This is a genomic window from Acetanaerobacterium elongatum (assembly GCF_900103835.1).
Taxonomy (GTDB): domain Bacteria; phylum Bacillota; class Clostridia; order Oscillospirales; family Ruminococcaceae; genus Acetanaerobacterium; species Acetanaerobacterium elongatum.
Genome location: NZ_FNID01000020.1, coordinates 1 through 57,671, shown reverse-complemented (window position 1 = coordinate 57,671; position 57,671 = coordinate 1). Strand labels below are relative to the sequence as shown.

57 protein-coding genes and 1 other RNA gene (1 of these 58 running past the window's edge) are annotated in these 57,671 nt (G+C 46.7%); 23 read left to right on the top strand and 35 right to left on the bottom strand.

Translation table 11 applies throughout. The annotated features are described in order from the left end of the window. The 5 genes from BLR50_RS08775 to BLR50_RS08755 all read right to left on the bottom strand — a co-directional run. Positions 1 to 152, bottom strand: partial view of an amino acid ABC transporter ATP-binding protein gene (locus tag BLR50_RS08775; RefSeq protein ID WP_092640775.1) — the 5' end (the start) only. 571 nt of this gene lie to the left of the window's left edge; 152 of the gene's 723 nt are visible here — the first part of the coding sequence; the start codon lies at positions 150 to 152; its stop codon lies beyond the left edge, outside the window. Beyond that, positions 139 to 846, bottom strand: a complete 708-nt coding sequence (locus tag BLR50_RS08770; RefSeq protein ID WP_242871726.1) for an amino acid ABC transporter permease — start codon at positions 844 to 846, stop codon at positions 139 to 141. Before BLR50_RS08770 ends, BLR50_RS08775 begins: the two co-directional genes overlap by 14 nt. A 219-nt stretch (positions 847 to 1,065) precedes the next feature. After that, positions 1,066 to 1,923: an ABC transporter substrate-binding protein gene (locus BLR50_RS08765; RefSeq protein WP_092640773.1), complete on the bottom strand. Its 858-nt coding sequence runs from the start codon at positions 1,921 to 1,923 to the stop codon at positions 1,066 to 1,068. 116 nt (positions 1,924 to 2,039) lie between these two features. Further along, positions 2,040 to 2,933, bottom strand: a complete 894-nt coding sequence (locus BLR50_RS08760) for an RluA family pseudouridine synthase (protein ID WP_092640770.1) — start codon at positions 2,931 to 2,933, stop codon at positions 2,040 to 2,042. Between the two features lie 101 nt (positions 2,934 to 3,034). Further along, positions 3,035 to 4,105, bottom strand: a complete 1,071-nt coding sequence (locus BLR50_RS08755) for a branched-chain amino acid aminotransferase (RefSeq protein ID WP_092640768.1) — start codon at positions 4,103 to 4,105, stop codon at positions 3,035 to 3,037. Between the two features lie 415 nt (positions 4,106 to 4,520). Here BLR50_RS08755 and BLR50_RS08750 point away from each other — a divergent pair, with 415 nt between their 5' ends. Both BLR50_RS08750 and rnpB read left to right on the top strand, forming a co-directional pair. Further along, positions 4,521 to 4,943, top strand: a complete 423-nt coding sequence (locus BLR50_RS08750; RefSeq protein ID WP_092640765.1) for a TM2 domain-containing protein — start codon at positions 4,521 to 4,523, stop codon at positions 4,941 to 4,943. A gap of 95 nt (positions 4,944 to 5,038) precedes the next feature. After that, an RNA gene (rnpB, locus tag BLR50_RS08745) (RNase P RNA component class A) lies at positions 5,039 to 5,388 on the top strand. A gap of 60 nt (positions 5,389 to 5,448) precedes the next feature. Here the strand turns inward: rnpB and BLR50_RS14875 are convergent. The 6 genes from BLR50_RS14875 to BLR50_RS08715 all read right to left on the bottom strand — a co-directional run bounded on the left by BLR50_RS14875 (position 5,449) and on the right by BLR50_RS08715 (position 8,330). Next, the gene (locus BLR50_RS14875; RefSeq protein ID WP_162840378.1) at positions 5,449 to 5,748 is read right to left on the bottom strand and encodes a DUF1284 domain-containing protein; all 300 of its coding nucleotides are present in this window, start codon (positions 5,746 to 5,748) and stop codon (positions 5,449 to 5,451) included. Positions 5,749 to 5,837: 89 nt separating this feature from the next. Further along, a complete protein-coding gene (locus tag BLR50_RS08735) occupies positions 5,838 to 6,374 on the bottom strand; it encodes a biotin transporter BioY (protein ID WP_092640759.1) in 537 nt (178 codons plus the stop codon). A gap of 13 nt (positions 6,375 to 6,387) precedes the next feature. Beyond that, a complete protein-coding gene (locus BLR50_RS08730; protein ID WP_092640756.1) occupies positions 6,388 to 7,071 on the bottom strand; it encodes a 5'-methylthioadenosine/adenosylhomocysteine nucleosidase in 684 nt (227 codons plus the stop codon). A 44-nt stretch (positions 7,072 to 7,115) separates the two neighbouring features. Continuing rightward, positions 7,116 to 7,544, bottom strand: a complete 429-nt coding sequence (locus BLR50_RS08725; RefSeq protein WP_092640753.1) for a GNAT family N-acetyltransferase — start codon at positions 7,542 to 7,544, stop codon at positions 7,116 to 7,118. A 196-nt stretch (positions 7,545 to 7,740) separates the two neighbouring features. Further along, positions 7,741 to 8,004: a pro-sigmaK processing inhibitor BofA family protein gene (locus BLR50_RS08720; protein ID WP_092640750.1), complete on the bottom strand. Its 264-nt coding sequence runs from the start codon at positions 8,002 to 8,004 to the stop codon at positions 7,741 to 7,743. An 80-nt stretch (positions 8,005 to 8,084) separates the two neighbouring features. Beyond that, positions 8,085 to 8,330: a DUF2508 family protein gene (locus BLR50_RS08715; RefSeq protein WP_143008075.1), complete on the bottom strand. Its 246-nt coding sequence runs from the start codon at positions 8,328 to 8,330 to the stop codon at positions 8,085 to 8,087. Between the two features lie 332 nt (positions 8,331 to 8,662). On the opposite strand from BLR50_RS08715, the gene BLR50_RS14480 reads away from it, so the two are divergent. Further along, entirely contained in the window at positions 8,663 to 8,815 is a 153-nt protein-coding gene (locus BLR50_RS14480; RefSeq protein WP_162840377.1) for a hypothetical protein, read from the top strand. Positions 8,816 to 8,948: 133 nt separating this feature from the next. Here the strand turns inward: BLR50_RS14480 and rnr are convergent, their stop codons facing one another. The 13 genes from rnr to BLR50_RS08650 all read right to left on the bottom strand — a co-directional run bounded on the left by rnr (position 8,949) and on the right by BLR50_RS08650 (position 26,124). Next, positions 8,949 to 11,048: a ribonuclease R gene (gene rnr, locus BLR50_RS08710; RefSeq protein WP_278277990.1), complete on the bottom strand. Its 2,100-nt coding sequence runs from the start codon at positions 11,046 to 11,048 to the stop codon at positions 8,949 to 8,951. 205 nt (positions 11,049 to 11,253) lie between these two features. Next, on the bottom strand, positions 11,254 to 11,505 hold the full coding sequence (gene secG, locus BLR50_RS08705) for a preprotein translocase subunit SecG (protein ID WP_162840375.1): 252 nt from the start codon (positions 11,503 to 11,505) through the stop codon (positions 11,254 to 11,256). Between the two features lie 351 nt (positions 11,506 to 11,856). Beyond that, positions 11,857 to 14,091, bottom strand: coding sequence for a DNA gyrase/topoisomerase IV subunit A (locus BLR50_RS08700; RefSeq protein WP_092640738.1), 2,235 nt, complete (start codon positions 14,089 to 14,091; stop codon positions 11,857 to 11,859). Between the two features lie 3 nt (positions 14,092 to 14,094). After that, positions 14,095 to 14,625, bottom strand: a complete 531-nt coding sequence (locus BLR50_RS08695) for an HXXEE domain-containing protein (RefSeq protein ID WP_092640735.1) — start codon at positions 14,623 to 14,625, stop codon at positions 14,095 to 14,097. Positions 14,626 to 14,660: 35 nt separating this feature from the next. Further along, positions 14,661 to 16,643 carry a DNA gyrase/topoisomerase IV subunit B gene (locus BLR50_RS08690; RefSeq protein WP_092640732.1) on the bottom strand — a complete coding sequence of 661 codons (1,983 nt, stop codon included), beginning with the start codon at positions 16,641 to 16,643 and terminating at the stop codon, positions 14,661 to 14,663. 63 nt (positions 16,644 to 16,706) lie between these two features. Further along, entirely contained in the window at positions 16,707 to 17,414 is a 708-nt protein-coding gene (locus BLR50_RS08685; protein WP_092640729.1) for a LiaF transmembrane domain-containing protein, read from the bottom strand. Positions 17,415 to 17,443: 29 nt separating this feature from the next. Continuing rightward, on the bottom strand, positions 17,444 to 17,896 hold the full coding sequence (locus BLR50_RS08680) for a GNAT family N-acetyltransferase (RefSeq protein WP_242871724.1): 453 nt from the start codon (positions 17,894 to 17,896) through the stop codon (positions 17,444 to 17,446). A gap of 214 nt (positions 17,897 to 18,110) precedes the next feature. Continuing rightward, complete coding sequence (gene ftsH / locus BLR50_RS08675; RefSeq protein WP_092640726.1) at positions 18,111 to 20,123, bottom strand: ATP-dependent zinc metalloprotease FtsH; 2,013 nt, start codon at positions 20,121 to 20,123, stop codon at positions 18,111 to 18,113. Positions 20,124 to 20,224: 101 nt separating this feature from the next. Then, positions 20,225 to 20,764 carry a hypoxanthine phosphoribosyltransferase gene (gene hpt, locus BLR50_RS08670; protein WP_092640723.1) on the bottom strand — a complete coding sequence of 180 codons (540 nt, stop codon included), beginning with the start codon at positions 20,762 to 20,764 and terminating at the stop codon, positions 20,225 to 20,227. Between the two features lie 63 nt (positions 20,765 to 20,827). Then, positions 20,828 to 22,186 (bottom strand): tRNA lysidine(34) synthetase TilS, encoded by a 1,359-nt coding sequence (gene tilS / locus BLR50_RS08665; RefSeq protein ID WP_092640720.1) that lies wholly within the window; start codon positions 22,184 to 22,186, stop codon positions 20,828 to 20,830. Beyond that, entirely contained in the window at positions 22,176 to 23,534 is a 1,359-nt protein-coding gene (gene dnaB / locus BLR50_RS08660) for a replicative DNA helicase (protein ID WP_092640716.1), read from the bottom strand. The genes tilS and dnaB overlap by 11 nt, the downstream gene beginning before the upstream one ends. A 72-nt stretch (positions 23,535 to 23,606) precedes the next feature. Beyond that, positions 23,607 to 24,056, bottom strand: coding sequence for a 50S ribosomal protein L9 (gene rplI / locus BLR50_RS08655; protein WP_092640712.1), 450 nt, complete (start codon positions 24,054 to 24,056; stop codon positions 23,607 to 23,609). An 82-nt stretch (positions 24,057 to 24,138) separates the two neighbouring features. After that, positions 24,139 to 26,124, bottom strand: coding sequence for a DHH family phosphoesterase (locus BLR50_RS08650; RefSeq protein WP_092640708.1), 1,986 nt, complete (start codon positions 26,122 to 26,124; stop codon positions 24,139 to 24,141). A 211-nt stretch (positions 26,125 to 26,335) separates the two neighbouring features. Between BLR50_RS08650 and BLR50_RS08645 the strand changes: the two genes are divergently transcribed. Continuing rightward, on the top strand, positions 26,336 to 27,094 hold the full coding sequence (locus BLR50_RS08645; RefSeq protein ID WP_341465416.1) for a DUF2087 domain-containing protein: 759 nt from the start codon (positions 26,336 to 26,338) through the stop codon (positions 27,092 to 27,094). An 80-nt stretch (positions 27,095 to 27,174) separates the two neighbouring features. Here BLR50_RS08645 and BLR50_RS08640 read toward each other — a convergent pair whose 3' ends face one another. Both BLR50_RS08640 and BLR50_RS08630 read right to left on the bottom strand, forming a co-directional pair. Further along, a complete protein-coding gene (locus tag BLR50_RS08640; RefSeq protein WP_092640704.1) occupies positions 27,175 to 29,286 on the bottom strand; it encodes a ribonuclease J in 2,112 nt (703 codons plus the stop codon). Positions 29,287 to 29,871: 585 nt separating this feature from the next. After that, positions 29,872 to 32,169, bottom strand: a complete 2,298-nt coding sequence (locus BLR50_RS08630; protein WP_092640698.1) for a sugar phosphate nucleotidyltransferase — start codon at positions 32,167 to 32,169, stop codon at positions 29,872 to 29,874. Between the two features lie 223 nt (positions 32,170 to 32,392). On the opposite strand from BLR50_RS08630, the gene BLR50_RS08625 reads away from it, so the two are divergent. The 3 genes from BLR50_RS08625 (at position 32,393) to BLR50_RS08615 (ending at position 34,856) form a co-directional block, all read left to right on the top strand. Further along, positions 32,393 to 32,830, top strand: a complete 438-nt coding sequence (locus tag BLR50_RS08625; RefSeq protein ID WP_092640695.1) for a LytTR family DNA-binding domain-containing protein — start codon at positions 32,393 to 32,395, stop codon at positions 32,828 to 32,830. 10 nt (positions 32,831 to 32,840) lie between these two features. Then, positions 32,841 to 33,287 carry a DUF3021 domain-containing protein gene (locus tag BLR50_RS08620; protein WP_092640691.1) on the top strand — a complete coding sequence of 149 codons (447 nt, stop codon included), beginning with the start codon at positions 32,841 to 32,843 and terminating at the stop codon, positions 33,285 to 33,287. 243 nt (positions 33,288 to 33,530) lie between these two features. Next, entirely contained in the window at positions 33,531 to 34,856 is a 1,326-nt protein-coding gene (locus tag BLR50_RS08615; RefSeq protein WP_092640688.1) for an alpha/beta hydrolase family protein, read from the top strand. Between the two features lie 136 nt (positions 34,857 to 34,992). On the opposite strand, the gene BLR50_RS08610 is transcribed toward BLR50_RS08615, so the two are convergent. From BLR50_RS08610 to BLR50_RS08585, 6 genes are all read right to left on the bottom strand, one after another. Beyond that, positions 34,993 to 35,328, bottom strand: coding sequence for a branched-chain amino acid transporter permease (locus tag BLR50_RS08610; RefSeq protein ID WP_092640685.1), 336 nt, complete (start codon positions 35,326 to 35,328; stop codon positions 34,993 to 34,995). Next, positions 35,325 to 36,128 (bottom strand): AzlC family ABC transporter permease, encoded by an 804-nt coding sequence (locus BLR50_RS08605; protein WP_092640682.1) that lies wholly within the window; start codon positions 36,126 to 36,128, stop codon positions 35,325 to 35,327. Before BLR50_RS08605 ends, BLR50_RS08610 begins: the two co-directional genes overlap by 4 nt. Before the next feature lie 32 nt (positions 36,129 to 36,160). Then, the gene (prfB, locus tag BLR50_RS08600) at positions 36,161 to 37,279 is read right to left on the bottom strand and encodes a peptide chain release factor 2 (RefSeq protein WP_092640679.1); all 1,119 of its coding nucleotides are present in this window, start codon (positions 37,277 to 37,279) and stop codon (positions 36,161 to 36,163) included. Positions 37,280 to 37,526: 247 nt separating this feature from the next. After that, positions 37,527 to 38,582 carry a DUF4097 family beta strand repeat-containing protein gene (locus tag BLR50_RS08595; protein ID WP_092640676.1) on the bottom strand — a complete coding sequence of 352 codons (1,056 nt, stop codon included), beginning with the start codon at positions 38,580 to 38,582 and terminating at the stop codon, positions 37,527 to 37,529. A 48-nt stretch (positions 38,583 to 38,630) separates the two neighbouring features. Continuing rightward, complete coding sequence (locus BLR50_RS08590) at positions 38,631 to 39,230, bottom strand: DUF1700 domain-containing protein (protein WP_092640674.1); 600 nt, start codon at positions 39,228 to 39,230, stop codon at positions 38,631 to 38,633. Continuing rightward, the gene (locus tag BLR50_RS08585) at positions 39,223 to 39,549 is read right to left on the bottom strand and encodes a PadR family transcriptional regulator (RefSeq protein ID WP_092640671.1); all 327 of its coding nucleotides are present in this window, start codon (positions 39,547 to 39,549) and stop codon (positions 39,223 to 39,225) included. The genes BLR50_RS08590 and BLR50_RS08585 overlap by 8 nt, the downstream gene beginning before the upstream one ends. A gap of 294 nt (positions 39,550 to 39,843) precedes the next feature. On the opposite strand from BLR50_RS08585, the gene BLR50_RS08580 reads away from it, so the two are divergent. The 5 genes from BLR50_RS08580 (at position 39,844) to BLR50_RS08560 (ending at position 44,992) form a co-directional block, all read left to right on the top strand. Then, positions 39,844 to 40,824, top strand: a complete 981-nt coding sequence (locus BLR50_RS08580) for an RING finger protein (RefSeq protein ID WP_092640668.1) — start codon at positions 39,844 to 39,846, stop codon at positions 40,822 to 40,824. A gap of 78 nt (positions 40,825 to 40,902) precedes the next feature. Then, the gene (gene galU, locus BLR50_RS08575) at positions 40,903 to 41,772 is read left to right on the top strand and encodes a UTP--glucose-1-phosphate uridylyltransferase GalU (RefSeq protein ID WP_092640665.1); all 870 of its coding nucleotides are present in this window, start codon (positions 40,903 to 40,905) and stop codon (positions 41,770 to 41,772) included. Positions 41,773 to 41,909: 137 nt separating this feature from the next. Continuing rightward, entirely contained in the window at positions 41,910 to 42,659 is a 750-nt protein-coding gene (locus BLR50_RS08570) for a YebC/PmpR family DNA-binding transcriptional regulator (RefSeq protein ID WP_092640662.1), read from the top strand. A 171-nt stretch (positions 42,660 to 42,830) separates the two neighbouring features. Continuing rightward, positions 42,831 to 43,736, top strand: a complete 906-nt coding sequence (locus tag BLR50_RS08565) for a tyrosine-type recombinase/integrase (RefSeq protein WP_092640659.1) — start codon at positions 42,831 to 42,833, stop codon at positions 43,734 to 43,736. Between the two features lie 422 nt (positions 43,737 to 44,158). After that, the gene (locus BLR50_RS08560; RefSeq protein ID WP_092640656.1) at positions 44,159 to 44,992 is read left to right on the top strand and encodes a tyrosine-type recombinase/integrase; all 834 of its coding nucleotides are present in this window, start codon (positions 44,159 to 44,161) and stop codon (positions 44,990 to 44,992) included. A 118-nt stretch (positions 44,993 to 45,110) separates the two neighbouring features. Here BLR50_RS08560 and BLR50_RS08555 read toward each other — a convergent pair whose 3' ends face one another. Continuing rightward, positions 45,111 to 45,515: a hypothetical protein gene (locus BLR50_RS08555; protein ID WP_092640653.1), complete on the bottom strand. Its 405-nt coding sequence runs from the start codon at positions 45,513 to 45,515 to the stop codon at positions 45,111 to 45,113. 231 nt (positions 45,516 to 45,746) lie between these two features. Then, positions 45,747 to 45,998 (bottom strand): hypothetical protein, encoded by a 252-nt coding sequence (locus BLR50_RS08550; RefSeq protein WP_092640650.1) that lies wholly within the window; start codon positions 45,996 to 45,998, stop codon positions 45,747 to 45,749. 79 nt (positions 45,999 to 46,077) lie between these two features. Here BLR50_RS08550 and BLR50_RS08545 point away from each other — a divergent pair, with 79 nt between their 5' ends. From BLR50_RS08545 to BLR50_RS08490, 11 genes are all read left to right on the top strand, one after another. Continuing rightward, positions 46,078 to 47,208 (top strand): Ig-like domain-containing protein, encoded by a 1,131-nt coding sequence (locus BLR50_RS08545; protein WP_092640646.1) that lies wholly within the window; start codon positions 46,078 to 46,080, stop codon positions 47,206 to 47,208. Positions 47,209 to 48,341: 1,133 nt separating this feature from the next. Beyond that, complete coding sequence (locus tag BLR50_RS08540; RefSeq protein ID WP_092640643.1) at positions 48,342 to 48,848, top strand: hypothetical protein; 507 nt, start codon at positions 48,342 to 48,344, stop codon at positions 48,846 to 48,848. Between the two features lie 41 nt (positions 48,849 to 48,889). After that, on the top strand, positions 48,890 to 49,732 hold the full coding sequence (locus tag BLR50_RS08535) for a hypothetical protein (protein ID WP_092640640.1): 843 nt from the start codon (positions 48,890 to 48,892) through the stop codon (positions 49,730 to 49,732). Positions 49,733 to 49,824: 92 nt separating this feature from the next. Then, positions 49,825 to 50,019, top strand: a complete 195-nt coding sequence (locus BLR50_RS08530) for a helix-turn-helix domain-containing protein (RefSeq protein WP_162840374.1) — start codon at positions 49,825 to 49,827, stop codon at positions 50,017 to 50,019. A gap of 570 nt (positions 50,020 to 50,589) precedes the next feature. Continuing rightward, positions 50,590 to 50,796, top strand: coding sequence for a hypothetical protein (locus BLR50_RS08520; RefSeq protein ID WP_092640631.1), 207 nt, complete (start codon positions 50,590 to 50,592; stop codon positions 50,794 to 50,796). After that, on the top strand, positions 50,786 to 51,223 hold the full coding sequence (locus BLR50_RS08515; protein WP_092640628.1) for a hypothetical protein: 438 nt from the start codon (positions 50,786 to 50,788) through the stop codon (positions 51,221 to 51,223). The genes BLR50_RS08520 and BLR50_RS08515 overlap by 11 nt, the downstream gene beginning before the upstream one ends. Positions 51,224 to 51,234: 11 nt before the next feature. Further along, complete coding sequence (locus BLR50_RS08510; protein ID WP_092640625.1) at positions 51,235 to 52,773, top strand: phage terminase large subunit family protein; 1,539 nt, start codon at positions 51,235 to 51,237, stop codon at positions 52,771 to 52,773. 13 nt (positions 52,774 to 52,786) lie between these two features. Further along, a complete protein-coding gene (locus BLR50_RS08505; protein WP_162840373.1) occupies positions 52,787 to 54,079 on the top strand; it encodes a phage portal protein in 1,293 nt (430 codons plus the stop codon). A gap of 114 nt (positions 54,080 to 54,193) precedes the next feature. After that, on the top strand, positions 54,194 to 54,388 hold the full coding sequence (locus tag BLR50_RS08500) for a YebC/PmpR family DNA-binding transcriptional regulator (protein WP_092640618.1): 195 nt from the start codon (positions 54,194 to 54,196) through the stop codon (positions 54,386 to 54,388). A 140-nt stretch (positions 54,389 to 54,528) separates the two neighbouring features. Further along, on the top strand, positions 54,529 to 56,307 hold the full coding sequence (locus BLR50_RS08495; RefSeq protein ID WP_092640613.1) for an ABC-F family ATP-binding cassette domain-containing protein: 1,779 nt from the start codon (positions 54,529 to 54,531) through the stop codon (positions 56,305 to 56,307). 64 nt (positions 56,308 to 56,371) lie between these two features. Further along, positions 56,372 to 57,310 (top strand): RluA family pseudouridine synthase, encoded by a 939-nt coding sequence (locus tag BLR50_RS08490; protein WP_242871722.1) that lies wholly within the window; start codon positions 56,372 to 56,374, stop codon positions 57,308 to 57,310. Positions 57,311 to 57,451: 141 nt separating this feature from the next. Here BLR50_RS08490 and BLR50_RS08485 read toward each other — a convergent pair. Continuing rightward, on the bottom strand, positions 57,452 to 57,671 hold a 220-nt coding region (locus BLR50_RS08485; RefSeq protein ID WP_143008074.1), incomplete at its 5' end, for an IS3 family transposase.

Here is a 57,671-nt window from a genome sequence, read left to right as displayed (position 1 = left end):
TCGAGCAGGTTCAGGCAGCGCAGAAAGGTGCTTTTGCCGGAACCGGACGGCCCTACAACAACAACCTTTTCACCTTTTTGGATAGTAATATCAATACCCTTGAGCACGTTATTCCCGCCAAAGGATTTTTGCAGATTTTTAACGGTTATCACCCTTCGCCAGCCTCCTTTCCAAACGCTTCTGAAGCGCCGTCATGCCCACAACCATAATCAAGTATAGGCCGGCAGATATAAACAGCGGAAGCCCGATAAAGGTTCTGCCCCTGATAAGGTCAGCCGATTTGGTAAGCTCCTGCACCGCGATATAGCCCGCTACCGAGGTTTCCTTCAGCAGCACAATGAACTCGTTAAAGAGCGCAGGCAGAATGTTTTTTACCGCCTGCGGCAGGATAATGAGTGTCATGGTCATGTTGCTGTTTAGTCCTAAAGAGCGTCCGGCTTCCGACTGGCCCTTATCTACCGAAAGGATACCCGCACGGATAATCTCGGCTACATAGGCGCCTGAGTTGATACCAAAAGCCAACATTGCTACAGGAACACCGTTTTTAACACTTGATAAAATCACCGTGTACATAATGAGTATCTGAATCAAGGTCGGCGTACCGCGAATTACAGTAATATAGAGATCGCACAGCTTATCCAGCAGCCAAAGCTTTTTATTGTTAACCGCATAATACTTGATAATCGCGACAATCAAGCCAATCATCGTACCGATAAATACCGCCACTAATGCGATACAGATAGTGTTCCCCAAACCTGTAAGGTACATCTGCCAGCGGTTGTTCTCTACAACGACGGTATAAAAATCTTTTAAAAACTTATCAAAAATCATATACAGCTGGTCCATAAAACACCTGCCTTTCCGGCATTGCCGCGTTTAACCGGGGTTATGCAAAGCCACCGGATAAAATTCGGTATCCGCCTGCTAAAATTTAGAACTGCCGTTTTGATGTCTGTTGTCTGAAGTGTTTCGCCGAAGCACTTCAGACAACAGACATTAAACAAGCCATAGCAGGCAGTAGTTTGCCTGCTATGGTTATGTTTGAAGTCAGCTTAGCTTTTTTGCTTACGCAATCTCCATATGCTTAACAATGAGCTTATCAACGGTGCCGTCGGCAATCAGCTTGTCGAGAGAAGCGTTTACTGCTTCAAGAAGGTCTTTGTTCTCCTTGGCTACAGCGATGGCGTAACTCTCTTCGGTAAGCGCCTTGGGGAGTACCTCGAGCTTGCCGGAGGAGTTGGCGGCGATCTTCTCAGCGGGCAGCTTATCAATAATTACTGCGTCGCATTTGCCGCTTGAAAGGGCGGAGCCGGCTTCAATGCCGCTCTTAAAGCGCAGAACCTCTTTGGCCTTGATATCATCGGTGGCATAGAAGTCACCGGTGGTGTCTTGCTGAACAGCAATGGTGAGGCCATCAAGCTTATCGGCGGTTACGCCGCTGCCGGACTTGATGATTACATACTGTGCGCTCTTAACATATTCCTTCGAGAAGTCTACCTGCTCCAGTCTCTCGGGCTTAATGGTCATACCGGCGAGGATTAAATCGCCTTTGCCAGCCTTCAGGGATTCGATAAGCAGATCGAAGTCCATGTTTACAATCTCAAGCTCTACTCCAAGGTCTTTGGCAATAGCCTGAGCAACCTCAACGTCTACACCGGCGGGCTTGTTGTCGTTGCCCATGTACTCAAACGGAGGGAATGCTGCGTTGGTGAGCATTACAAGCTTACCGGCCTTTTTAATGGCATCAAGCTTGGCGCCCTGAGCAGCGGGAGCCGCAGACGAAGCTGCTTCGGAGGAAGCGGCCACAGAAGAAGCAGCCTCGGAGGAAGCAGGTACAGCAGAGCTTGCGGCGGGGGCGGTGCTGGTGCAGCCTGCAAATACAAACAGCATTACCAGCGCGAGAATAAGCGCTATCTTTTTCATTATTAAACTCTCCTCTTTCACTCAGAAAAACATTTGAAAAACTATGTACTTAATTATAACCGTTTCTGAATATAAATCAAGTACTTTTGTGATAAAATATTCATATTTTATTATATTTATGCATCGTTCACAGGTTTATTTACCTTTTGGAGGAGTTTTTGCATGTCTTCACAAAGGTCAGCTTGTATATTTATACATTTATTTGTAATTTCATTCGTAAATTCCACCCTGCCGCAGTGCAGCGCCTGCCGTTGTATGTCTTTAAGGCTTCCTCCATACATGGCGTCTCCCGCCAGCGGGTACCCAATATGGGCCATGTGTACGCGTATCTGGTGGGTACGCCCGGTTTCAAGCGTAAGTTTCAGCAGCGTATAGCCGCCCCCTCGTGCAAGCACCTGATAGTGGGTAACGGCGTGCTGGCCATCCTCGCTTACGATGCGTATCTGCCGTTCCGGGGCAAGCCTTTTAATGGGGGCATCCACAGTGCCCTCCCCGGCTTCTATCTCGCCGCAGGCAATAGCGGTGTACTCCTTCATAATCTTTCCCGAAAGCGCGTTAGCGCTGTGCTGATGCTTGGCTACCACAACCAGCCCCGAGGTATCACGGTCTAAACGATTGACGGCTCTGAACACCAGCGACTCACCTTTTTTGAGGCAATGGGCGGCAAATACGTTGGCAAGGGTGCCTTCCTGATGTTTTTTAGACTCGTGCACCGGCATACCGCTGGGCTTATTGAACACAACAACATCGTCATCCTCGTAGGCAATCGCTACCTGCGGGCTTTCCTGAGGCAGCGATTTCATCGTGTCGTCGGGTATATTTATGCATAATCGGTCTCCTGCTGCTACCCGTACCACCACCGTCTGCGGAATGCCGTTTACGGTGAGCAAACCCATCTGTTTGCGCAGGGTGGTCATGGTACGGCTGGAATACCCGAGCACGCCGCGCAGATAATCACACGCGCGAATACTGGTATAACCCTCCCGTACAATATACTCGATGGTACGCAAGCCGATCCCTCCTGTTTACCGCTTTGCATAAAAAGAAAGGCATGAACCTCATAGTGTCTGCAGGGCTCATGCCTTTTTGTTCAGTTACGTCAAATTGATTACTATTTAACCTCAACCGTCCAGCCAAAGGTATCGGGCAGCTTGCCCCACTGGATGCCGGTAAGGTTATCGTACAGCTTCTGAGAAACTGCACCGATCTTACCGTTGTTGATAATCATGATCTTATCGTTATACTTCAGGTGGCCAACCGGAGAGATAACAGCCGCAGTACCGGAGCCGAATACCTCTTTCAGCTCGCCCTTATCGTAGGCGGCCGAGATCTCATCGATCGAGATACGGCGTTCGGAAACCTTCATGCCCCACTGCTTGGCGATCTCGATAACCGACATACGGGTGATGCCGGGAAGAATGCTGCCGTTGAGCGCGGGGGTAACCAGTTCGTCACCGATTACGAAGAAGATGTTCATGGCGCCTACTTCTTCGATATATTTACGCTCAATGCCATCGAGCCACAGCACCTGAGAATACTTATGCAGCTCGGCCTCTGCCTGCCCCTTGAGCGAAGCAGCATAGTTGGCCGCAGTCTTGGCAAAGCCTAAACCGCCCTTTACGGCTCTTACATAGTTGGATTCCACATAGATATTTACCGGAGCAAGGCCGCCCGCATAGTAGGAACCAACCGGAGAGAGGATAATCATAAACAGGTAGTGATGCGCCGGATGAACGCCCAGCATCGGATCTACCGCTATAATAAACGGACGGATATAGAGCGAGGTGCCCTCAGCTGTGGGAATCCAATCCTTTTCGATTTTAACAAGCTCTATAAGGGCTTCCACCATGAATTCTTCATCAAAGGCCGGAATAACCATGCGCTCGTTGGACATGCTTAAACGCTTGAAGTTCTGGTCGGGGCGGAACATCAGTATTCTGCCGTCCTGGGTTTTATAGGCCTTGAGGCCTTCAAATACCTCCTGCCCGTAGTGCAGGCACATGGCGGAGGGATCAAGCGGAAGCGGGCCGTAGGGAACGATGCGTGCGTCGTGCCAGCCCTGACCCTCGTCGTAGTTCATAATGAACATGTGGTCGGTAAAATACTGGCCAAAGCCCAGCTTGGACTGATCCTTAGGCTTTTCTTTTAAGTTTGTTGCAAGGTTTACCGTTATTTTTGACATTCTTACTCCTTCTTCCCAATGCTATTTCGCCGTAAACGTATATATATTGTATAATTATAACACGCCTTTTTTGCTTTTTCAATGCAAGCAGGATATAAAAAGGTAAAAAAAGAGAACCGATATGGCATTATATTTGTGTAGTATCATCACCGAAACAGTTCCGAAATATTTCTAACCTGCATAATATTGAATGATGTTGGTAAACTTTTAGCCATAAATATTGAATTAACGGCATAGTTATGCTATAATTTATTATATCGAGCGAAGAAATGCCAATTAGCGGCTATTGCCTCTAAAAGGCAGCCTGTTCAGGCGTGGTAACCCGTGAATCTTACCATTTAACTGTGCATGGTAGGGTTTGGCATTTTAATTATAATTTTATGCCGAAGCACAGCGGCGGATTGGATGATTTAGAATGTTTTGCAGAAACTGTGGTAATGAACTGTTTCAGGGCGCAAGCGTTTGCACCAAGTGCGGCGCACAGGTAGGCGCAGGCGGCAACTACTGCCCCAATTGCGGCCAGCAGAGTGACCCTCTTGCGGTTGTTTGTGTTAAGTGTGGCTACCAGCTCTCCGGCCAGCCCGTAGCGGCAGCCCCCGGCACCGAGCAGAAGAGCAAGATGGTTGCGGGCCTTTTGGGTATCCTTCTTGGCTGGACCGGCGCTCATAACTTTTATCTTGGCTTCACCGGCAAAGCGGTTGCTCAGTTGCTGATCAGCGTTCTTTCCTGCTTTATCCTTTCTCCGGTTTCCGCTATCTGGGGAATTATTGAGGGTATTTTCATCTTAACAGGCAAAACAACCGCAGATGCGAAGGGTGTTCCGCTGAAGGATAATTAAAATCCATACATAATCTGCCGCCGCAGGGATGTAACTATTCCCTGCGGCGCTTTTTTATTTGACAAATGTTTTTTAAAACCGTATAATAACGGATGCGAGTAGACCAGACTGCGGCGCGGGCGATGCTTTTGCACCTGCCTGTGAGGAAAGTCCGAGCTCCACAGGGCAAGAATAGCGGCTAACGGCCGCCGGAGGCGACTCTAGGGAAAGTGCAACAGAGATATACCGCCCAGCATTCGTGCTGAGTAAGGGTGGAAAGGCGAGGTAAGAGCTCACCGGCGCGCAGGAGACTGCGCGGCCCTGCAAACCCTATTCGGAGCAACACCAAAATGGGAGCTAAGCCTGCCCGGCATTCCCGACTAGGTGGCTGGAGCCCTTGCGGCAACGCAGGGCCAAGACAGATCGTAGTTTAATACAGAACTCGGCTTACAGGTTTAGTCGCGCCTTTTAAAAGTACCTTAATGGTTAAAATGCCTCAAACACATCTGTGTTTGAGGCATTTTCATTATTTATTATAAAAGGATAAGCACACCTTCAGCCAGCAGCAGCCGTCGCATACCTTGGCTAACCTGCCCCGTTCAAGTATATTGTGTAACACCGCCGTTCGGAATGCCTCCCAAGGAAGGGTTTGCCCGTCTGAAAGATTGCAAAGACTCAGTACCCTGCTATCAAATACCGCGGGCTTTGGCTCGGACAGGCAGCTGCCGTTTTTATTGTTCGGGCAGCAGGTGCAGATGGAATCTGCTGTGCAGGTAAGCCTTATCATCGCCTCGGGACTATTTAAGGTTTGAATAACACACTGCATATTCTTTACAAAGGCTTCGCTATAGCCCTTACCGACAAAATGCGTAATACACAGGCCGTGATGGGGGCGTAAAAGAATGGCAGGCATCATCAATGTACAAAACGGGTGACGGCCTTAACCGTAAATGCAGCCAGCACAATCTTAATGCCGTCACCGATTAAGAACGGCACCACGCACATACCTAAAGCAGCCAGCAAATCCACCTTCTGCTGAACTACAAACCATGCGGTTCCCAGCAGGTAGCAGGAGAGCATTCCCGCAGACATGGCTAACACGCTGCTCCAGATGGCTTTGGGAAGTCGGTTGATTAAAAACCCCGTGAGCCAAGCAGCGGATATGTACCCCAGTATATAACCGCCGGTGGGGCCGAGGATTATGCCGACGCCGCCGGAAAACTGCGCGAAAACAGGCAAGCCTACCGCACCAAGCGCCGCGTAAACCGTTAGACTTACAGCACCGTATACCGGGCCGAGCAAGCCGCCTGCTACTAATACCGCAAAGGTTGCAAGGTTAATAGGCACCGGCGTAAAAGGCAGCGGTACCGATATCTGTGAAAGCACCGCGGTTACGGCAGTAAACATGGCACAGATGCTGAGCGCGTAGGTTCGGTTGCGTATCTTAACCATTGTTATTCTCCCTTTATTGAATATGCTCCGCCATTGCCAGCACGATTTTAGCCGAAATGGCTGCGGTTTTCTTTTCAAACTGTTCAAAGCTGAAGGCGGCGTTGTCGTCGGCGTTATCCGAGATGGTGCGAATAACCACAAACGGGATGTCGTTCATAGCACAGGTGTGCGCAATTGCGGCGCCCTCCATCTCTACACAATAGGCTTCGGTGCGGGATTTAATGTCGTTTTTCAGCTTGCTGTCGGTTACAAAGGCGTCACCCGAAACGATCTCTTTCACTACATAGCGTATGTTGCCTATGTGTTCGCAGGCATCGGTGGCCGTTTCAATGAGCGTATTGTCTGCGGTGAAGCTCTCGGTAAAGGGATAACGGTATGTTAGGAATTTCAGTGTAAAGTCGTGGTAGGACAAAACACTGGAGATAACCACATCGCCGACCGAAAGCTCGTCGGAAAGCCCGCCCGCGATGCCGGTGTTGATAATACAGTCTACCCCTAAGCGGTCGATCATAATCTGGGCGGTGCAGGCGGCGTTGACCTTGCCGATACCGCTGCAGGCCACTACCAGCTCATGGCTGCCATGAGTGCCGATATAAAAAGCGGTGTGTGCGATTTCCCGAGTATCACAGCCGGACAGGGTGCTTTTCAGCAGCTCTACCTCCGATTCCATCGCGCCGATAATGCCAATACGTTTCATTTATTTGCTTCCTTTCTGGCGGTCATTTACTAAACTCGATACAATTAAAGCGGCTTGTCCATTTTAATATGTTCACAGTATTCTTCGAAATATACCTCGCCGTCCTCCACATAGCCGAGCTTTTGGTAAAAACCCTTTGCTCTTACCTGTGCGCCGAGCGTTGCGCGAATACCGCCAAGCTCCCGGGCCTTCTTTTCAAGCTCCTCTACCAATACGCGGCCAAGGCCCGCTTTACGCAGCTCTTTTACCACGCAGATTCTGCCAAGGTGCCAAAGCCCATCCTCTTCCGAAAAGATTCTTCCGGTGGCTACCGGAGTGCCGTTCTCGTCATAGATTACCATATGATGGGCGGTTTTGTCCAGCTCGTCAAATTCCTCTTCAAAATGCTGCTCGTCTACAAAGATCTTGGTACGCAGCATGGCGGCATCTTGGTAAACCGCGTCGTTCTGCCCCCATTTTACCGTATACTTCATTACAATCTCCATTCCGGTATTTTATAGTGTCATTAAGGCCGACTATATAAGACCTAATCTTCCCTGTTTTCAGCTCAATATTGACTATTATACCCGATTTGCCGTGCGACCGCAACAGCCAAAGAACTGCCGCAATACAATAAAAAACCCCGCAAAAGGCGGGGCAGAATACTACTTTGCGTATAAACGATAAAGACTAATGGAATAACAGGTTCAGCAGCAGCATCATGATAACCCCTGGCAGGCCCAAGATTACACTGGTGGTAATGGTGTAAGGGTTAAATTCCAGATTGAGCTGGGTGTAGCCGGCTGTGGACACCACAAGCGTTAACGCGAGCAAGCCCAGCACCGAACAGATGAGCAGGTTCTTAATTAGTGCCCCCGTTTTTTTGCAGGCAACTAAAAGGGCAATTCCCATCACCGCATGTACCGCTACCCAGATAAGCTTTGCCATCGTCATAAGATGTCCGTTCCTTTCCACCAAGAAGCTGCAGGTGTTTTGTGCTGTTTGGCTTATGTCTGTTTCATTTCTATAAAAGTTCAGCTTATCGGTTTGCTCTGATATACCTCTGCCGATAGGCCGTTGTGCCGCGCCCTCTTCAATGCGCTGGAGTATTTCGCGTTAAGGGATCGAAGTTCGTAAACATACGCCTCGGTCATGTCCGGATCGTAGGTAAGGTCAAACAGCTCTTCCACTTCTTTAATTCTTTGTGCAATTCGGCTGAGTTCCTGCGTGATTTCTTGCCGTACCTTCTGTTGCTCGTCTTCTTTCGGCTTTAACTTCAAGAAAATTGCCGCCCTGTTCAATGCGCCTTCCATATAATTAGGAACATTCCTTTCTTAAAAAGGGAATTATACTTCCCTTTTCAGTTACATTTTATGCTGTTATCTTTACCAAATATTCCTATTTTTATTCGGTACATCTCATAGTCAAAATACAACATATTATACTAGATTATTGCTGTATCCAGTGAATATACTAATAATGTAGACGAAAGTCACGGCACATGGCAGATTTACCGGCGGAAGCCTGCCTGTAGCAACCTGATAAAAACGGCTGCCGGAGAAATGGCGGGGATATGAGAGCTTTTAAAACGATAACCGAAAGGTATTGCCCTATGATTTCGGGGAATGTTCCGGTAGAGGTAACCTTTAAAGAAAACGGCGAACGGTGTGAGCAATGCCTGCATCACTATGGCATGAACTCAAACTGCGAACGCTGTAAAGGTTTTAACGTAGGCAATATGAGTATAGACAATGTAGAACAATAATCTATCCATTATATTCAATGCACCAGTTTCCATAATGGCGGTATAAACAGCCATTACGACCAAAGTACAAATCCGTATCAAAAGGCCGGCCCCTCAGCGCATGAATCGCTGTGGAGCCGGCTTATGCTTTAACTTATTCGATTGGTTGTGCTGTTTCGGCAAAATCAAAGTCGATGTTTCCTGCCGCGACATCGGCTCCGGATACCACCACTTTTACCCTGTCGCCTATGCGGAAGCGGCGGCCGCTGACGGTATCGGTAAACTGCATCCGTCCATCGAATTCATAGTTTCCTGGCGGGAAACGGTCTACATGGATTAAGCCCTCGACGGTGTTCTCCAGTTCAACGTACACGCCATGCTGCGCTGCGGATGAGATGACGCCCTCATACACCTCGCCGATATGCTTGCGCATATACTCGGCTTTATAGCAATCCTCGCAATCACGCTCCGCCGTCATCGCACGAAGCTCGCTCTCGCTGGAGGATACCCCAACAGCCTTGGCAAATCCCGAAAACCGCTTATCAAGCTTTTCTTTCTCCACACCTGCGATGTATGCGCTTAAAATGCGGTGGATCGCAAGGTCGGGATACCGACGGATGGGCGAGGTGAAGTGGCTGTAGTTTTCAAGCACCAGACCGAAGTGCCCGACAGGGTTATCGGAGTAACGTGCCTTTGCCATAGCCCTGAGCACCTGATTATTGACAATACGATATAGAGGACTGCTCTTGGCCTTTTCCAGAATATCCGCCATATCCTTGGGGCTTACGCTTGAGGTAATGGCGGAGGCATTAAGCCCGAGCAACCGCAGGGTTTCGGCTAAGGCTTCTAGCTTTTCGGGTGTTGGCTTTTCATGAATGCGGTACACAAAGGGAATATAGTTGGTTTTAGCTAACGTCGCGGCTGCCTCGTTGGCGCAGAGCATAAACTCCTCAATCAGCCCTTCGGTAAAACCGCGCTCGCGGGGCTTGATATCTATCGCGGTACCGTCCTCGCCTATGATGATCTTTGATTCGGGGGAATCAAGATCGGGTGTGCCGCGCTGCTTGCGAAGCTTCATGCGCAGCTCGGCAAGCTCCTTCATTGCGGGCAGCTCTTGCAGCACCTCGGCATATTTTTGTTTGATAGTCTCATCGACGGTATCGTCGTAAATGCGGTTCAATTCGCTGTACACACCCTTTACGCGGGAGCGGATGACCGTCTTTTTAAACTCGTAGCGCTGCATCACACCGCTTGCATCCAGCTCCATCAGGCAGGAGAAGGCTAGCCTATCCTCCTGCGGATTGAGCGAACAGATGCCGTTGGAAAGCTCCTTGGGCAGCATGGGAATAACGCTGTTTGCGTAATAAACCGAGGTGCCGCGCGCAAAGGCCTCGTTATCGAGCGGCGTGCCTTCCTTCACATAGTGCGATACATCGGCGATGTGTACACCCAGCTTATAGCCGTCGGCATACTTTATTACCGAAACGGCATCGTCAATATCCTTGGTATCGGCTCCGTCGATGGTAAAGATGGGTTCCCCGCGAAGGTCAAGCCGATAGCTTAGATCCTTTTCGGTAATCTCTTTTCGCCCCGCCGCACGAGCCTGGTCCAGCACATCACCCGGAAACTCTGTGGCGATACCGTTTGCCGAAAGCACCGAGAGCGCACAGGCCTGCGCTGTATCGCTGCTGCCAAATACCTCGATTACCTTTGCCTTATGCGCCTGGTGGCTTTCGCCGCGAACCACCAGTTCTACGCCAACCTTATCACCGTCGGCAGCACCCAATACGCCGCCCTTTACCAACCGGATGGGAATATTGGGCATATCGTCTAGTTTTACGAATTTACCCTCATCGGTTACAAGAAGAGTACCGGTAAGTGTGCGGTTCCCCTGCGCAATAACCTTTACGACCTCGGCTTCTGGGGATTCCCCCCTCGGCGGCAGGCGTTTGAGCAGCACACTGTCACCCACCATGGCACCTTTAAACGCGCGCCCCGGTACAAAAAATTCGGTGGTACCGTCCAGCTCGCGTGCAAAGCCAAACCGTCCTGCCAGCTTCACAATGGTTGCAGGGATAAGCCCTAAGCGGCGCGAAAGGATCAGCCTTCCCTTCTTTTCCACTACTACGCCCTTGTTAACAAGCGCTATCAGCGCCTGATCATACTGCTTCTGGGTAGCGGAGGTTACCCCGAGCTTTTTGGCTAACACCTGCTTGGGGACAAAATCCTTATACGCTTCAAGCTTTTTTTGAATTAAGACTTCTATTTAAAACACTTCCTTTATTGTCTAACGCTAATTGAAATTAGCGTTATCCTGATTGCTGTGATACTATTAATGTGTGGACTAATTCTAATTTGATACGGGACACTTGCTGTAATTAATACCAAGCAGCGCATATACCCGTAATTACACAAAAAGCTCTGCGGTGTAACCGCAGAGCTTTCGTTAAAACAACCTTTTACTTAATAATAACAAGAGCAACGTTTACCGCAACGATTACCACAAAAAAAGCGATAGCGATAATCTTTGTCCAACGGCTCAAAATGGCATCAAGTGTTCTGCCCTTGTTCTTACCGTAGTAAGAGTCGGAGCTCCCGCCCATGACAGCATTCATACCGCCAGATTTATTATCCTGCAGAACAATAATTATGGTGAGCAACACACTGGCTATAATAAGCACAATAGCACCTGCTATCTCAATTCCGCTCAACGAAAGGCACCTCCGTAAAGTAGTAAGCATGGCCTTTAATCAGCCATAAAACGCCTTATATGATAATAACATAAACCCCTTGTTTTTGCAAGATTTATCTTTTATAAATTAAAAATTCTTGGAACGGGCGTATTACCTCAATTTTCCTTTCATAACTCTGCTTCGGGGTAACATAATAATAACACGATAGCTGATTCGATGGTATTCTGATAAAAGCGTTTGCAGGTAGTATTGTTTACCATAGCAGCTATCTTAGCGGGCGGCGTTCTGGTGACGCTGCCCGCTTTAAATTTTCTTCTGAAGGCAATTAAGCCTAAGCGGTCGCTATCTAAAGACAGCGGCCACGCAGGTTTAAAACGATAATTGATCAGCTAGATCGCTGTCTTTCGGCACACTCCCTGCCGAGGGCAGGGTTTTGGTGCGAAAACGGTGGGCATTGCCAAGCATGCCCTCATTAAACGGCACCACCGACATCACACGCTGGCCCTTTTTCAAGGTCATGATGCTGACACCCTGATTATCCTTGGTGGGCTTTTCAAGTACAGCGGCAGAATGCATGAGCAGCACCTTTCCGGCCGAACTGGTAAGCATATACTCGCGTTCTTCCTCGCTGGAGATGATTGCAACAACAGGGCTTTTATCGCTGTAGGCACTGATAAGCTTCTTGCGCCGCGTTTTGGTTTGGTAAGCCGAGAGCGGCACCTTCGACATCTTGCCGTTTTCGTAGGCAAACAGCAGGCGGCCCCTATAATCCTTGGTAATAACCATGCAGATGGCATTTTCGCCCTCGTCCATCCCCAGCTTTGCGGGGATATAATCGCCTAAGACGCTAGCCTTGGTATCATCAAAATCGCAGACACGCGCCTTGTAAACCTGACAGCGGTCAGAGAAGAACAAAAGCTCTGCGGTGTTGGTGCTCTCTGTTTGCAGGATGATTTCATCACCCTCCTTGAGCTTCTGCTCGCCGCCCATGCGCAGGGAAAGCGGGGTAATCTTTTTAAAGTACCCTTCCTTGGTGAAGAACAGGTTAACGGGATAATCGGGGATATCCTCGGCCTCTTCCTCCTCCACAACCTCCTCGGCATAGGAGATAAGAGTCTTACGGGGCTTTCCATACTTTTTGGCCACGTCGCTGAGCTCGCTGATAATAATATCGCGCACACGCCTTGGGTTATGAAGGATATCCTCCATATCCGCAACCTCTTTTTTAAGTGATTCTATCTCCTGCGTGCGGTTTAGAATATACTCGCGGTTTAAGTGGCGCAGCTTAATTTCGGCTACATAGTCCGCCTGTACTTCGTCAATGCCGAACCCAATCATCAGATTGGGCACAACCTCGGTCTCCTCCTCGGTTTCGCGCACAATGCGGATGGCTTTATCAATATCCAGCAGAATCCTCGCAAGCCCCTTTAACAGGTGCAGCTTTTCCTGCTTCTTCTTCAGTTCATAGAACACACGTCGCTTAACGCACTCGGTGCGGAACGCCGTCCACTCACTCAGCAGCTCATATACACCCATTACCCGCGGCATACCGCCGATAAGCACGTTAAAGTTGCAGGCAAAGGCATCCTCCAGCGGGGTTGATTTAAACAGCTTCTGCATGAGCTTATCAGGGTCAACGCCACGCTTTAGGTCGATGGCAAGCTTTAAGCCGGAAAGGTCGGTTTCGTCGCGGATATCGGAAATCTCCTTTATCTTGCCGCCCTTTACCAGGTCTACAATCTTATCCATTATCGCCTCCACCGTGGTGGTGGGGGGGATTTCGGTAACCTCAATACAATTGGCCGCAGCATCGTGGTGGTAACGTGAGCGCACGCGCAGGCTGCCACGCCCGGTTTTGTAAACCTGGCTCAATTCGTTCTGATTGTACAGCAGAAATCCGCCGGTAGGAAAATCGGGAGCCTTGAGGGTGGTCATAACATCATGATCCGGGTTTTTAATAAGTGCGGCCGCAGTTTCACATACCTCTGCCAGATTAAACGGGCAGATGGAGCTGGCCATGCCAACCGCAATGCCCATATTCGCGTTTACCAGTACGGTGGGGAAGCTGGTAGGCAGCAGCGTGGGTTCCAGCATAGTGCTGTCATAGTTATCTATAAAATCAACCGTGTCTTTGTCGATATCCTTAAAAAGCTCATTGCAGACGGCATCCAGCTTCGCCTCGGTGTAACGGGCAGCGGCATAGGCCATATCGCGCGAATAGCTTTTGCCAAAGTTGCCCTTGGAATCTACATATGGTACAAGCAGTGCCTCGTACCCGCGGGAAAGCCGCACCATTGTTTCATAAATTGCCGCATCGCCATGCGGGTTCAGGCGCATAACCTGCCCAACAATGTTGGCGGATTTGGTCCTTGAACCGGTAAGCAACCCCATTTTATACATGGTGTATAATATTTTACGGTGCGACGGCTTAAAGCCGTCTATCTCGGGGATAGCGCGCGATACGATTACGCTCATGGCGTAGGGCATGTAGTTTTTTTCGAGGGTTTCAGTGATGGGCTGTTCCAGCACCAAACCCGCGCCCTCGATGTAGGCGTTCTCCGAGGAGGAACCGATACTCTTTTTAGGCTGCTTGTTTTTGGCCATTCGTTAATCACCCAAATTATTAAAATACTGATCAAAACAGGACATCAGCTTAAATGCCGCAATCATATTTACGCTGATTACGACTAAGCCCGCCATGGTAAGCAGTACACTCTGCAGTACGGTAAACATATTCAGCTGCGCTACCACCATAAACGCCCAAACGCAATAGGGCAGCGCGAGAACCGAGGTTACCATTGCCGGAACGTAGCCGCGCATGGCAATCGACTGCACCAGATGAAACACCAGATGCACGGCAAAGGCCGCAAACTGCATATACCACAGCCAATACCAGTCAAAGCAATAGGCCAGCACGTTAAAGGCAGCAAGCAAGGTAAAAATCTCCAGAACCCCTACGGCAAACGCTGCGGTGGAACGCTTTGCAGACTGTGCAATCTTCTTGGCAAAGCGCGGAAACCTTTTTTGAAGTTCATCCTTACGCTTTTTAAACCACGGACGCATAAAGATGATCTCTTCAAAATCGTGGATCATAAATACTACCGGGAAAAGCCAGATAACCAGTGTAAGCTGTTTCACGGGTGTCACTTTCCTTTATGTCAAAAGCTATGCGGCTAAGATAAATCGGCAGAATCAAGGTAGAGATAACCGTTCTGGGCAATGTGGTCTTTACGCCCTGAAAGATTGTCACCCAGCAGCAGCTCGAAGGTTGCAAGGGTTTTATCGGCGAGGTCGGGTGTTACCTTAATCAGGCGGCGGGTTTCGGGGTTCATGGTGGTAAGCCACATCATCTCCGGCTCGTTTTCGCCAAGGCCCTTGGAACGCTGGATGGTAAACTTTTTGTCGCCAAGCTGCTCAAGTATCTTTGCCTTCTCCTGCTCGGTGTAGGCAAAGTAGGTTTTATCCTTGGCATTGATTTCAAACAACGGCGACTCTGCTATATAAACATACCCCTGCTCGATAAGCGTGGGGGTTAAACGATAAAGCATCGTGAGGATGAGGGTGCGTATCTGATAACCGTCTACGTCGGCATCGGTGCAGATAATAACCTTGTTCCACCGCAGCCCCTCAATATCAAACGAGGAAAGCTCTTTGTTGGCTTTGGCGTGCACCTCTACCCCGCAGCCGAGCACCTTGATGATGTCGGTGATAATCTCGTTCTTAAAGATTTTATCATATTCCGCCTTCAGGCAGTTTAGAATCTTGCCGCGCACGGGGATGATGGCCTGAAACTCTGAATCGCGTGCCAGCTTGCAGGCGCCGAGCGCGGAATCGCCCTCCACGATATAGATCTCGCGGCGGGAGGTATCCTTGGTGCGGCAATCTACAAACTTCTCCACACGGTTGGCGATATCCAACGTACCCGCGAGCTTCTTTTTAAGATTAAGCCTTGTTTTCTCGGCATTCTCGCGGCTTCGTTTGTTGATAAGCACCTGCTCGCAGATTTTTGCAGCCTCATCGGGGTTTTCAATAAAGTAGACCTCAATCTGGTGCTTTAAAAAGTCAGACATCGCCTCGTAGATAAACTTGTTGGTGATGGCTTTCTTGGTCTGATTCTCGTAGGAGGTAACGGTAGAGAATGAACTGGATACCAGCACCAGACAATCCTCTACATCGGCAAAGGTAATCTTGCTTTCGTTTTTAAGGTACTTGCCCGTTTGCTTTAAATAGCTGTCAAGCTGCGATACAAATGCGTAGCGCACCGCCTTTTCGGGCGAACCGCCGTACTCCAGATGGCTGGAGTTGTGGTAGTACTCGGCAATATGAACCTTGTTAGAGAAGCACAGCGCCACCGAAAGCTTTACCTTGTATTCGGGTTTGTCTTCCCTATCGCGACCGCGGCGCTCGCTCTGCCAGAACTGCACACCGGTAAGCGCGTCGCTGCCCGTAAGCTCCTTTACATAGTCGGTAATGCCGTTTTGGTAGATGAACTCTCTGGTTTCGTAGCCCCTCGGGGTTTCGATGCGCAGTATGAAAAGCAGCCCTTCGTTAACCACGGCCTGCCTTTTGATTACCTCGGCAAAATACTCCTCGGGTATATTGATATCGGTAAATACGTCAGTATCCGGCCGCCATTTGATTCTTGACCCGGTTTTCTTACGGTTGGTTGCCTCTTTCTTCAAGCCTCCAACGTTCTCGCCTTTTCTAAAGCTTAGATTATACTGAAAACCATCGCGAAAAATCTCAGCATCCATATACTCGGAGGCGTACTGTGTGGCGCATAGACCGAGGCCGTTAAGCCCCAGCGAAAACTCGTAGCTTTCGCCGTCGTTGGTGTTATATTTGCCGCCCGCATACATCTCGCAGAAGATAAGTTCCCAGTTATGCCGCTGCTCACGCTGATTATAATCCACCGGCATACCGCGCCCGAAATCCTCCACCTCAAGGGAGTTATCGAGATAGCGGGTGACGATAATTTTATCGCCATAGCCTTCACGCGCTTCATCAATGGAGTTTGAGAGAATCTCAAAAAACGAGTGCTGGCAGCCCTCCAGCCCATCGGAGCCGAAGATAACCGCAGGGCGTTTGCGCACACGGTCGGCTCCTTTTAAGGATGATATGCTTTCGTTATCGTAGGTTTGCGTTTTTACAGCCATTGCAATACCATGCCTTTCGGGTGGAATAGAATATATACACAGTCACAAATGAATGCCGGTTAGTTAGAGAACCTCTGTACCGCCGAACGCGCTGCTTACCTTGATGGTAACCTGCGGCAGGGTAGGGTCGGTGAGGGTAGCGGCACGGTTATCGCAACCGCCGAAGACGGAGGAGTTTTCCACCTTCACGCGGCAGTTTCTGGGGGCATAGATCTTTACCCCGCCGAACGCGGCGCTGCTCTCGATGACGATATCATTATACACTCGAATCTCGGTGAGGTCGATCTCCGCCGAGCCGAACACTGCGGAAATCTTGCCGGAAAGCAGGTTCTGGCAGGCGTTCTTCACCTTAATGCTGCCGAATACCACATCGTAGTCAAAGGTCTGGGATAAATCCGGCTGTCCGAAATAGGTTGGCGGCGGGTTGTTAAACCCGGGAACGGGGTTTACCTGCGAAAAGCGGCTGCCGAAGGCAATGCGTATGCCAAGGGCGATAACCAGCAGGGCAATAATGATGGGGAAAACCATCTCGCCCTTAATAATATGCTGCTCCTTAAGCAGCAGTAAAATACCTACGCCAAGTACCAGTGTATTCCAAAAACGGATACCGTAATTGATCATTAAAAACAATGCGGGAACAATAATAAACAAGGTCCACCAGCCGGGGAAGCCGATAAACGACCACCAACCCACCGCCTGGCCCAACAGCCCGATGCCAAGAAGGATTACCAGTATTCCGAAGAGCATGACCGACAGTTTTTTTCTCGCCATGAACAAATCACCCTTTTTATGTATTAATTTCAGCGGTTTTCCTTCCGCATGTATACCATTGATACACCATCCTGCACCCTTGATAAAACGGGGAGGTAACCCAGCTTACTATAAAACGAGACAGTAACGCCGTTACCCTCACCGGTAAAAAGCTCGTAGCCGCCGCAGTCAGGGAATTGCTGTTCTATCTGCCTCATTAGTTCTTTGCCAAGCCCTTTATTCTGATATTCCGGCAACACAACCAGCTTGCCAATCTGGCAGTTATTCGCTCCATCAAGGTGGGCACGCACCGAACCGACTATCCTTCCGCTAAGCTCATATTTCAAGAATACTCGCTTTGAAAATTCAACTTTTATATCTTCGATGGTTTGAGTGAGAGGCGGGATATTCAAATTCTGCATCTCCTCCGCCACTTTTAGAAAAGCCAGCTTCTGTACCGTTAATATAGCGTCTAAATCCCCCGCTGTCGCTCTGGTTACCAATTTATATCTGTCCTTTCGGATTAAACCGCTTTTTAACTGTTGTGCCCCTAATGTGCAGCCAAACTGTTATGTATTCACGGTTATTATTATAAACTATTCCGCCACAACTTGTAAACGAAAATTCCAAAACAAGCGCAAAGTAAGGGCATCCGCCGCTTTATCCTTACATACAAAACCTGCCGGAGTTCTTCCGGCAGGTTTAAATGAAACACTATTAATCTTCGTCGCTATCAGCGGGTGGTTGTGGCTTTTGCTCCTCGGCAGGCTTAGCGGGCTCTGCCTGTGCAGGCTTTTTAACGCCCTTTTTCACCTCGTCTGCCTTCTTCATCAGCTCATCGGCCAAATGCTTTTCGTCGGCATGACTGGTATTGAACTTGGCAATCTCGGCGTCAACATCCAGCTCGCCCTTCATGAAGCGTTCAAAGTCAGCTCCGTCGATCTTCTCGCAGGCCAACAGATATTTTGCAAGCTCGTGCACCTTATCCATATGCTCGGAGAGGATCATCTTCGCCTTCTCATAGGCCATATCGATGATATCGCGCATCTCGGCGTCAATCTCGGCGGCTACGGTTTCAGAGAAGTCGCGCGCCTGATTAAAGTCGCGCCCAAGGAAAATCTCCTCCTGCGGCTGGCCGTATACTACGGGGCCGAGGTGCTCGGAAAAGCCGTAACGGGTAATCATTGCCTTGGCTATCTTGGTGGCGCGCTCAAGGTCGTTGGAGGCACCGGTGGAGATATCATCAAGCACCAGCTTTTCGGCTACACGGCCACCCAGCAGCACAATTATTTCTTCCACCATGTCGTTTTTGAGCACATAGCTCTTATCCTCGGTGGGCAGGTTCATGGTAAAGCCGCCTGCCATACCGCGCGGGATAATGGATACCTGATGCACAGGGTCCTGCGTGGGGCAGTAGTAGCTGATAATGGCATGGCCGGCCTCATGGTAGGCGGTAATGCGCTTGCTCTTTTCACTGATAACCCGGGAGCGCTTTTCAGGGCCAACCACAACTTTGATGGTAGCCTCCTCGATCTCGAGCATGGTAATTGCCCGCTTACCTCTGCGCGCGGCTAGCAGAGCCGCCTCGTTACAGAGGTTTTCAAGGTCGGCACCCGTAAACCCGGCGGTGGTTTTAGCGATAACCGAGAGATTTACATCGGGTGCCAACGGCTTATTGCGTGTGTGTACCTTAAGAATCTCTTCTCTTCCCTTTACATCGGGGGTATTCACCACAATACGGCGGTCAAAACGTCCCGGACGCAGCAGAGCCGGGTCAAGGATATCATAGCGGTTGGTGGCAGCAATAACGATAACGCCGGAGTTGGCACCGAAGCCGTCCATCTCCACCAGCAGTTGGTTTAAGGTTTGCTCGCGTTCATCGTGTCCTCCGCCGAGGCCAGCGCCGCGATGACGGCCTACGGCATCGATTTCATCGATGAAAACAATACTGGGCGATTCTTTCTTTGCCTGCTCAAACAAATCTCTTACACGCGAGGCACCTACGCCTACAAACATCTCAACAAAGTCTGAGCCGGAGATTGAGAAGAACGGTACCCCCGCCTCGCCTGCAACGGCACGGGCTATCAGGGTTTTACCGGTTCCGGGAGGGCCCATCAGCAGCACGCCTTTAGGAATGCGCGCGCCGATGTCGTTATACTTCTGCGGGCTCTTTAAGAACTCTACAATCTCTTTGAGCTCTTCCTTCTCTTCGTCGGCACCCGCCACATCTTCAAAGGTGGTTTTCTTACTGTCGGACGAATGCTTTACCTTTGCTTTGGCAAAGGTGTTCATCTTGCCTCCGCCAGCTGCTCCGCGCATCATATACACCCAGAACGCAATCATTACACCAATCAGGATGATAGATGGCAGGATGGATACCCAGCCGGGAATCTCGGCAATCCTCTTGTAATCGTTTTTAATGGGAGCATTAGGATGCGCCTTGTTATAATCCCGTACATACTCCATCGTATCCTCTAAGAAGAGGGTTACGTTTGGCACCTGATAGAGAATCGGATCTTTTTTATCCTGAACCTTCATCTCCAACGCGCCGCTGCCAAGGTCGAGCTTATACTCCTGCACCTTGTTGTCGTAAAAATACTGGACAATCTCGTAATACTTGGTCTCCGCCTTGGGGGCCTGAAGCGTAAACAAAACATAGATAACGGAAAGCAGCAGAATCAGTATCAGCGCATATCCGGCAATCTGTTTTATCTTCTTGTTATTTCCCAAATTCACCACTCCTAGCTGTAACGCTTGTAAATTTATTGTACGTCCGGTTATGGTAACTATGGCAGTTTGGCCATAATTCACGAACCGTTAGAAATGTTTGCTTAACCATTGTACACTTCGGGCTTTAAAACCCCTACATAGGGAAGGTTACGGTATTTTTCGTCGTAGTCAAGGCCGTAACCCACTACGAACTCATCGGGTACCCTGAAACCGAAGTAATCGGCATGTACCTGAGCCTTACGGCGTTCGGGCTTATCTAAAAGCGTGCATATCCGAATGCTTTTGGGGTTACGGGACTGCAAAAGCTCGGATATGTAGGAAAGGGTGAGGCCACTATCCAAAATATCCTCCACAATCAGTAAGTCGTACCCCGCAAGCGGGAGGTCAAGATCCTTTATAATCTTTACGATACCGCTGGTTTTGGTGCCGGCACCATAGCTGGATACCGACATAAAATCGATACGAGCATGGATATTGATGGCGCGCATCAGGTCGGCCATAAACACCACCGAGCCCTTCAGAATGCTTATCATCAGCAGGTTTTTATCCCTGTAATCCTCGCTGATACGTTTGCCGAGCTCCTCCACCTTGGCTTTGAGCTCCTGTTCTGAAATAAGAACTTTTAGAATATCCTGCTCCATGTTCAATCTGCCTTTCCGTGTATTCTGACAATTGGTAGGTTCATTTTTATTGTTTAAGTGTTCTTAACGAATAATATCAATTACTGCCACCCGTTTCGTGGCTTCAGTAATCTCCGCACGAGGACTGCACCCGAAGCCCTCTACCCAAAGTACTCCCGTTTCATCAGCAAGAACGGGTAAAAGGCCGCGCTGCTCGGGCGGAATCTTTTGCTCATTAAACAGCTTTTTTAAGGTTTTTGTACACCTGCGAGCTGTAAGCGTGAGCTTGTCACCCTCTTTTCGGGGACGAAAAACGGCCGTTCTTATTATTTTATCATAATCAAGCCCATTTTTTAATAGGTTTGGATGAATTTTTTTTGAACAAATAGTGTTTTGGTATTCTTTTATTGGCAAAACAGTTACCATAACCGATAAGCCAGTGCCTAAAAGGGATTCTCCCTCGCAAAACGGAACACAATAATCGATAGCTTCAGACGTATTGTGCACGTTTACTGAAAGAAAGCCATCCTTCACCTCGGCATAGGTGTTGGTTGTGAGCGTAACACAGCCACCATTCTGTTTTATGATACCGGCGATTCGATGCACATGCCCGCTTTGGGGCAAAACATGATACCGTTTTAGTATTGTCAAAACCGCACGGTTTAGTATAGCAGGATTAAGCGTTAACAGTAAATCGATTTTATACCGGCCGTTTTGCTCACATGCGTTTAATGCTTTTATTGTTTCACTGTTTATAAATTCCTCATCCCCGCTTAAAGCGCAAAGCTCTCGGGCAATTGTCTGCTCTAAGCTCGGGTTAATCTCTTTGAGCACCGGAATAATATCCATACGGATACGGTTGCGGGCATAATCACGCTGCAGGTTTGTGCTGTCGGTTTCATATTTAATATTGTTATTTAAACAGTACTGTTCCACCTCTTCGCGGGTGACCGCAATCAGTGGGCGGATAATTCGCCCCCGAACCGGCGGTATGCCGCATAGCCCTTTGAGCCCTGTGCCGCGTGCAAGGTTTAAAAGCATTGTTTCAATGCTGTCGGAAAGCGTATGCGCGGTGGCAATACGCGCGTTGAACTGATTTGCAAGGCGTTCAAAGGCCTCATAGCGAACCTGACGTCCACATTCCTCCAGCGAAAGACCGCGCTCCCTGGCTAGGGCGGGTACATCCATTGCTACCGTCTTACAGGGGATACCAATCCTTCTGCAGGTATCCTCCACCAAACGCTGGTCGCGCAATGCCTCCTTTCCGCGGATGCCGTGGTTGACATGGCACACCGAAAGGGTGATGCTGTACTGCTCGCGGATACTATATAAAAGGTGAAGCAGCGCCATAGAGTCGGCACCGCCTGAAACACAGACCAAAACCGGCCCGCCGTCTGAGAGCATACTGTATTGTTCTATGGACGCAAGCGCCTTAGCCTTCATCTCTGAAATTCTCCAGCGTGGTAAACTGTGTAAACTGGCCGTCCCAGTGCAGCTTGATAATATCGGTTTCGCCGTGGCGGTTTTTGGCAACAATGCACTCAGCGATGTTGCGGTCGGCGTCCGGTTTATCGGTATAATAAGCCTCGCGGTATAAAAAGAGTACGATATCGGCATCCTGCTCGATAGAGCCGGATTCACGCAGGTCGGAAAGTACGGGGCGGTGGTCGGTTCTGGAATCGGGACCGCGCGAAAGCTGCGAGCACACGATAACGGGTACATCCAGCTCCTTGGCCATAATCTTAAGCCCGCGCGTCATCTCGGAAACTTCCTGAACACGGTTCTCACTGCGGCGGCCGGTGGTCATAAGCTGAAGATAGTCGATTACCACCAAGCCGAGGTCTTTGATGCGGCGGAGCTTGGCCTTCATCTCGGGCACCGTGATACCAGAAGCATCATCTATTAATATAGGGTAAGACGCAAGCAGCTGGGAAGACTTCGCAAGCTCCTGCCACTGTGCGCTCGTCATATTGCCTGTGCGAAATTCGCCGCTCGGAATCCTTGCAAGCGACGACATCAGCCTTGTGGTAAGCTGCTCGCTGGACATTTCGAGTGAGAAGATAACCACCTTTTTATGGGAGGTAGCCGCCACATTCTGCGCGATATTGAGGCCGAAGCTGGTTTTACCCATACCGGGGCGCCCCGCAAGCAGAATCAGGTCGGACTTATTCAAGCCATAGATGATATTATCAAGCGCCGAGAAGCCGGAGCGCAGGCCGAGGTATTTCTGCCTGTCCTCACCTGCAATCTTCTGCAGACGGTCATAGGCCTGAATGATGGCATCTTCAATCTTGACCATGCCTTTGGAATCACGGCCCTGACGGATGTCGAAAATCTTTTGCTCCGCACTGTCGAGCAGCTCTTTTGCTCCATAACTGCCTTCAGCGGCGGTTTCGATAATCTCTTTGGAGGCCTCCATCAGCTGGCGGATATAGTACTTCTCCTGTACGATGGCGGCGTAGGCCTCGACATTCGAGGTGGTGGGTACAATCTGCGCAAGCTGCGCTAAGTATACCTTGGCATCCTCGGGGGTTTCAAAAACCTTTTCAATAACAATCTCTTCAAGCAGGGTGATAAAATCAATAGTTTTACCCGCCGCAAACATCTTTACAATGCTCGAGAAGATTTCCTGATGCTGCGGACGGTAGAAGGCTTCCGCCTTGATATACTCCAGCACTGTGGACAGACAGGAGGAATCAATAATGATAGCGCCGAGCACCGACTGTTCCGCCTCGATATTAAACGGCGCGTTCTGGCCGTAGGTGGTTTCGGTAAAGGCGAAGCTGTTCAACGTTTTCCCTCCTGTTTGATTATGAGTGAATAATTTGATGGTAGCGGTCAAACCGTATTATGAATTTAGATACTACTGGGCTTCTCCCACCATAACAAAAATCTTGGCGGCGATACCCGCGTAGAGCTTTACCTCTACAGTGTAGGTGCCGAAGGCCTTGATATCATTTTCAAGCGATACCTTGCGCTTATCGATTTCCAGCTTAAACTGCTTGTTCAGCTCTTCGGTGATTTCTTTGGCGGTTACCGAGCCAAACAACCGTCCCTCGGTGCCTCCCTTGGCAAACAGCTTGATGGTTTTGCCGTCGAGCTGTTTTTTTGCATCCTCGGCCTGCTGTTTTTCCACGGCAAGGTGGTGATCCTTTGCCTCCTGCTTAAGCTTTATCTCGTTAAGAACCTGAGCGCTGGCCTCAACTGCAAGACCGCGGGGCAATAAGTAATTGCGGGCATATCCATCGGAAACATTAAGAACCTCGCCCTTCTTGCCCGAGCCCTTTACATCCACTTTTAAAACTACCTTCATTTTACTTCAATCCTTTCAGATGTCCGCTTAGCCTAACCGGCCTGCAGCATCACAAACTAAGATGATAAAACATAAAGCTGCTTCAGCTTTGACTGTTGTTCTCTTCATAATAAGCATCAATATTCTTGAGCAGCAACTCTGCCGCGTTTTTCAGGGTGGAACCCACGATGTAGGTACCCGCCATGGTAAGGTGCCCGCCGCCGCCCATCTTCTCCATAATCACCTGCACGTTCAGCGAGCCTAGAGAGCGCGCTGAGATAGTGACATTTTCGGGGGTTTGGTACAGCACAAACGAGGCATCTACCCCGCTGATGGAAAGCAGCTCATCAGCGGCCTGCGGCGCAATAATGCGCATCTCCTCGGCAACCGAATCGCTAACCGCAACTGCGCAGCGCTTATAAACCTTTGCGCCCGAGACAATCTTGGATTTTAACTGGTAAGCCTCCATACTGCTGGAGAACAGACGCTTCACCTCTACGGTATCGGCGCCCAGCTTGCGCAGGTAAGCCGCTGCCTCAAAGGTGCGTACACCGGTTTTTAAGATGAAATTCTTAGTATCCAGCATAATGCCCGCAAGCAGCGCCTCCGCCTCGGGGCGGCCTAGCTTGGCATCGATGTTAAAGTACTGCACCAGCTCCGTCACCATCTCGGAGGCAGAGGAGGCGTAGGGCTCGTGATAGAAGATTACGGCGTTTTCGATATGCCCTACCATCTTGCGGTGGTGATCAATTACCGCAACCGTTTTGCAGGCCTTATAAATCTCTGTGGATTCCAGCATCGAGGGCAGATGGGTATCAACCACGATAAGCAGGGTTTTCTTGCCCACCAGCTGCAGTGCCTCGTCGGGTGAAACAAATGCGTCCTCATAGCCGTTAGCTATCAGACTGTTCATCAAACTCTGCACAAGGTTCTTCTCGCGGTCGATGGCGATGATGGCGGGCTTACCCATCAGGCGGATGCTCTTGCATAACCCAACCGAAGCGCCGAAGCTGTCTAAATCGGAAAACCGATGGCCCATAATAATGCAGTTGTCGCTGGTTTCAATCAGTTCGCCCAGCGCCGCCGCCATAATGCGGGTTTTTACCTTTGTGCGCTTTTCCACACCCTTGGAGATACCGCCAAAAAACTCGTAGCCGCCGGGGGTCTTTACCGCAGCCTGATCGCCGCCGCGCCCAAGTGCCATATCCAACGCCTGCTTGGCCATCTGCTCCAGCTCTCTAAGGCTTCCGCCGCCGCGCCCCACACCGATAGAAAGGGTGGCCGGCTGACGCCCGCCCACGGTAATCTGCCGTACGCGGTCAAGCACATCAAATCGGTGCTCAATTACCCCGCGAAGGTAGCGTTCCTCCATAATACAGGTAAAGCGGTCACGCCCGCTGCGGGTAAGAATAGCGCCCGTGGGGGCAAGGAAGTTTTCAATAATATGGTCAACCTCTCCGGTAAGCTGTACCTTTTCGCTTTCCTTTAAGGTTTGTGTCAGTTCGTCGTAGTTATCGACTGTAATCAGCAGCACAGCCTGGCGGGACTCGTAGTACTCCTGCGCCAGTGCTTTGAGCTCGGTATTCTCCACCCACTGCATGGCTACCAGCGTGCCGTTTTTATCCTCCACGCGCATACCATAGGCGGTAAAGCAGTGCCTACCGTAAGAGACGTTCACACCGCTGGGCGTACAGGCTAAGTTGATATCGACCGTTGGGAAAAGCTCATCAAAGCTTTTGCCGAATAGGTTTTGCCCGTCAAACACCACAGAGGCAAACAGCTCGTTATACCAGATAATCTCGCCCTTTTCGCGTATAACCACCAGCGGAATAGGTATACCGGCAGCCGATTCGTTATTCAGGACATTCAGGCGATTTAAGGTCTTGTCCACCACATGGCAGACATCGTTTTGAATGGTTCTGTATTGATAAATGGCAAGGGCGGTAACAACCAGCGTAAGCGCCAGCTCGGCATAAAACAGCATCACCTGCCCGATTGCAAGTGACATCAGGCTCATGCCAAAGGATAAAACCAGTGCCGCGATAATAATCGGCTTGTAAAGCCATATCCTCTTTTTGATGCTGCCCACTACCCTTCCTTACCTTCGTAACCTATTCCAAAATATAGCTTCTTTTTTAGTACCTTTTATTATACTAATTTTTTTATAATAAAGCTATACATTTTCGGTTAAAAATGAGTATAACTTAACAGGCTGCTATGCTTCAACCTTTAGTTGACATATTCTATAAACACATGTATAATTATATTTACAATTAAAATAAACAAATTAGGTGATTAGCGTGATTATAACAGATAAATACACCCTTGAGGAACTCAAAAATGGTTATAGCATAAACAACAATAATGCCTATCAATGTATTTGCTGCGGCGCCGTTTTTGAAGATGGGGAAGTCTTCAGGTTCGGCGAGCGCTTCTTTAACGCTGAGCGTGCCATAAAGCTCCACATGGCAGCCGAGCACCCCCAACGCCTAACGGAGCTGCTGGATTGCGGCAGCAGATATCTGCAACTTACCCAAAACCAAAAGGAACTGCTTGCATGCATCGGTGCGGGGCTTACAGACAACCAGATAGCCGAAAAACTGGGGGTAACGCCTTCCACCGTACGACATCAGCGTTTTATGTTCCGTGAAAGGGCTAAGAGTGCAAGGATGTACCTGGCCGCTTGGGAAATAGCGGTCTCCGGGGCTGAGAAAAGCAAAGCAAAACCCGAAGAAGAATTTTTACCCATACATGAGGAGGCTAAGATGATAGACGACCGATATAATATAACCGAAAAAGAGAACCAACAGATTTTAGATGGTGCTTTTGAAAGCCTTTCCCCGCTAAAACTCAAGCAGTTTTCGCCCAAGGAGAAAAAGAAGATTGTCATTCTGCGCAGGATTGCAGAGCAGTTTGAAAAGAACAGACATTACAGCGAAAAAGAGGTAAACCAAATTTTAGAGGCTATCTACGACGACTATGTTACGATTCGCCGTTACCTGATTGAGTATGGCTATATGGACCGCACGAAGGACTGTAAGGATTACTGGCTGAGATAAACCTAGTATGAACGAACCCCGCGTAAAGCGGGGTTCTGCGGTTTTTATTATCTTTATTACCTATCGATTATAGCACCGGCTTAAACCTCCATGATAATCGGCAGGATCATAGGGCTGCGCTTGGTGGTGCGATACACATAATCGCTCAGGGCATCCTTCACCTTGGTTTTAATCTGCCCCCACTCGCGGATATCCTTATCGCCACACTGGGCAAGAACATTCTTTACTACATTGCGTGCCTCGTCAATGAGCTCCTCGCTCTCGCGCACATACACAAAGCCGCGGGATACGATATCCGGCCCCGCTACCACCTTGCCGGTCTGCTTTTCCATTGAAAGCACCACCACAATCAGGCCGTCCTCTGCAAGATGCTTTCTGTCGCGCAGCACGATACTGCCTACGTCGCCGACACCAAGGCCATCTACCAGCACCCTTCCCGCGGGAACTGTACCGGTAATTTTCATTTCAACCGAATCCGTTTCAATCACCTTGCCGATATCGCCTATAATTACGTTCACTGGGTTTAACCCCATGCTGATAGCGATGCCCGCATGCTTTTTGAGATGCTTGTACTCGCCGTGCACTGGCATGAAGAACTTCGGTTTGGTAAGGCCGAGCATCAGGCGCAGTTCATCCTGACAGGCATGGCCGGAAACGTGGGCCTCATACATCTTTTCGTAGATTACCTCTGCACCCAGCTTCATCAGGTCATTTACTACGCGGCTCACCAGCTTCTCGTTGCCCGGAATAGGGGTGGCGGAGATGATAATAAAGTCGTTGGGGTTTATAGAAACATTGCGGTGATCACCGGACGCCATTCTTGAAAGCGCCGACATCGGCTCTCCCTGACTGCCGGTAGTGATGATTACCAGCTCTTCGTCCGGATAGCGGTTGATAATCTCCATATCAATAAGCACGCCTTCGGGCACCGAAAGGTAACCAAGCTCCACGGCCTTGGCGACCACGTTAATCATGCTGCGACCCGATACGGCTACCTTTCTGCCGCAGCGCACCGCCATATCAATAATCTGCTGAATTCGATGAATATTGGAGGCGAACGAAGCGATAATCACGCGACGGCTGCCTGCCTTGGCAAACAGCAGTTCAAATGATTCACCCACCTTCTTCTCGCTCATAGCACTGCCCGGGCGCTCGGCGTTGGTAGAATCGGAAAGCAGTGCGAGTACGCCCTTACTGCCCAGCTCGCCGAAGCGCGCAAGGTCAATAATTCCACCCTCGATAGGGGTATAGTCTACCTTAAAATCGCCGGTTTGAATAATCACGCCCGCGGGGGTATGGATGGCAAAGGCCACCGCGTCGGGGATAGAGTGGTTCACACGGATGAACTCTACCGCCATGCAGCCGAACTTTACGGTATCACGCGGCTTCACCACGTTCAGCGTGCGCTTGCCAAGAAGGTTGTGCTCTTTGAGCTTACCTTCCACCAGGCCCAAGGTAAGACGGGTGCCGTAAACCGGAACATTAAAACGCTTTAAAAAGTATGGCAGACCGCCGATATGGTCCTCATGCCCATGGGTAATAACCACACCGCGCAGCTTATCGAGATTTTTCTCTACATAGGTGAAATCGGGGATTACGATGTCTACGCCCAGCATCTCCTCATCAGGGAACGCCAGACCGCAGTCTACGATAAACATATCGTTGTTGCATTCATACACTGTCATGTTCTTGCCGATTTCGCCAAGACCACCAAGAGGAATAATCTTTACCGGCGTTTTGCGTACCTCTTTAACCTCGCGCTGGGTTCCCTGCGCGTCGGTTCGGTGGGTTCTGTGCCTTTTGCCGTCCTGCGGCTGTACGGCGGCATTCTGCACCGGCTTGTTCTGGTTATGTGTCTGCTTAGTCTGGTTTTGCGGGGGCTGTACGGTTCTTTCAGGCAGCTTTTCTAAGGCAGACGCGATGACATCCTTCTTGGGCTCATTATTGCTCTTTCTTCTGGGGCCTCTGCGTGAGCGGTTCTTCTGCTGCACCTGTGCGGGAGCCGTCTGAGAACCGTCGCCGCTTACAGGCGCATTGGCTGTACCCGCTTCGGCATTTATGTCGTTATTTCCCTGCGGCTTTTGGGCGCGGTTGTTATTCTTACGGGGGAATATGTTATTATTGTTTTCCTGACTCAATCTTCTAAAACCTCCAATGTGTAATAAAGTGATGGGTATAACCGGTATGTACATTCAGTGTTGCGGTATTTCTTCGTTTGATGTATTCACTTGCATAGAACCAAACCTGGCTGCAGGCCTTTGCCCTGAATACATACAGGGAATCGGCCAGCGTAGCAGGCAACTATCCGTTCTTGTTTATTTATCGGCAACAGGGCACACTTTTAGCGTATAATCTGCAAAAAGGCAAAAATCAATAAGCCTGATACTTATTCCGGTTTTGCTCTGGATAATGCAAAGCCAAAGGATAAGTACGGGAACAATTCCGCAGATGTACCTGTTGAAAAGCTTCGTCTTACCGTCAGCACCGGTAAAACAAAACCTGATAACAACCGCACGGAACCATAGTACCGCACGGGCAATAACCGACCAAGCAGCAGCTTCGGGGTTTAGCAACCGCAAGCATATCCTTTATACGGAAAGGACATACCCTGCGCCCAACGGCCGCGGACACGCAAAGTTACATAAACCGCCGATTGCTGCAATGGCCACACGAACAAATACGTTATCTTAGATTTTAACCGTTATTATACAGAGTGTCAAGGATATTCTTATAAACATGGCACATTCGACCAAACAAGCACCCAACAATCCTTGATTTTACAATTTATTTAACAGCTTTTCAAAACTGCCGCAGAGCTCCTTGGATATTTCGTAGTTCTGCGCTTCGGCGATAATTTTCACCCCGCCGCCGCGTTTGAGCGGGCGCACCAGCACCGTACCGTTATGGTAGGGCAGCAGCACCCCTTCGCCGATGGCCCCCTCCGTTACCCTGCCGCCGCTTACAAGCCGCATCACCTCACAGGGGTTTTTCTGCAGCAGGATGGTTTTAGAGGTATCGTAAAACTGCGGAATCTCGTCGTTTAGTTCCTTAAGGCTTCGTTTTGATGTGTGAAGGATTTCCATCAGCATTACGGCACGGGCAAGGGCATCGCGCACCCACGGCTGCATCTTGGCCAATGTGCGTGCCGTTTTGTCGCTGTTGTCTGCCGGGCAGGCAAGGTAACGCAGCGCCTGTTTACCGTATTCTTCCGCAAGCTGGTCGATAATCTGCGGGGCATCGAACCTTACAGCAATATTTCTGCCCTGCAAAAACTCCTGCTTTGCAAGTATCGCCAGTATACGTCCGTCATCCACCCGCACATCCTGAGCGGATGCGGTAAGGGTGCGGCCGTCGCCTGAAAGCTCCAGCCGTACTTCACCGGAGCGGACAATCATACAGCCAAGGCGATTGAGCACCCCGCAAAGCTGGCGCTTTACCCCGGCACCGTGGCTTTCTACCGAGGCGGACATTCCTTTAAGCCCTGGGCTGTACGACGAAAGGTGCAGGGCATATAACAGTCCTACATCAGTCATAGCTATGCGCTTGCCGTACTGGGCATAGGGCAGGCTTTTGCTTTCGGCACGCAGCATGCATAGTTCAATATCCCGCTCGGTATCGCGCGGGAGCGTAAGCCCATCACCCGAAAAGGTTTTTATACTGCCTGCTGTAATATAGATGCCCATCCGCACCCCGCAGTGGGTACAGCAGAATACTGCCTGCGGCTCAATGCAGGTGCCGAAATCCCACGCAGTGCAACCGGTTTGCCTGAGCCCTGCGGTAAGGGCATCCTTTAACGCCTCCGCCGCACCGCCCTCTGAGGCCACCCCAACGTTTACGCCTTTCATCACGGTGCCGATGGCCGCCCCCAGCCTTGCACAAAGTGCGGGGGTAAGCTCGCCCGGGGATTCAAGCAAAATGCCCTCGTCGTCAAACAGCTCCCGCTTGATGGCGCCTGCCCGCAGGTGTTCGGTTAACACCGTATCGCTCTTAACATACTTCATGGGCCACACCTTCACCCCCGGTTCCAGCGTGGCACGGCTGCCGATGACCGCCCTTGCGCCCACCGCGCAGCCTTCAAACAAGCGGGCACCATTTTCGGCCACCGCACCCTCGCAGAGCACACCGCCCTTGATGCGTACATCGTCGCCGATTACAGCATTCTGCCCGATGATGCTCGCAGAAATCACCGTGCGGTCGCCAAGGGTAACGCCGTCATCCAAAATGCTGCCTGAGCCGATACGACAGCCCTTCCCTGCCGTTACCCCCTCGCCGATATAGGCGGGCGGCAGCACATCAAACCGCCCTGCCTCGTAAAGGTTTTTGTAGAATACACCCTCCACCTCTCCGGCATGAAGAGTGCAGCGCACCTTGCCCTCGAGGATATCGCGTGCGCAGCGGCGCAGGCTGTCCAGGTCGCCAACATCGCACCAATACCCCTGTTCTTCATACGCGAGCACCTTGCCGCCGTTTTGAAGCATGTGTGGAAAAAGGTCTTTGGCAAAATCAAACGGTATGCCCTCGGGCACCTGCTTTAATGCTTTGGGTGAGAGGATATAGACACCGGTGTTGGCCAGATCGCACACCGCCTGCGCGTAACCGGGTTTTTCCACAAAACCCGCCACTGCACCTGTTTCGGGGTTGACATTTACAAGGCCGTATTCCCGCGGGTCTTCGACCTTTTTAACGATGATGGTTGCATCCGCACCGTTTTGCCGGTGAAACTCCACCGCCTTGCGCAGGTTGAAATCACACACCGCGTCGCCACTGATAACCAAAAAATCCTCCGTGATATCCCCTGCCGCATTCTTTACCCCGCCCGCGGTGCCCAGAGGGACGGTTTCCTCTGCAAAACGCAGAAAAACGCCCTTATAGCGATTGCCGCCAAAATGCTCGGTAATGCGCTGCGGCAGGTAGCGGATGGTTACCCGTGCTTCGTCAAAGCCATGTTCGTCCAGCAGATCGAGGATATATTCCATAATTGGCCTGCCGCAGAGGCGGGCCATCGGTTTCGGGATTGTACAGGTGAGCGGCTTTAAACGGCTTCCCTCGCCGCCCGCCATGATTACCGCCTTCATGCCACCAGTCCTTTCTAGGAGGTCTAAACTAATTTCTCACTTGGAAGATGTGTTATTTCTTATTGGAATTAGTATTAGTATGGCACCGTAAATTCGGTTTAAAGCAGGGGGAGGCCTTTTTGAACAAAAAAACACCGATCCTCCTAAATTTACTGAACCGATAGCAAACCACAGAAAACAGTGTTATAATTAATCAAAATATTGGATTTCTAACGGTGAGTGCATGAAGGTTTTAATCGAAAAGATTAATATGGAACAGGAAGAGGAGTTCATCATCCGATGCCATGAGGTGGATGATGATATCCTTCGGCTTGTAAACCAGGTATCCAATAAAAGCACTGTTTTGCTTGGATATGACGGGGACAAGATATTCCGTATAAAATATCGGGATGTTTATTATTTTGAGGCTGTGGATAACCGAACGTTCATCTACTGCAAGGACAAAGTCTATGAATCAAAGCAAAAGCTTTATGAGATTGAGACGCTGTGTGAGGGCAGACAATTCTTTCGTGCGTCAAAGTCCAGCATCATCAATATCACGAAGATTTCGTTTATTACGCCGTCACTGAGCGGACGGTTTGAGGCTAAGCTTGAAAACGGTGAAATCGTGGTTGTATCAAGACAGTACGTTCCCATATTAAAGAAGATGCTGGGTATATAGGAGGCTGATTATGAGCTTAGCAAGCTTTATCAAAAAGACGGTTCTGAATTATTTTTTAATATTTGCCTTAATCGTAATAGGAACAACCGTGGTGCGCCAATTCTCCACGGGCGATAAGAGCATCTCGCTCAATGAGATTTACACCTTTCTGCTCTGCGCGCTGGCCGGTGATTTACCGAGCTTTATTCTGTATTCTCGCAGGGAGTTAACCAAGAGGCAGTCGCAGTTAAGAATGGCTATTCATTTCACCGTGCTGGAGGCTGTACTGATAACCCTGGGGAACATCACCGGGTGGGTTCACGGCTGGCTGCAATCGGTTGTATTCTTCGCGGATATTGGCATTATCTATCTGATCGTCTGCCTATTTTCTTATAACAACGACAGGCTGGCTGCACGCAAAATTAATGAAAGATTAAAAGAGATGAGGCAGGAACAGGCTAATACTAATCTTCGTTAGAACTGTATGCTAAAAATCTTCACAATACCGTATTTATCAAAGCTTTTGTTCGATTTCTTGTACATTTCTCAGACGAATTTAAGTATAAGCAAGATAGCGAATAGTTGCTTTCGCAGCTTACCCCTATTGTTTTACAGGTTACACGTTTAATCTAGCAGCATACGGAATATGGCGTTTACTTTTACCGCCATATTCCGTATGCTGTTTTTGACATTACGAAAGAAACGAGAGGATGGCTGCATTATGGCATGGATTATTCTTATCATCACCGCAGTTATTGAAATTGCGTTTGCGGTGTATTGCATGGTTACGAAATCGAATCACCAAAATTTACGAAACTGGCTACGCGTTGGGGTATTCACCGTATTTATCATTGCTGTTTTGGTATCGGTTATAAAGTGGAGCTTCAGGTGGTACCTGCTTGCTGCCCTATTATTAGTCCTGGCGGTAATCGGTGGAATATCTTTAATAATCAAAAGAAAAGATGGTAAACCGTATAAGCCTGCGGTAATTATTCTAAAGGGAGCTGCCGTATGCATCATAACCGCTTTTACTTTAGTACCGGCACTGATATTTCCGCAGTATCGTGAGCCTAAGATTACCGGAACGTATAAGGTTGACACAGCCGTTTACACCTATGTGGACAAAGCCCGCACCGAAACCTTTAGCAATACCGGTGAAAACAGAAAGGTGAATGTGGAGTTCTGGTACCCCGAAGGCACAACAGGCACCTGCCCGCTGGTAGTGTTCTCACACGGTGCATTCGGTGTAAAAAGCAGTAATACCTCCACCTATATGGAGCTGGCGAGCAACGGGTATGTGGTGTGCTCTATCGACCACCCCTATCATTCCTTTTTTACTTCCGCAACCGACGGTACCGTTACAACGGTTAATCCGGCCTACCTGCAGCAGATTATTGATGTAAACAGTGATGTTTATGATGACGAGACTGCTTTTAAACTTGAACAGGATTGGATGAACGTTCGCACCGGTGACATGAATTTTGTATTGGATACAATTCTTAATAACGCTAAGAATTCAAGTGCCGAAGAAGTTTATAAGCTCATTGATACAAAACATATTGGATTGATGGGCCACTCTCTGGGCGGTGCCGCAAGTGCGCAAATTGGCAGAGAACGTAAGGATATTGCCGCCGTAGTAAACCTTGACGGAGACTTACTGGGGGAGTACGAGGGCTTTAAGAACGGTAAAATCGTCTTTAATGACCAACCCTACCCGCTGCCGATACTTACGATTTATAGTGATACAATGACTCAGGCGATGGACAGGGTTAAACAGAAGGGTATTCTTGACGCCGGAACGAATTTGGCCGCAACCGCGCCCTATGCGTTTACCGTAAGCATAAAGGGAACAAACCATATGAGCTTAACCGATCTTCCCCTTTTCTCTCCCCTGCTTACAAACATGATCTGCAGTTCTGTTCATATCGGCGGCGGGAAGGAAGCGGATAAGTATTATGTCATTGAAACGATGAACCGGGTGGTTCTTGATTTCTTTAACTGTTACCTGAAAGACAGCGGCGCGTTTAATGACGAAGGCTCGTATTAAAACTAAATACGCTTATAAAAAGGAACTAGCCTCGGGAATTAACCCGGGGCTAGTTTTCAGTTTCTGTAATACCATTAAATAAGAATAGATTTTCCTTGAAGGGGCACTGTTGTGCATATCTCCCCACGGTACAGCTTCATTTAAACACCACCTGCACCAGCACCATATAAAGTGCTGTGCCGGAGAGGATGCTGATGAGCGTATTGCGCTTCCAGACGTGCAGCACTACAACCACGATGGAAGCAATCAGCTCGGGCAAACCAAACGGGAACGAGGTAAACACAATACTGCGCAGGCAGTACACCACTAAAATCGCCATGATAGCGGGTGGCAGTACACTGCCCAGATAGATGACAAACTTGGGGGTCTGCTTTCCGCCCGAAAAGAACACAAACGGTGTAAGCCTGGTTAAGAAGGTGACGGCGGCAACCGTAAGGATAATACCGAGCGACTGTAAGGGGGAAAGTATCACTTTACTACCTCCTCCTTTACCTTACCTGCTTCTGCCGGCCCTTCGCTTACTGTGCCGGCGGGTTCAACGACTATACCCTTTGTTTCACAATCCTTTGCGGCAGCTTCGGTGGCTTTAGAGGAAGCCTTTGTAATGGGCGAGCGCAGCAGCATTAAAAACAGCACCGAAATAATCATGGCGGGCAGGATAAAGCTATCCTTGCCGAATACAATCAGGCTGCCCACTGCGGCGCACACCCCGATAATGGCGGGGATACGCGAAGGGTAGGTAAGCCACTGCTCGGTGCAGATGACGATGAACAGCGCCGTCATGGCAAAATCGATGCCCTTGGTGTTAAAGGGGATGATCTCCCCCGCAAGCGCGCCGACAGCAGAGCCGGTAATCCAGTAAAGCTGGTTAAACAGCGCAATCAGGAACATAAAGGTCTTGGGGTTTGCTCCCTCTGGCGTTTTTGCAGAGCAGAGCAGCGAGTAGGTTTCATCAGTAAGCGAAAAGATCATGTACGGTTTTCTGGCACCCATGCCTTTAAACCGGTCGATCATCGAAAGGCCGTAGAACACATGACGGATGTTGACGGCAAGCGTCATAAGGATAATCTGCGTAAGGGAGAATGCGCCCGAAAAGAAGTTGATGGCTACAAACTGCATGGAGCCCGCGTATACCAACACGCTCATCAGTGCCGCCCACCATGCGCTGTAGCCCGCATTGCGCATTAACAGCCCAAACGCGATGCCCACAAAAACATAACCGAGCATCACAGGAACGGATGCCGTAAATGCCGCTTTTACTGTCTTCTTCATGAAAATACAGTCTCCCGAAAATCTACATTTTCTTATGCTTTTAGCTCACCGGTACTCTTCGCCTTGAGGTAGGCGTTGATAAAGCCGTCGATATCACCGTCCATCACGGCGCCGATGTTGCCCGATTCAAAGCCGGTGCGGTGATCCTTGGCGAGCGTATAGGGCATGAACACATAGGAGCGTATCTGGCTGCCCCACGCAATCTCCTTCTGAACGCCCTTGATGTCCTCTATCTTTTCATAATGCTCGCGTTCCTTAATCTCAATGAGCTTGGATTTAAGCATGGTCATAGCGGTTTCGCGGTTCTGGCGCTGGCTGCGTTCCTGCTGGCAGGCCACTACGATACCTGTGGGGATATGGGTAATGCGGATGGCCGATTCGGTTTTATTAACGTGCTGGCCGCCCGCACCGCTGGAACGGTAGGTATCTACCTTTAAATCTTCATCATTAATAACAATGTTGATGTCTTCGCCGATCTCGGGCATAACCTCCAGTGAGGCAAACGAGGTATGCCTTCTGCCCGAGGCATCGAACGGCGAGATGCGCACCAGGCGGTGAACCCCCGCCTCGCTCTTTAAATAGCCGTAGGCGTTGGTACCCTCGATGAGGATAGAAGCACTTTTAAGGCCAGCCTCTTCACCGTCAAGATAATCGAGGATCTTATATTTAAAGTTGTGATTTTCTGCCCAGTGGGTGTACATACGGTAGAGCATCTGTGCCCAGTCCTGCGCCTCGGTGCCGCCCGCTCCCGCGTGGAAGGTAAGAATGGCGTTGTTGGTATCGTACTCGCCGGTTAACAGGGTGGCAAGACGCGCGGTGGCAAGAGATTCTTCAAACCTTGCTGCCTCCTGCTGTGCCTCGGCGTAAAGCGATTCATCCTCGGCCTCGTCGGCAAGCTCTATTAAGGTTAAGGCGTCGTCATAGCTCGCCTTCAGCTTCTCGTAGCCCTCTATCTTGGCCTTGCACTGTGCAATGCGCTGCAGCACCTTCTGCGAAGCCTCGGGGTTATCCCAAAAGCCCGGAACAGCTGTTTTGGCCTCCAGCTCCGGGAGCTCGCGGCGCGTGGCCTCCAGCGAGAGCGCACCCTCAAGGTCGTCCAGCTCCGGCTTAAGGCCTATTAGCTTCAGCTTTAGTTCTTCAAAGATTAGCATAGAATCCTCCGTCTGCCCTACATTTTCACGGCAGTTTTTACCTTGACAATATAAATTAAAAACATACTTTATTATAGGGCAAGTTGAATTTCTTGTAAAGTGTCGTAGTAGCCGAATGTAATGCAATCAATTCCAGGATTTGCAGATAAGCACACCAAAAGTTGAAGTTGTTAAAACCTGTATCGCTTTATATACAAAGCGCAGGAACACGTTTGGTGATCCTGCGCTTAATTTTAAAGAATATTTATTATTCAAAGCGAATACTGATCTCTCCGCTGGTGGTGGATGCCTTAAGCTTTTTGCTTCCGCCCTTAGACTGGGGTACATCCCTATCCCCACTGGTGGAGCTTGCTTCCACGGTGTAATCCGATTCTGAGCCTAACAGGGTACCGCTTACCGTACCGCTGGTACTGGTAAAGCTAAAATTATTGCCGCTCAGTTTGGTGAAGGAGATTTCGCCGCTGGTGGTATGAAGGGTTACGTCCCCCTGCGAACCGGTTTTATCCAACCTGATGGTACCGCTGATACTGTTGGATGAGATCCCGCTGTTGAAAGTGGAATTCTTAAAGGTGATTTCACCGCTGGTGGAGGAGATATCTGCTGTTCCCTTGGCGTTTACATTCTCAAGCCGCAGGCTGCCGCTCATAGAATTAACGTTGATATCGCCTGCAATCTCGGCCGTGTCTAACATAACCTCACCGCTGGTGCTCTGCAGCTTCATCGGGCCGTTTGCATTACAGTTGTTTAACCGGATTGTGCCGCTGGTAGTGGAGGCATCAAGCCGTTTGGGGGTGATGATATTGGCTAAGGTAAGCTCGCCGCTGGTGGAATGGACATTCAGCTCTTCCTGCAGCTTGATATCCTTAATGCTGATACTGCCGCTTACGGTGGAGGTATCTACCGCGCCTACAAATTGAGCAGGTACCGCAACAGTAGTCGCTCGTGATTGGAGGTCGATATGCAGACCGATGTACTCAAACCACTTTTTCGCAGAATAATATTCTATGCGAAGCTCACCCGCCGGGGAAAGCGAAACCTTGTATTTATCCTTGTCGTTTTCGTAGGTAGTTATCTGAAAGCTGTTATCGGGAGACGGGATAAGCTCAACCTCGGCAGATACATCCTTCACTACCAGCGATTTCACCTTTGCGCCGTCGTAGCTGTAATGCTTCTCTTCATAGGGCTGATTCGTGTTGACCGAATCAAGCCTAAAGCCCCCGATTGCAATACCGGTAAAGGCCAACAGGATTCCCGCCATGATAATAACCGCTATAACGATCAGCAGATTCTTCGTGATTTTCATAAATAACCATTCCTTTCATTATGTTGCAAGAAAGCAGCAGCATCTATTTCAAGCCTTTGGCTCAACTTTTATAAACAGGGATTTTACAAACCGCAAAAAGCGGCCCGTGAGATGCACAAGCCATACGGCAAGCTTTTGAACGCCAACAAATGCGGGAATCCCAAGCCCAAGGCATACGAGCGAACCGCCCAACAGCGTTAAACCGGAGGGGAGGTTCTGCGCCATAGCAAAGAACGACCCCAGGAACCCTGCAATACCACCAACGAAGAGCGACAAAACGCCCGCATAGAGCGAGATAATCACTGACCATATTGCGATATAAACTGATAGTATTACCATAAAAAACGCCATCAGCAAAGGGAGCCACAGCGGAAAGCCCAGAATAATCAGCACTATCTCCCATGCCTTTAAACCCTGCTTGGGTTTCATTTTAGCCTTCATCAGGGTGGGCAGCGGCAGGTCCAGCATTGCCTCTCTTACAATATCATCGATATTCCCCAGTGCCGTAACCGCTGCCTCTTCGTCCATGCCGTCTTCCACACGGTCGTCTATCATCTCGGTGTAATAGCTAACCGATTTTTCAATCTCGCTTTGTGGAAGAGTACCCAGCCTGCCCGAAAGGCAGGTGATAAACTCTGCTTTATTCATTGTCTGTTCCTCCCACTCCTACTGTTATGAACTGAAAAACCTTCATAACCTCTTTCCATTCTTCCAGAAAATCCTCTATCCTTTTTCGCCCGATATCGGTGATCTTATAATACTTGCGCAGCCTGCTGTTGTGCTCCACCGAATAGTCGGTAAGCGCATTCGCTGTTTCCAGCCGCTTTAAGATAGGATAGAGGGTTGATTCCGAGATCTCAATGCACGGCTCGATATCCTTGATAATCTGGTAGCCGTAGGAATCCCCTTTGCTTAGTACCGTCAGCACACAAATTTCCAACAGCCCTCGTTTCAGTTGTATATCCATAGTATACACCTCGTTTCAAGTAATACTATACATCGCATAGTATTACTTGTCAATACCTAATGTAATAATAATTTAAATTAAATAGCAATCGCTTTTTTAGGCTTTTTGCCGTTTAACTAACAGGTAATACTACACATCACATAGTATATGCTTTCAGCGGTTTCCCAAGAATATGTTTTCTGTTAAACGAAAGTTAATCTTTTGTTCTGGAATTTTTTATTGGCTTTTAACAGCGATTCGTATATAATAGATTATGGTTTTATATCGGTAAAAGAAAGGGCATGAATCGAAAAAATGGGCAGATATGACGGAATCAAATGCCCCGCCTGTGGGGTAGAGTTTAAGGATAAAGATGATATCGTGGTTTGCCCCACCTGCGGTGCGCCCCACCATCGGCACTGTTATGAAAAACAGCAGGGCTGCGTGTATGTGGATAAGCATGCCACCGGCGAGGAATGGCGTCGCCCTTCGGTAGAAAAGATTGACGGTGATGCACCCCGGCGCTGCCCGCGATGCGGAACCTTAAATCAGGTAGACAGCATCTTCTGTGAGCTGTGCGGGACACCGCTGAACAATGCAAATATTCCGCCTAAGAGCGACGAGGAATCCGGCGGTTTCTTTGCGGGAATGAAGCCCCCGGTTGTGATGGAGTATAACCCATATACCACACCTTACGGCGGTTTAAGCCCCGACGAGAGCATCGACGGGATTCCCGTGAAGGATATTGCCATGTTTGTGGGTTCCAACTCACACTACTATCTGCCTCGGTTTAAAGAGATGGTAACGCTGAAAAAGAACATTTCGTGGAACTGGGCGGCCTTTTTGGGCAACGCCCTGTACTTTTGCGGGCGCGGCATGTATATGATCGGTTCGCTGCTGGCTGTGGCCTTTCTCATACGCCAGCTGCCCTCTACGATGGCCACCTATTATTATGTTGCCGCCAATATCAATCAGTTTCTCGCAAACCCAACCATTATGTTCTCGGGTGATATTCCCCCTACAACAGCCTACTGGCTGAATATCGCCAATATCTTCAGCTACGTTTACTGGGCCACCTGTATGGTTTGGGGATTATTCGGCAACAAGCTTTATCAACGCTATGTATTTTCACAGATTCGCCAGCTGAAGGAACGCTTCGGTGACGGAGAAGAGTATAAAGCCGCACTGGTGAAAAAGGGCGGTTTAAAAACCGGCCTGATGATTGGGCTTGTAGTAGGCTTTTTTGTATTGAGCTTTGCGGTAGCAGTTGCAGTGGAATTTTCTCTTGTAGCGTAAGGCATTCTGATTAAGCGTTTAGGGCCATACCGCTATTAGGCGCAGTATGGCTAAATATAATGTATAAGGAGTATATTCATGAAGATAAGAAAGGCAGTTATTCCCGCGGCGGGGCTTGGCACCAGAGTGCTGCCCGCGTCAAAATCGATGCCAAAGGAAATGCTTCCGATTGTGGACAAGCCGGCTATCCAGTTTATTGTGGAAGAGGCCGTTAAATCGGGCATAGAGGATATTCTCATCATCACCAGTCGCGGCAAAACCACGGTTGAAGACCATTTTGACCGCGCCCCCGAGCTGGAGGAAAAGCTTTTGCGCGCCGGTAAAACCGAGGTATATAACGAGATGGTTGCCATATCGAATATGGCAAATATCCAGTACATCCGCCAGAAGCAGCCGTTGGGGCTCGGCCACGCGGTGCTGTGCGCCAAAACCTTTGTGGGGGACGAGCCGTTTGCCGTGCTGTACGGCGACGACGTAATTATCTCGCAGAACCCTGCCTGCGGGCAGCTCTGCCGCGCTTATGAGGAGTTCGGGCAGGGCGTTGTGGGTATTAAAGAAGTGCTGCGCGAAGAAATCGGCAAATACTGCTCACTGCAAACGGGGCATATCCGCGATAATCTTTACACCGTAACCGATATGATTGAAAAGCCGAAGCCCGATGAGGTAATGTCGTTGTTCTCTATCCTCGGGCGCTGTGTGCTGCCTTCAAAAATCTTCGGCATTCTTGAAAACACAAAGCCGGGTGCGGGCGGCGAGCTTCAGCTTACCGACGCTATGGCGGTGCTGGCCCGTACCGAGGGCTGCATCGGCGTAAACTACGAAGGCACGCGCTACGATATGGGCAACAAGCTGGGCATTCTGAAGGCTATTGTAGAGGTTGGGTTGGAGCACCATGAGATTGGCAGCGACTTTAGGGCTTACCTGAAGGGTATCTGCGAAAAATTATAACGGACTGTTGTGTTGATGCACTTGTTGTGCTAAAATACTAACGGTAATAATACTAATTTATAAATTGAATTAGCATTAGGGTGTAAGACCGCGGTGCGCTGTTGCGTGTACCGCTTAATATTTGGAGGGGTATACGTATGTCAGGACATTCTAAATGGAATAACATTAAGCGTAAAAAGGAGAAAACCGACGCACAGAAGGCAAAAATCTTCACCAAGATAGGGCGTGAGATTGCGGTGTGCGTGCGCGAAAGCGGCGGCGACCCCAGCGTAAACGGCAAGCTGCGTGACTTGATTGCCAAGGCGAAATCCAATAACGTACCCAACGACAACATCGACCGCATTATCAAAAAGGCGATGGGCGGCGACGATAAAAACCAGTACGAAAGCCTGTTCTACGAAGGCTATGGCCCCTGCGGTGTTGCCGTAATCGTTGAAACCTTAACCGAAAACCGCAACCGCACGGCGGGTGACCTGCGCCACTACTTTGATAAGTTTGGCGGAAACCTTGGCACTACCGGCTGCGTTTCGTTCATGTTCTCGCAGAAGGGCGTTATCGTTATTGAGTCTGAAGGGCTCAACGAAGATAAGCTGATGGAGGACGGTATGGAGGCAGGCGCCGAGGACTTCTCGTTTGAGGAGGATGTGGTGGAGATCTACACCGATCCGAACGCACTGCACGACGTTCGCGAGGCGCTGGAGAAGAAGAAGTATTCCTTTATCTCCGCCGAGGTGGAGTTTTTGCCCCAGACCTATGCCCGCATTGAAGACGCCGACACCGCCCAAAAGATGAGCCGCCTGCTGGAGCACCTTGAGGATAACGACGATGTGCAGAACGTGTGGCACAACTGGGAGAATGAGGACGACTTCAGTGAGGATGAGGAGTAACAAGGGTTTGTGAATAACACATCTGCATAGTATGCTATAGCAACTATGGAATCAGTTCGGGCTTCGATGACATATGTGACTGATTCAGTAATTAAGTTACGAGCAACGAAATGTACTGCATTATTGAGCCTTTCTAGTGTGTGTTTCTAACACATTAGGAGGGCTTTTTTGATGTTTCTGGAAGATGCGGTTAAGGAATTTATCTTTGAATGTCAGGTAAGAAAATACACATGGAAAACAGTTAAAGGCTATCGGAACGGCTTGGAATTCTTAGTTAATTACCTGAAAGAAGAACATGGCTTAACAACCATCCAACAAGTGCAGACCAGACATTTAAAAGAATTTTTTATGTACCAGAGCCGGAGAGGGCGCAAAGAATCTTATTTGAATGGTTTAATCAAAACCTATCGAGCCTTTTTTAAGTATGTCATTGGAGAAGAATATATTACTGCTAATCCAATATTAAAGGTTAGTTGGATGCGTGAACCTAAATCTATTATAAAGACCTTTTCTGATGATGAAGTAAGACGAATGTTAGGCGCATATCCAGAAAACGACTATATGAGCATGAGAAACAAAGCTATTATTGCTATGCTCTTTGATACTGGAATTCGGAACTATGAACTATGTACACTAACTGAAAGTCAGGTAAAAGATTCTGTTATCGTAATCTACGGAAAAGGTAAAAAAGAAAGACAAGTTGGGAAAAGCCCCTATCTGGCTAAAATACTGTTAAAGTATGAACGATTCAAGAAATACAACTTTGAATACAAGAATATTACAGTTGATAACTATTTCCTTTCACGAACAGGAAGACCATTAACTGATGAAGCTATCGAAAACATTGTTAGAAATGCAGGTCTATACGCACAAGTTTCAGACAGTATTAGATGTAGTCCACATACCTGTCGTCATTACTTTGCGCAGGCACAGTTGAAGAATGGGATGGATGTATATTCTCTTAGTCGCTTGTTGGGGCATGACAATATTAAGATAACACAGAGGTATTTACAGGGCTTACAGGATGAGGATGTAGTATCGAGGTCTATAAAGACCAGTGTTCTAATGAATCTCTAAAATCATTAAAATATATTACTATATGTGATATTGAAATTGCATTAATATACAGATGGTATTGTTGTTGATATGCGAAAAGACATAGAGTATCAACCGATTAGAGCATGTTTAGTACTATATTCTCTTTGTTGTAAACCAATTTACTTTACAGTTTATAATCTGATTAATAATTTAAATCTCCTCTGCCCTTCCCTATCACATTGTTTTCAATAGTTAAAATTGATAATTGGATATTGAAAAAGGGTGTTGCAAGAATGGTTAAAATATCCTGCAATACCCTTATGATTTTGAAATATTAGTTAAACATAATATAATTTATGTTGAACTTAACCGTTGAATATGCTATAATATGGGTATCCAGTTAAACATAATTTACATCAAACCGGCTAAAATAAGTTAAACATAATTTATGGGGGATTGAAATGCTAAACGAGTATGAAAGGTTTTTAACCGATTCAGGCAAGTCAGATAACACCGTTACCGCCTATATGCTCCATATACAAGGCTTTATAGAATGGTATAAAGATAGTTATGGTGACATGCCTACCCGCTTGTACAGGGCTAATACACTTGATTATATTGCATATCTGCGTAACATTAAGAAACTTACTGCTAAGACTATCAATGCTAAGATATCTGCACTATTAAGCTATAACAAATATCTAATAGCCAAAGGTGTACAAGAAGATATAGTAGTATATAAATCAGATAACATTAAGATACAACAACAGTATGCAAGCCTTAGCATCGTTACAAAGCAAGAGGTTGAACAGTTTAGGCAAACAATACTGATCAATCAAGGTAAGAGAGATTATGCTATCGTTACTTTATTGGCTTATGCAGGGCTTAGAATAAGTGAAGTACTTGATTTAACTACATCAAATATTGGTTTTGTCGAAAGAGAATTGATTGTTTCCTATGGCAAAGGGCATAAACAAAGGGTGGTTTACCTTAATGACAAGATAATCAATGCCCTTAAAGAGTATATGCAAGAGCGCAATTCAACCAGTGCATACCTGTTTGTAAGCAGGGAGAGCGATAGAATCAACAGAACAAGGATAAACCAGATATTTAACAAGTATTCCGACAAGATAACACCACACACATTAAGGCATTTCTATTGTTCCAATGCTTTAGAGAGTGGCTATAGCGTTCATGAGGTAGCTAATCAAGCAGGACATTCCAATATTCATACTACCTTGCTATATACCAATCCTAACAAGGAACAGATGAAGGCAAAGGCTAACTTACTGTAATAAAAAAGGGGCTTGCGTTTCTGCAAGTCCTTTTACTTTGTAATTCATGTTTGAACCCCCTTTTGGGGGAGGAACGCCACAGTAATCACACTTTTTTTCTGCCAACAAATAACATGGACTATTCAACTAAATCAAAATTCAAGGAATATAACTCTTTACAACCATTAACGAATTTTTTTACGTATGCATCATCATTATTGCGCCCAGACAAAATAATTTCTGAAATATTATTATCTTCACCATGATATTGAATTTTTAAAAAGAGAACCTCCCGTTGTTGTTCTTTAGTTGTCATAGCTCCGATAATACTTCCCGCTGCTCCTGCAATTAATCCCCCTGCAACTGCTCTAGCTATATAGTTTTGCATTTCCGATTGCCAAGAGTAAAACGTATTAAATAATATTATTGAATCAGTTGGGATGGATAACTTTTCATCTGTTTTATTCTTTTGATATACGAACTCAATTTTATTTATGTAACCACGAGCAACTATTTCTATGTCCTGTGGTATTGGTAAACCCATGATAAATTAAGAAAAAGAGAATGGAAAAGAAATAAAGCAATGAAAAAGTAGACGCAAGCTTTTAAAGTTAATAATACTAATTTATCCCATAACTATGCGGTTCGTGAGCGTTTTCTATATCGTTATATAACCAGTAGGGATTGCAATACAACTTAGAACCATAAGGATTCAGGGGTGTTGAGGCAAAATAGTCTACAAGGGAACAATAAGAATTTTCAAAATATCTTTTTACTACTTAACCTTATACTTTTTAAAAGCTACCCACCATCCATCATGATACACCTTATCGTATTTCCAACTTTCTTCTGCAAACTTCACTGGAGTTATCTTTCCATCCTCCATCTCTTTCCTAAGCAATTCTATATTTGCCTGTTTCCACTGATATAACTGGTCAACTTCTTTTTGAAATTTCTTCTCATTACTGTTGAAGTACAAGAATAAAGCAATCGCAACAATAGCGATAATACACAACAATGTATCCATCCGCACAACCCCCTTTTTCTTACAATATACAACAGTTCATAATATTTGTAAATAGTTATAAAGAAAGGTAGCGATAAACATGTATGATGTGTTGGAATCGCAATTTAGCGATACCTTAAACCGAGAAGGTAAGACAGTAACAATCTATAATGGCAATGCTCCTGTTACCCTCCCCTGCCTGTTTCGTAAGAATAGCGACAGGAATAAAACCAGTGATAAACGAACTATATACTATCCAATTGATGCCGGTATTCAACAGGGAAAGCTTATACAGTACAATAATGATTATTACATATCCATTAACCAAGAAACATCTGAAAACCATGTCTACTATCATAGCGATTTAGAAAAGGTGAATTCTGTGATTAACGTTGTTACAGAAACCGGCTATGAGTTATTCGTAAAATGTCATGCTTATGACTGGCAATCTGTTAGCCTGATTAGTAGCGCATTGGCAACCACTATTGATGGTACAATTGAACTGATAACCGAGGATAACGAACAAAGCAGGAAACTAGCGGTTAATAATGTTTTCGTTGCTTTAGGTGCAACATGGCAAATTTTTAGTATCTATTATAAATCCGGCATTTGTTACATCTTTGTTAAACGAACTGCCAATAGCAGCACCCAAACAACATACTCTTTAGATGCTTCAGGAAATGTATCCTATAAAGTTGATGATACTGCAACCTTTACCACATTGGCAAAGATTAACGATACAACCATAGTAAACCCGACAATACTATGGGAAACATCCGACACCAGTAAAGCGACAATTTCCAATCAAGGGGTATTAACTTGCATCAGTGCCGGTACTGTTACAATAACCGCTAAATGGGTAGAGCATAATATAACCGCAGTAAAAGAAGTTGTTATTGATGAAGTCACCCCACCTATTCAGTATACGGCAAGCATAACCTATAGTGGTGATCCAGTGCTAAAGATTGGACAAGCAAGCAAAACCTTTACAGCCGCATTTAAAGACATTAATAATCAACCTGTTACGCTAACCCCCGTTTGGTCACTTGATTTATCCACCGCCCAAACCGGTTATGTACTTACCACTTCCCAAGCGGATAACTATATCAAGCTTAAAATGGATGCTACTTCACCTAGTTCCCTGATTGGAACTTCTTTTAAACTGAATTTGAGGGATAGTAATAGTCTATGCAGTACATCCCTAACCATTTCTATTATGAGTTTAGGGTAAATGAAGTCAGACCAATTTAAAGTAGACAAATCCGCAAACCGTTGGTATTACTAGCTTTAGTGACATATGCAGTTTTTCTTAACTATATGATAGGTATTGTGGATTTCCGTTTAAGCAAAGAAGACAAGATGAACGGTTCTGTAAAAAACACAAAGAATATCAGCCAGTAGGAATTAAAACAATTAAATGTATTGACTGTGGTAAAGAAGTGGAAGTTTATGCATGGGATATGAAGACCAGTAGATGTGAACAATGCCAATATGAGCATGATAAACTAAGAAAAAGAGAATGGAAAAGAAATAAAGCAATGAAAAAGTAGACGCAAGCTTTTTAAATTGAAAATGCTCATTAAGCCCACAACCATGCGGTTTGTGGGCTTTCTTGTTTTTTCTTAACTAGATGATAAGTATTGTACTCATGCGGATTTCAAGGATTTTTGAAATGTGACTACAAGGGAACCATTTTAATAACCACATTTTTATTTTAAGTTGATAATGCTTACAAAGCCTGTATCTTCAATGGTTTAAGGACTTTATCATTTTTTCTTAACTATATGATAGGATATTTAACCACCAGTCAATTTAGAGTTGAAGTTTTTTATTTGAAGTTAAGAATACTGATTTTATGCGTGTTCATGCGGGTTTGTAAGACTTCTCGAAATTTCTTAACTAGATGATAAGAAACAAAAATTCCAAGAGTCAATTTAAAGTTGATAATACTGAATTATCCTATAATCATGCGACCTACTGGTTTTCTCAATATTTCTTAACTATATGATAGATATTGTATTCATAAAGCTTTTTAGGATTTTTAAAATGTTACTACAAGGCAAGAAAATGTCAACAGATCATTTTGAAGTTGAAAATGCTTGTTTTTCTCATGGTTATGCGGGTTTGCGATATGTGTTAAATAAATGTCAATTGATATAAAACACTCGTAACGCTTAGAGCCACAATGGTTTGTAGCCATTTTTAAAAAAACGACTACAAGGGAACAAAAATAATATTAGTTAATCAGACCTGTGTTATCTGCGGTAATACAGGTCTTTTTATTTTATGAGAATTGAGCAAGGGATATCTGATAGGAACTAGTTTTAGGGCTTGTCGGATGTAACAAGAAAGGATGATTTTAGAATGGCAAATGAAGTTGAAAACGAGAACGTAGTAGAACCGACCAATGATGAAATGGTTTCTATGAGTAAGACAGATTTTAACAAAGCTATCCAGTCCGCAGAGGATAGGTTAAGAACCAAATACTCAAAAGAAATTAAAGAACTAGAGCAGAAGATTACTAATCTTACCCCTGCAAACAAATCCGAACAAGAAATTGAACTGGAAACACGTTTAGCGGAGGTAGCAGCCAAAGAAAAAAGATTAAATCTACAAGACACATTACTGGCTAAAAACCTTGATAAAAGTTTTGTGGATTATCTTAGGGATGATGCAGACGTTGATGCTTTTGAAAAGATCATTACTAACATCATTTCACAGCGAATTATTGAAACAGGCTATACCCCTATAAATCATAACAACACCGATTCAATAACCAAAGAGAAATGGCATAGCATGTCTTTTTCAGAACGTCAAAAAGTCTTTGAATCCAACCCCGAATTGGCTAAACGGCTTATGAAGTCAAAGTAAGAATAACAACAAACATGTAAAAAAAGAAAGAGGTAAAATATATGGCTACTTTATTTATTCCTGAAGTATTCGCAGATGCAGTTAATGAAAAACTTGGTACTACCCTTCGTTTTGGTTCGGTTGCTTTTGATGCAACTTCCCTTGTACCCGAAATTCTGTCCGCAGGTGATAAGGTTCACTTCCCCAAATTAAAGAGAACCGCCACAGTCGGTACTGTAACTAAGGGTACTGCCCTTACCCCTGCCATTATTGATATGGCAGACGATTCCGCAGAGATCAAGTATATTGGTTCTGCATTTCGCGTATATGACAGTGAAAAGGCACAGATTAAGGGTGCGGTAACTGATAACGTTATCAAGCAGGTTGTAGATGTAATGGCAAAGCAGATTGATACTGACCTTGCAGCCGCTATAGATACAGATGTTGTTTTCAAGTCTGCCGCCGCAGGTGCTACCGCTATCACTTCCGCAGAACTCCAGAAGGGTATTGATAATTTCGGTGATGAAATTGATGTAGATACTTTCGCCGCTATTATCATCAACTCCAGACTTCGCAGTTCTTTTGTGGGAATGACCGAATTTGTAAATACTGCACTCACCTATCAGACCAATGGTAACGGTATTGCACAGAATGGCGTTATTGGCTATTACTTTGGTATTCCTGTAGTTGTTACCAACAACGGTACTTGGGATTCTACCGCCAGCGAGTGCAAAACCTACATAATCAAGAAAAATGCTCTTGGCTATGTGTTCCAGAAGGAAATCATGCTTGAGGAAGAGCGTGAAGCGAAACTTCTTGCTACAGATTTTGTTGCATCTTCCCTGTACACTACCAAACTGCTCGATGATACCGGCATTGTTGTAGTTCGCAAAACCGTAGCTTAAAAGAAGTAAATTTCGTCCAGTAAATTATAATGATGCACCCCTGCTTGAAATATCAGGCGGGGGTGTCTATTTATAAGAAAGTGAGGATTCAGATGATTACACCTAGGCAGATCAGAGAAATCAGAGAATTAAAAGGCTTGTCATTGCGTGATGTTGCTAAGTATTGTGATGTATCGGCGCAGTTAATCGGTCAGGTAGAAACAGAAGTCAAAAGCCTAACAGAAGAAAACTACAAGCAAATTATTGATGGTATTAACAAAGCATATGCCGCAAAAATGTCACAGTGAAATTCAAATTTAGAAAGGAGGAAGTGTGATAGAAATGTATTAACCCTTAAAGACATATCCAAAGAACTGGATTATTCTTATGATGTAGTTCGTAAAATCATGCCTTCCCTTATCCAAAAAGGAATATTAAGCGAATACAAAATTACCGATGCTCGTGATAAAAAGAAGATTCAGAAAGGGTATGTAGTAAATCCTTACATATTCTTCAGAGGGCGGCACTTAGATAAACCAGTTTATGAGATGTTTAAAGCTAGTGGGTGGAAACAGCGGCTTGAACAAATAGATGCTAAGTACAAGAATAATTAAAAGTGTGACAGTGGTGTCACAAAAATGGCTAAAAGTGTGACAGTGGTGTCACATCAAAATCCTTGTTTTCCTTATCATTAAGCCATTTTTCCGCAACCACTCCTCTTTATCTTACCACTACCTTTTTTAGTTCCATAAGAAAATGGAGCGTCAATATCCTGCCCCTCAAATTAAAGGGGCAGGTATTATACATGATTGACTTTATTATCAATCGTCAAAAATGGCTCTTGTTAGCCAGTAGATAAAATGAAAGGAAAGATCAGTATGACTTATACAATAGATGAAGCACTTGCTTATTTGAAGTCTATAGATTGGGCTAATCTCTTCACCAGTAACCAGAACAAAGAAATTAAGCCAATGTCAGAAGATGAAATAATTAAGTGGTGCGATGATTTAAATAAGGCTATTGAGAGCCTAAACGAAACAACTTTAAGCCTAAGAAAAACGGCAGGTGAGATTATTGGCGGCTAATCACAGTCAAGGAAAATCCACCTCACAAGAGCAAAGTATTATTCAAAAATTGAAAAGTCTTGTGAGGACAGATGCTAAAGTCTATTACATACTTTGGAAATATGCCCCACACCTTTTAACAGACAAAGTCTTAAAGTCTTTTGATGATCTAAAAAACTACTACAAAACCTTTACTACCGGTATGACTGAAACCTCATGTACAAACTGGTTGTTTGAAGAAAACGTACAGAGTGCGGTTAAGTGGTTATTAAAAAGACAACATCAAGAGAAAATGATTCAGTTATATGAACTGTACTTTGAAAAAGCCAAAGAAGATACTAACGCTTTTAAGGCGTTTACAGAATTTAGCGAGAAGTTCTTTGCTACAGAAAAAGAAAGTGAATTGCTAAGTATCTTACATGGTGTAGATGTTGAAGATGAAGAATAAAGGGGGGTAACATGACAGTAACCGAGAAGTTAAAAAGAATAATGAATAGTCCGGTTCTCTATATAGAAAACTTTATGAAAGTTGTGGATAAAAACGGCAAACTAATCCCTTTTGTTCTTAACCCACAACAAAAAGAACTTATAAAGGGCATGGACAAATATAATATTATTCTTAAATCACGCCAACTAGGAATAACAACCTTGTCATGTGCTTACTCTATTTACTTAGCTTGTACAAATTCAAATACTACCTGTCTTTTGGTTAGTTATAGTATTGATAGTGCGACTTCCATATTTGAAAAACTAAAACAATTATACAATGACCTGCCTAAATCGCTAAGTGTAGAACTGATAGCCAATAACAAAAAGGAATTGAAATTTGTTAATGGTTCGCGGATTATATGCGCTACCTGTGGTTCAAAAGATGTAGCCAGAGGATTAACAATAAGATTCGCCCATTTATCTGAAATCGGATTTATGAAAGATACGGTTGATAAACAACTACTTGCTATTGAACAAGCCTTAACCCCTAATGGTAGAATAATTCTTGAATCAACAGCGAATGGCTTAAATTACTTTTCTGAACTCTGGAACAAAGCAGAGCGGAAGGAAAGTCTTTATAAGCCATTCTTTTTTAGTTGGATAGACGATAAAGTAATGTTTAAAGATGAATATGAGATGTTTTGCAGAAAATATACCGCTTTACATACTAAGTTACCTGCCTTAGAGGAATTAAATGAAGCCGAATTAGCATTGCACAATCAGGGGGCTAGTATTGAGCAGATAGTATGGCGCAGATTAAAGATTGCCAATAGTAGCGAAAGCAGTTTTGCACAAGAATTCCCTAGTAACCCTATCGAAGCCTTTGTTTCTACTGGTTGTAATATCTTTTCATCAAAGCTAATACACGAAAGACTAAACTATGTTGATGAGAATACCCCACTAAAAAACAAACCTATAAACTTACCCAATTGTCTGATTCAGTGGTTTAATCGGGGGTTATCTCTATGGGATGCGCCTAAACAGGGAATCAAATATTATATTGGGGTAGATACCGGCGAAGGGCTAGGACAAGACTACAGCGCCTTTCAGGTTATTACACAAGATGGAGAGCAAGTAGCAGAATTTAAGAGTAATCAGATAAAACCATTTCAGTATGCGGAACTGGTTAGTGCTATAGGCATTTACTTTAATAGAGCCTTACTGGTTATAGAAAAAGCAAGCGCAGGGCATACAGTAGTAGACAAGTTAAAGAATGATTATCAGTATACAAATATGTATAAATACAAAGAATACGATGCCAGAGGGAAAGCCAAAAAGAAGGTTGGATTTATTACCAACGGAAAGACAAAGCCAATAATGATTAACGATTTTGTAGAACTGTTTGAAACTAATCAGATATGTATAAAGTCAAAAGATTTGCTTTCAGAAATGAAACTGTTCGCTTTCAAGAACGGCAAAATGGAGGCGATTACAGGTAATCATGACGACTTAGTAATGTCTTTTGCTATGGCTTTGGTTGGGCTTAAATCTGGTTTGAATTATGTTTAAGGGAGGACGAAAAATGGACATCCTTACAAAACCTTTATGGTTTGTTGATGAAGTGCAAAAAAGCGAACATATCAAGAGAATCTCTAACGTTGTTGATATAAAGCAGTACTTGTTAAGGTTACATAATGTCTTGCAGCGCAAGGATTTTGTATTTAAAGAGGAAACCTATAGAACTGCAAAGATTGTTCTGAATACGTTGAAATCTATTATTAACTTTCATGTAAGTTATGTAGTAGGAAACCCCATTTCAATTACTGGTGAGCAGGATATCGTTAAGAAATATAATAACGTTTATAAAAAGGGTATCTTTAATAAAACAGACTATGAAGTTGTAACAGACCTATATACCTATGGTGATGCCTTTGAATATGTTTACCTTACTGGTGACAAAACCATAAAATCAAAGGTTATTGCTAATGAAGATGCCTACCCTGTTTATGATGAGCACTTTAATTATGTTGCCTTTATTGAATATTGGGATGATATTGATACTGGACACAAAAACTACATTGTCTATACTCCATTCAAGGTTCTAACCTATGAGAATGAGCGATTAGTAAGTGAAGTTAATAACCTAACCGGTTTGCCTATACACTATTCAATGATGGATAAGAGCGAATACAACTTCTTTGGCGATAGTATTATGAATGATCTTATTCCTGTTATGAATCAGATTGAATTACTATTGTCTAAACTAGATGATGCTATTACCACACTTAGCCTTAATCCGTTGGGTGTTAGTGCAGGACAAAGGATAAATGAAAGCATTCCCAAAGATATTGTTGGTGCTACCCTTAACCTTGAAGATGGTGGGGATTTTAAATGGGTAAATGCCACGATGGATTATAATAATATTAAACTATTACTGGATAGCCTTAACCAACAGTTATATGCAGTTGCAGGAGTACCGGCATCCGCTATTGGTCAAGGAAACATTTCTAATGTATCAGAGGTAAGTTTAAAATTACTGTTTAGTCAGATGGATAATAAAGCAAAACAAACGATACAGGTACTTAGAGAAGGATTCTTTAAGAGGTTTGAATATATCAGAAAGCTATTGAAATTACAGGGTATTACATTCAATGATGATAATTTTGATTCTTTGGATATTACCTTTAGTGTTAATAGACCTGTAGATACTGCAAGCCTTATGGACGAGCTAAAAGTTCAATATGACATGGGGGCTATCAGTAAACAGACCATTATTGATATTAGCCCTTATAGTGTGGATACTGCGCTTGAATTGCAGCGAATTGAAAGTGAAGCTAAACCGGTGAATAATCCAGTAGAAATTGACAACAAATAATGATATGTATGTCACTGTTCAAGGCTTGAAAAAGGCTTATGAGTTATGATATACTTTGGTTAGTTAAGGAAAATGTACCTTAACGAACTATGAAATACACGCTTTGAAAATTTCATAAATGCAGTTAAGAAGTATTCCTTTATCTCCGCCGAGGTGGAGTTTTTGCCCCAGACCTATGCCCGCATTGAAGACGCCGACACCGCCCAAAAGATGAGCCGCCTGCTGGAGCACCTTGAGGATAACGACGATGTGCAGAACGTGTGGCACAACTGGGAGAATGAGGACGACTTCAGTGAGGATGAGGAGTAAAACAGAAGTTCGCTTTTGATAGTGTAATCGACCCTTTCGGTATGAATGTCATATCGAAAGGGTTTTTGTTATGAGTTTGATGTATTTTGTGATATACTATTATTTTAAGATGTTATCGTTTATATTAAGGGAGCCACAAAATGCTGTTATCTGCAGAACATATATCGAAAAATTACGGTACAAAGCAGTTGTTACAGGATGTTTCGTTGTACCTGAATGAGGGCAACCGATTTGGGATAATCGGTATAAATGGTACGGGGAAAAGTACGCTGCTTAAAATATTAGCCGGCGCGGAACAGCCGGATGAGGGCGCCATTGTCATGAACCCCAACATACGGGTGGCCTATCTGCCGCAGACACCGGAGATGAGCGACGGCTTTACGGTACTGGAGCAGGTATTTGCCGACTTCCCTGCCCAGTTTCGCGAGATTCACGAATATGAAGCAAAAACCATGCTTACCCGCTTGGGAATTATAGATTTTGACGCTAAAATCGGCACGCTTTCCGGTGGCCAGCGCAAGCGGGTGGCTCTCGCTGCCACGCTGATACACCCGGCGGATATACTTATTCTGGACGAGCCGACAAACCATCTTGACAGCGAAATGGTCTCCTGGCTTGAGCAGTACCTCTGCCGACTAAACGGCGGTTTAATTATGGTTACGCACGATCGGTATTTTTTAGAGCGCGTCGTAAACCGTATTGTTGAGCTATCCCATAGCAAGCTCTATACCTATGAAGCCAACTACTCCAAATATCTTGAGCTGAAGGCTGAGCGTGCAGAGATGGCTGAGGCCAGCGAACGCAAGCGGCAGTCGATTCTGCGCAGGGAATATCAGTGGATTATGCGCGGCGCCAGAGCACGCGGCACCAAGAGCCGCGACCGCATTGAACGCTACGAGGCACTCAAGGAGCAAACCGTGCAGGCAGCAGATGACACAGTGCAGATGTCAACAGTCTCTACGCGCCTTGGGCGCAAAACAATAGAGCTTGATAGGGTTACCAAAGCCTTAGGCGGCCGAACCGTAATCCGTGATTTTTCTTATATTATTGCGAAGGGTGACCGCATTGGTATCGTTGGTAAGAACGGCGCGGGTAAGTCTACCCTGCTGAACCTGATTGCCGGGCGGTTGCTGCCGGATGAAGGAACGGTGGATATGGGCAGCACCGTAAAGGTGGGCTATTTCACGCAGGAGTGTAGAGAACTCGATTTAAACCAAAGGGTGTATGATTTCATCCGCGAAATAGCCGAAGATGTGAAAACTCCCGAGGGAACCTTTTCTGCATCTCAGATGCTGGAGCGGTTTTTATTCACTTCCGACCTTCAGTATTCTCTAATCGGCAGGCTCAGCGGCGGTGAACGCCGCCGCCTGTATCTGCTGAGCATATTGATGACCGCCCCAAACATCCTGTTGCTCGATGAGCCTACCAATGATTTGGACATTGATACGCTGGTGATTCTGGAGGATTATCTTCTATCCTTTGCAGGGCCGGTGCTAACTGTTTCGCATGACCGCTATTTTTTAGATAAGGTAGCTACCTCCATCTTTGAGGTGAACATGGAGGGAAACATTCTACAATATACGGGTAATTATACCGACTATTATGAGAAACGGCAGATAACTTCACTGCCTGCGGCAAAAAACGAAGCTGCGGTAAAAAAGGAAGCGCCACAAAAGACAACAAAGCTGAAATTCTCGTTTAAAGAGCAGCGGGAATTCGATACGATAGACGATGATATTGCTGCGCTGGAGGCTCAAATCGTACAATGCGAAGCGGAAATTGCCTCGTCGGCCAGCGACTATATCCGTTTACAGGCCCTGATGGAACAGAAGGCGGTGCTCGAAGCCGAGCTTGACAGCAAAACGGAGCGGTGGGTGTACTTAAACGAGCTTGCTGATAAGATTGCTGCTCAGAAGTAGCGATTAGCCGCGCGATCCAGCGGCTGCGCATAAGGCAGCCGGGTAATCGAAAGGAGAAAAACCATTGATAAAAACAAAACGGGACATGAGGCAAAAAGGAAACGCGCCAAAGCCTGATATAGAGTTTGTGGTAACAGAACCAAGCGGTTTATTGGATTTTTTGTTGTTAAAGCTCTCTAACAAGTCCAGAAACCATGTAAAGGCCCTGCTGACGCACAGGCAGGTATCGGTAGACGGGATTGTGATAACGCAATACGATACGGTAATTCGCGAAGGACAGCGGGTGAAGATCAGCCGGACTGCCGGGCCGGTAATAAAGCAAAAGAATTCACTCGACATTCTGTATGAAGATAACGACCTCATTGTTATCAACAAGCCTGCGGGGCTGCTTTCGATTGCTTCCGATAAAGAGAATGAGCACACCGCCTATCGCCTGTTAACGGATTATGTAAAGACAAGAGACCCGGAGAACCGCATTTTTGCCGTGCACCGCCTGGATCGTGATACCTCCGGTATATTGATGGTTGCAAAGAACGAGCGAATGAAGCTGGCGCTGCAGGATAACTGGTCTGATTTAGTAACCGAACGGGGTTATGTTGCCGTTGTGGAGGGGAAGCTTCAAGAGAAAAGCGGCAGGATTCAATCCTGGCTGAAAGAAACCAAAACTTTAATGATGTATTCCAGCCCCACCGCCGGTGACGGTTTGGAGGCCATTACAAACTATCAGGTGATTAACGAAAGCAGCGAATACTCTTTGCTGGATATCCGGCTTGAAACAGGCCGCAAGAACCAGATTCGCGTGCACATGAAAGACATCGGGCACAACGTTACGGGTGATAAAAAGTATGGGGCCAGAACAAACCCTTTGGGTCGTTTGGGGTTGCACGCCTATAAATTAGCGTTTAAGCACCCCTTTACCGATAAAATAATGTGCTTTGAAACAAAGGCTCCCAGGAGCTTTACTGCTCTTTTCAAAGATGGCAATACGCGTAAAGGCAGATAACGTTAGTGATTCAAGGTGAGGACAGCTATGTATACACATAAAACAAAAAGGCACCCAATAATGAACTGCATCCCGTCAAGAGGACAGCGAAAAAACATAAAATTTTCCCGACCAGTGGTGAACAAAACCACTGGTCGCTTTTTATGCAGCGAAGTAGAGATTAAATTTCTCTAACGGTGTCAGAACACCCAAGTTGCGTTGCACACGCCGGGTGTTGTAATAGCTGATGTAACTCTCAATCATCTGAATAAGTTTCTGCTTGCTGGTGAATCTCCGACCGTAATAGCGTTCGCGTTTCAAAATGCCCCAGAATCCTTCCATAGGACCGTTGTCGATGCAATGTGCCACACGGGACATGCTT

Bases quoted from the DNA above. Each gene is read 5' to 3' on its own strand.
- BLR50_RS08640 (WP_092640704.1), bottom strand. From the start codon at position 29,286: ATGTACATACCGGTTATACCCATCACTTTATTACACATTGGAGGTTTT.
- BLR50_RS08585 (WP_092640671.1), bottom strand. From the start codon at position 39,549: ATGGATATACAACTGAAACGAGGGCTGTTGGAAATTTGTGTGCTGACG.
- BLR50_RS08685 (WP_092640729.1), bottom strand. From the start codon at position 17,414: ATGGCGAGAAAAAAACTGTCGGTCATGCTCTTCGGAATACTGGTAATC.
- BLR50_RS08560 (WP_092640656.1), top strand. From the start codon at position 44,159: ATGCTAAACGAGTATGAAAGGTTTTTAACCGATTCAGGCAAGTCAGAT.
- hpt (WP_092640723.1), bottom strand. From the start codon at position 20,764: ATGGAGCAGGATATTCTAAAAGTTCTTATTTCAGAACAGGAGCTCAAA.
- BLR50_RS08725 (WP_092640753.1), bottom strand. From the start codon at position 7,544: ATGAAGTATACGGTAAAATGGGGGCAGAACGACGCGGTTTACCAAGAT.
- BLR50_RS08735 (WP_092640759.1), bottom strand. From the start codon at position 6,374: ATGGTTAAGATACGCAACCGAACCTACGCGCTCAGCATCTGTGCCATG.
- BLR50_RS08545 (WP_092640646.1), top strand. From the start codon at position 46,078: ATGTATGATGTGTTGGAATCGCAATTTAGCGATACCTTAAACCGAGAA.
- BLR50_RS08590 (WP_092640674.1), bottom strand. From the start codon at position 39,230: ATGAATAAAGCAGAGTTTATCACCTGCCTTTCGGGCAGGCTGGGTACT.
- BLR50_RS08700 (WP_092640738.1), bottom strand. From the start codon at position 14,091: ATGGCCAAAAACAAGCAGCCTAAAAAGAGTATCGGTTCCTCCTCGGAG.
- BLR50_RS08605 (WP_092640682.1), bottom strand. From the start codon at position 36,128: ATGAAGAAGACAGTAAAAGCGGCATTTACGGCATCCGTTCCTGTGATG.
- BLR50_RS08595 (WP_092640676.1), bottom strand. From the start codon at position 38,582: ATGAAAATCACGAAGAATCTGCTGATCGTTATAGCGGTTATTATCATG.
- BLR50_RS08565 (WP_092640659.1), top strand. From the start codon at position 42,831: ATGTTTCTGGAAGATGCGGTTAAGGAATTTATCTTTGAATGTCAGGTA.
- tilS (WP_092640720.1), bottom strand. From the start codon at position 22,186: ATGAAGGCTAAGGCGCTTGCGTCCATAGAACAATACAGTATGCTCTCA.
- BLR50_RS08570 (WP_092640662.1), top strand. From the start codon at position 41,910: ATGTCAGGACATTCTAAATGGAATAACATTAAGCGTAAAAAGGAGAAA.
- BLR50_RS08620 (WP_092640691.1), top strand. From the start codon at position 32,841: ATGAGCTTAGCAAGCTTTATCAAAAAGACGGTTCTGAATTATTTTTTA.
- BLR50_RS08495 (WP_092640613.1), top strand. From the start codon at position 54,529: ATGCTGTTATCTGCAGAACATATATCGAAAAATTACGGTACAAAGCAG.
- BLR50_RS08530 (WP_162840374.1), top strand. From the start codon at position 49,825: ATGATTACACCTAGGCAGATCAGAGAAATCAGAGAATTAAAAGGCTTG.
- BLR50_RS14480 (WP_162840377.1), top strand. From the start codon at position 8,663: ATGATTTCGGGGAATGTTCCGGTAGAGGTAACCTTTAAAGAAAACGGC.
- BLR50_RS08720 (WP_092640750.1), bottom strand. From the start codon at position 8,004: ATGACGATGGCAAAGCTTATCTGGGTAGCGGTACATGCGGTGATGGGA.
- BLR50_RS08540 (WP_092640643.1), top strand. From the start codon at position 48,342: ATGGCAAATGAAGTTGAAAACGAGAACGTAGTAGAACCGACCAATGAT.
- BLR50_RS08615 (WP_092640688.1), top strand. From the start codon at position 33,531: ATGGCATGGATTATTCTTATCATCACCGCAGTTATTGAAATTGCGTTT.
- BLR50_RS08690 (WP_092640732.1), bottom strand. From the start codon at position 16,643: ATGGCTGTAAAAACGCAAACCTACGATAACGAAAGCATATCATCCTTA.
- BLR50_RS08625 (WP_092640695.1), top strand. From the start codon at position 32,393: ATGAAGGTTTTAATCGAAAAGATTAATATGGAACAGGAAGAGGAGTTC.
- BLR50_RS08730 (WP_092640756.1), bottom strand. From the start codon at position 7,071: ATGAAACGTATTGGCATTATCGGCGCGATGGAATCGGAGGTAGAGCTG.
- BLR50_RS08755 (WP_092640768.1), bottom strand. From the start codon at position 4,105: ATGTCAAAAATAACGGTAAACCTTGCAACAAACTTAAAAGAAAAGCCT.
- prfB (WP_092640679.1), bottom strand. From the start codon at position 37,279: ATGCTAATCTTTGAAGAACTAAAGCTGAAGCTAATAGGCCTTAAGCCG.
- BLR50_RS08555 (WP_092640653.1), bottom strand. From the start codon at position 45,515: ATGGGTTTACCAATACCACAGGACATAGAAATAGTTGCTCGTGGTTAC.
- BLR50_RS08510 (WP_092640625.1), top strand. From the start codon at position 51,235: ATGACAGTAACCGAGAAGTTAAAAAGAATAATGAATAGTCCGGTTCTC.
- BLR50_RS08630 (WP_092640698.1), bottom strand. From the start codon at position 32,169: ATGAAGGCGGTAATCATGGCGGGCGGCGAGGGAAGCCGTTTAAAGCCG.
- BLR50_RS08535 (WP_092640640.1), top strand. From the start codon at position 48,890: ATGGCTACTTTATTTATTCCTGAAGTATTCGCAGATGCAGTTAATGAA.
- BLR50_RS08505 (WP_162840373.1), top strand. From the start codon at position 52,787: ATGGACATCCTTACAAAACCTTTATGGTTTGTTGATGAAGTGCAAAAA.
- BLR50_RS08770 (WP_242871726.1), bottom strand. From the start codon at position 846: ATGGACCAGCTGTATATGATTTTTGATAAGTTTTTAAAAGATTTTTAT.
- BLR50_RS08580 (WP_092640668.1), top strand. From the start codon at position 39,844: ATGGGCAGATATGACGGAATCAAATGCCCCGCCTGTGGGGTAGAGTTT.
- rplI (WP_092640712.1), bottom strand. From the start codon at position 24,056: ATGAAGGTAGTTTTAAAAGTGGATGTAAAGGGCTCGGGCAAGAAGGGC.
- BLR50_RS08520 (WP_092640631.1), top strand. From the start codon at position 50,590: ATGACTTATACAATAGATGAAGCACTTGCTTATTTGAAGTCTATAGAT.
- galU (WP_092640665.1), top strand. From the start codon at position 40,903: ATGAAGATAAGAAAGGCAGTTATTCCCGCGGCGGGGCTTGGCACCAGA.
- BLR50_RS08550 (WP_092640650.1), bottom strand. From the start codon at position 45,998: ATGGATACATTGTTGTGTATTATCGCTATTGTTGCGATTGCTTTATTC.
- BLR50_RS14875 (WP_162840378.1), bottom strand. From the start codon at position 5,748: ATGCAGTGTGTTATTCAAACCTTAAATAGTCCCGAGGCGATGATAAGG.
- BLR50_RS08750 (WP_092640765.1), top strand. From the start codon at position 4,521: ATGTTTTGCAGAAACTGTGGTAATGAACTGTTTCAGGGCGCAAGCGTT.
- BLR50_RS08765 (WP_092640773.1), bottom strand. From the start codon at position 1,923: ATGAAAAAGATAGCGCTTATTCTCGCGCTGGTAATGCTGTTTGTATTT.